Raw genomic sequence first — 57,303 nt, forward strand, 5'->3', positions numbered from 1 at the left:
TCTAAAATGATACGCCTTAAATACCCTCACGAAGACCATTCAATCTACGAAGCGCGAATCAGTCAACTGAGTGAAGCGCAAATCGACCAACTGGTGGAACGTTTTTTGGAATCGACCAGCCTAAAGCAAATGTTCAGCACGCTCGACAAAAAAGTGTGACAAACCAGTAGCCAACCACGCATGCATAGAACCCCCGCGTCATATGCGGGGATCGACGTGGCAATCTCCAGCCAACCGCGCACACCCCGGTCATTCCGGCGAAGGCCGGAATCTCAAGCCGACTTCGCAAAACCACAACAGATCCCGGCCTACTCCGGGGTGACGTAAAGAAAGAGTGGGATGACAAAAATAAACGTCATTGCGTACGAAGCGAAGCTTGACGCTATTGAGTTTTTGCACAGCATTGATGTCAGACGAGGCAGTGGCATTTTGTTAAGATACGTGAATATTTTGAAAATGAATGGAGAAGTGTCATGTTGATAGAAACGGCTCAGGCCTGGTGAAATGAAAACACCGAATAATACGACACCAACAGATTTTTACCACGACATTAAAGCGCTACTTCACAGTGCGCGAAACAAGATCTATCAAACCATCAACCAAACCATGACCCAAACCTACTGGGAAATTGGTCGTCGTATTGTCGAAGAAGAACAGCAAGGCCAAGCCCGCGCCCAATATGGCGCCATGCTCATAAAAACGCTATCGCAAGAGCTCACCCAAGAATTTGGCAAAGGCTTTTCGATTGATAACTTAAAAAACATGCGCCGTTTTTATCAGTGTTTTTCAAAAGGTGAGACAGCGTCTCACCAATTCGCCCTAAGCTGGTCGCATTATATCTTCCTAACACGCATCAACAACGCCAGCGAACGCCGTTTTTACGAAATCGAAGCCAGCAATAACCGCTGGAGCCTTAAAGAGCTTAAACGCCAATTCAACTCAGGCTTATACGAAAGACTCCAACTCAGCACCAAAAAAGACAAGGTACAACAGCTTGCCATAAAAGGGCAAGTCATCGAATCACCCTGTGACCTGGTAAAAGACCCCTATATCCTCGAATTTATTGGCTTGCCAGTGCTAGCCAACTACAGCGAAAGCGAATTAGAGCAACGCCTGATCGACAAACTAGAAAGCTTCCTGCTCGAACTGGGCAAAGGCTTCACTTTTGTAGCGCGGCAAAAAAAGATCACCATTGACGAAAAACACTTCTACATTGACCTTGTTTTTTACAACCGCCTGCTAAAATGTTTCGTTGTTATCGACTTAAAAATTGGCGAACTCAAACATCAAGATTTAGGTCAGCTGATGATGTACGTCAACTACTATGATCGCACAGAAAAACAACACGACGAAAACCCAACCATTGGCATCGTCCTCTGTAAAGACAAAAGCAAAGCCCTAGTTGAAATGACACTGCCCGAGAATAACAACCAACTCTTCGCCAGCCAATACCAAACGCTACTGCCCAACAAGGAAGAACTCAAAGCACTTCTAAAGGAAGCAATGGATGAATAACCAAATCACCAAAAAAATCTGCGTTGTCACCGGAACACGCGCCGAATACGGCTTGCTGTATTGGCTGCAAAAAAGCTGGATTTGGCCATTTTTTGCAGCCGACAGGCTCCTAGGATGACTTCAGACCAAATACAAGCAGTGCGCAAGCAAAGCGCCGTGGCAGAAACCACTTCAATCCTATAAGGGCTAAAAGACCCGCTCGCACAACAATAATTCAACAAAATACTAATATTGCCGCTAATATAGTTATATTAGTGGGTGAGCAGGATGGGGTGGCGTGCAAGAATGGTTGCATGCGATAGCTCAATTACAAAAACTAGGCTCTTTGAGGACACGCTATGTTTGATAACAAAACAATTTTTATTACAGGTGGTACCGGCTCTTTCGGTAAAAAGTACACCCAAACCTTGTTAGCGCGCTATAAGCCCAAAAAAATAATCATCTTTTCACGTGATGAGCTAAAGCAATTTGAAATGCAACAGGTGTTCAACGATAGCTGTATGCGTTATTTTATTGGTGATGTGCGTGATAAAAATCGACTGGAAGAGGCGATGGAGGGTGTGGATTTTGTGATACATGCGGCGGCGTTAAAGCAAGTGCCTGCGGCTGAATACAATCCGATGGAGTGCATTAAAACCAATATTAATGGCGCTGAAAACGTGATTCGGGCGGCGATTAAAAACCGTGTACCACGCATTATTGCGCTTTCAACCGATAAAGCCGCGAACCCGATTAACCTCTATGGTGCGACGAAGTTGGCGAGTGATAAGCTGTTTGTCGCGGCCAATAATATTGCCGGTGGTAAGGATACCCGTTTTTCAGTGGTGCGTTATGGCAATGTGATTGGTTCGCGCGGTTCGGTTGTGCCCTTTTTTAAAAAGTTATTGGCACAAGGGGCAACCGAGTTACCGATTACGCATCCCGATATGACACGATTTATGATCACCTTGCAACAGGGTGTGGATTTTGTGTTGAAAAACTTTGAGCGCATGCAGGGCGGTGAAATTTTTGTGCCCAAAATTCCATCGATGAATATGGTGGAACTGGCTAAAGCCATGGCCCCCACTTTGCCACAAAAGATTATCGGCATTCGACCCGGTGAAAAAATGCATGAAATCATGTGTCCAGCCGATGATAGTCATTTGACCTTGGAGTTTGAGGATCATTTTGTGATTTCACCCACGATTCAATTTACCCGCAAACGCAACTATGCTCATAACCTACTAGGCGAACAGGGACACCAGGTTGTTCAGGGGTTTGAATATAATTCAGGCACTAACCAGGCCTGGTTGTCCCATGAGCAGTTTTTAGGTTTGGCGCAAGAATGTTTGAGTGATCAGGATTTATAATGATTCCTTATGGTAAGCAGGCGATAAATCAAGCGGATATCGATGCAGTGGTTGAAGTGCTGCAGTCTGACTATCTCACGCAAGGGCCTAAGGTGCCTGCCTTTGAACGCGCGGTGGCGGGTTATTGTGGGGTTGAGTATGCAATAGCGGTCAATAGTGCGACTTCCGCCTTGCATATGGCCTGCCTTGCGCTGGGTTTAGGCAAGGGCGATTGGCTTTGGACCTCACCCAATACCTTTGTGGCATCGGCTAATTGTGCGCGTTATTGCGGCGCGTCAGTGGATTTTGTTGATATTGATCCGCGTACCTATAATCTTTGTGCTGACCAGCTCGAAGCGAAACTTATCCAAGCCAAAGCCGACAATAAGCTACCAAAAATTGTGATTCCAGTTCATTTTGCTGGCCAGTCTTGCGACATGAAGCGTATTCATCAGTTAAGCCAAATCTATGGTTTTAAAATTATTGAAGATGCGTCGCACGCGATAGGGGGGCGTTATTTAAATCAGCCGATTGGAGCGTGTCAATTTTCTGACATCAGTGTTTTTAGTTTCCATCCCGTTAAAATTATTACCACCGCTGAGGGCGGCTTAGCGACCACCAATCAACCTGAGCTGGCAGAGAAAATGCAGTTATTGCGCAGTCACGGTGTGACGCGCGAAGCGCATTTAATGGACCAGCCATTAGAAGGGCCTTGGTATTATCAGCAGGTTGATTTGGGCTTTAATTACCGCATGACGGAGTTACAAGCCGCGCTGGGTGTCAGTCAAATGACACGATTGGAGGCGTTTGTTGCGCGTCGGCACCAACTGGCGCAGCAGTATAGTGAGCGTTTAGCCGATTTACCGTTCGTTTTACCCTATCAGCATTCAGATACCCATTCATCCTTGCACCTTTTTCCGATTTTGTTACCCGTTAACCTTGACCGTGGCCAAGCCTTTAATGCACTGCGTGAAAAAGGATTGGGGGTCAATGTTCACTATATTCCTGTCCATACTCAGCCTTATTATCGCCAACTCGGATTCAAGCCGGGCGTTTTTCCGCAAGCTGAAGCTTATTATCAACGGGCGATCAGCATTCCGCTGCATCAAGGCTTGACTGATAGCCAGCAGGACTATGTTGTTGAATGCTTAGCCCAGTTGGTTAAAGAGGGGTGAGATGAAACTGCAGACACTTTGGCAATCGGATGCGCATTCGGCCTTTACGGATTTAATTTATTTTAACCAGGCCTGGTACTGCGTGTTTCGAGAAGGCACCACGCACATGTCGTTGGATGGACACATTCTGGTACTCACCTCGAAGGATACACGAAGTTGGGCAATCCATTCCCGACTAAGCTGGCAGGGTGGTGATTTGCGTGATCCTAAGCTGAGCATCACGCCTGACAACCAGTTGGTGATGACCGCTGGGATTCGCTGGGCCGTTTATACCACCCAAGCAAGTCGGCTTTATTCGGTTGGTTGGCAGCTCGATAAGCCTAACCAGGCCTGGTCAGCGCCTGTGCTTGATCAAACGAGCGAAGGAACCTGGCGCTGGGCGACGACTTGGCATCAAGGCATGGCGTACAGTGTGGGCTATTCGGGTTCGGATAAGCAAGGCTGTTTATACCGATCAGAGGATGGGCTACATTGGCGAGCCTGGGTGACGCCTTTTTTCCCCGATGCATCGGTGTTTAGCAATGAAAGTTCTTTGGTGTCTGATGGCAATAACCTGTATTGTTTAACCCGACGCGACAAGGCGGGTGGGGCCAAAGCCGTATTGGGGCAATCCAAGGGGCCATTAACGTCCTGGCAATGGCAAATTTTGCCCCTGTCAATAGGTGGGCCTAAGCTAGTTAAACTATCCAACGGCGAATGGCTGATGGCGGTGCGACGAATTAATTACAAACGCTGGACCGCTAAAACCCTACTCTATAAGCTCAATCCACAAACAGGTAAAGTCAAGCACTGGCGTACCTTACCCAGTGGCGGCGACACCAGTTATGCCGGAATGGTTGAGCAACACGGCCAGCTTTATATTAGCTACTACTCATCGCATCAAGACAATCAAACCAATATCTATCTTGTCAGCTTGCCATTGAAGGTTAAAAAACGAAGTCTAAAGTTTGCCTAGTACCTTTAGGCTTTAGTTTGATAAGTCTTGGCCGATACAGCTTAAAATAACTCGGAATTTAAACCATGAAATGTACAGACCTTATGGCGCGGTTAGCTAAGCAATCACCTCTTTATCAACCGGGCGTGTTTTGGCAAGAAGCCTCAAAAGACATGCTGCAAGATATGGCTGAAGAAGGGTTAGCGTCTTTTAGAAAACTATCCAGCTCGTTATCGTTTTTTGTGCCAACCTATGGCTACCCAGGCAATGCCCTATCGAATGAAACGATGCAATCTTGGCAGGCCTGGTTAGAAGATCAGGATTTACCGGCTAAGCAACACACCTATCTCTCCCAGCTTTTATCTGGATATAGCGCAGCCTTGGCCGACTATCGCACCCTCGCGGCTTCAGAATACGCCAGCAACGCACAACCCGATTTAATGCGCTTTAGCGAAAGCCAAGTGGGTGATCCAGTTGAGCAATTTGAAATAGAGGGCAAGTATTACAGTCGTTCGGCACTCAACTACCTCACTGGACTGAGTTTTTTGAAAAAACATATCGACTTTAAACAGATTAAAACGGTAATGGAAATCGGCGGTGGCTTTGGAACCTTGGGCGAAATCCTTTATAAAACATTGCCAGAGACACGTTATATTGATATTGATATTCCCCCCACGCTTTGCTGTTCTAGCTATTATCTACAACAAGTAATAGGCGAGGGAGCGGTAACCCGCTTCGATGACACCGCTAATAATGAGCAGATTGAAATTGAACAATTAAAGCAGGCGAGTGTGCTGCCATCATGGCAAATAGAAAAACTCCAAGGCAAGATAGATTTGTTCGTAAACTTCATATCGTTTCAAGAGATGGAACCCGATATTGTACAAAATTACCTAAACCATGTTACGCGGTTGCAGGCGGACTGGATTTTGTTGCGAAATATGCGTGAAGGCAAACAGCTTCGCACTCAGCATCGGTTTGGTGTGGACAAGCCTATCTTCTCTGAGGATTATGCGCGCATGTTGAGCGATTATGATTTAATCGAAACCAATGTGATTCCCTTTGGGTTTAAAACGGTGGATGGCTTTCATTCCGAAATCATGCTGTTTAAGCGCAAAGGAGCGGCATCGTGAATATTGCAGTCATTCCTGCGCGTGGTGGTAGCAAACGTATTCCGCGTAAAAACATTAAAGAATTCTGCGGTAAACCAATAATCAGTTATCCGATAGAGGCTGCAATTAAATCAGGTTTGTTTGATCAGGTGGTGGTGTCAACGGATGATGAAGAAATCGCTCAAGTCGCGTTGGCTTATGGTGCTAGTGTGCCTTTTACGCGTCCAGCTGAACTGGCGAATGATTATGCGCCAACGATCCCCGTTATTCAGCACGCAATAAAGGCGTTAGCTATTTCTAATCTAAAAACAGCCTGTTGCATCTACCCAGCGGCGGCATTTTTAACCACAAGTTTATTGACCAAAGCCTATCAATTAATTAATGAAAATGCCGCCGATTTTGTTATGCCTGTTATAGCCTATTCCTGCCCCTTTGAGCGTGCTTTGAAAATGGATGATCAAGGGTTGGTTAGTATGCGTAATCTTGATAACTTAGATCAACGAACGCAAGATTGTGAAGTTTTGTATCATGATGTCGGTCAATTTTATTTTGGAAGTGCACAGGCTTGGCAGAATCCATCCCAGTTTTATGATCGACGTGTTAAATCGATCCAAGTACCAAAGTATCGCGCTCATGATATTGATACACTTGATGATTGGCAGTTAGCTGAATTAGTCTTTCGTCAGTTAGATACTTTGCCATGACAAACCAAGATGCCCCGATTTATATCGTCTGTAATGCAGATAATAGAACCGGGTTGGGTCATTTATTACGCTGTTTGTCTTTAGCTAAAGAATTAAAAATACTTCAAAAAGGTATCCAACTCGTTGGACATTTTTCGCAAACAGCCATTGAGTTTATTGAGAGCCAAAACATGGCTTATCAACAAAGTAACACCCTAGAAATAGCCCAGATTCTTAAAAGTCTACCTTCTAATGCACAGATTGTTCTGGATAGTTATGACTATCAAGCAAGCGATCTCATCGCTTCTCAAAAAACTATTCTTATTGATGATTTCTGCCGTTTGTCACACTATCCTGTGCAGGGGGTGATCAACTTCACAATTAATGCCACACAATATGACTATAAGAAAAAAGGGGCTAAGGCCCAGGCCTTGGGTTTGGACTATTTTTTACCCCATCCAACCTTAAAAAACGCATGTAAAGCCTTTAACCCGACACCTGAAAAACTGTTAATTCTGATAGGAAGTGGTGATCCAACTCATCTCGTTACCAAGCTTATTGAAGCCTTAAATAGTGTTGAATACTGTTTTAAAATTCGGGTGCTCACGGCCAACTCAATCAAGGTTCATACCAAGCATCAACTTGAAATCTACCCACTACAGCGTAATATTAATCTTTTTTATCAATGGGCGGATATGTTGATAACGTCTGGTGGACTCGCCAAGTATGAAGCGGCGTTTGTACATAAGCCTGCTGTCGTGTTTTCTCAAACAGTAGGGGAGCAGGTGGAAACGCTAGATTTCGCAAAAGCGGCCCTATGTTTTGATTTTGGACGTGCCCAAGCATTTGATGGAACGGTTTTTGCTGATAATTTTACAAGATTATTACATGATGTGAAAACGAGAAGATTGGCATATAAACATAGCCAAAAAATGTTTAAAGAGGACTCAGCAGGACGCGCAGCTCAGTTTGTGCAAACTTGTTTAACCAGGCCTGGTTGTTAAGGAAACCTATGAAAAGCGAAATGAACCAACAAATAAACAAGCTTTCCGAGCATTACAATGCGCTTGGCAAACAGCATGGCTATTCACCCGATGCAACGCAACAAAGCAGTTTGGAAACACAGGAAAAACGTTTGAATGTATTATTGGATATGGCTGAAGACTTGACCCATGCGAAAGTGTTAGATTTTGGGTGCGGTACAGGTCATTTATATGCTTTACTCAAGCAACGAGGATTTAAGGGTGAGTATGTCGGCTTTGACATCTCTTCTGAGTTGCTGGCGATAGCCAAACAACATCATCAAAACGAACGATTTGAGTTGAAAAATGTGTTTGAACAGCCAATTGAAGAAACGTTTGACTGGGTTTTTATTAGTGGCGTGTTTAACAATGATATGGAGTATAACCAACGTTTTATGCAGCAGGTACTGAGCACCTTGTTTGCACATGTAAACAAAGGCCTGGTGTTTAACGCCCTAAGCCGTTATGTTGATTATCAGAGTGAAGGTCTTTATTATTTTGACCCAAGCTGGGTGTTTGATTATTGTAAATCGAATCTAACAACCCATGTTCAATTGAATCATAGCTATGAAGTCAAACCAGGCGTGATTCCATTTGAATTCAGTGTCAGGCTTGATAAAGCCCCTTTTAAAGCGGTAGGGCTACATGACTAAAGTAGCGATCAGTCAGCCTACTTATCTACCTTGGTTAGGCTATTTTGAGCAAATCAGTCGTGCAGACTATTTTGTATTTTTAGACAGTGTGCAGTTTGAACGGCGCTCATGGCAATCAAGAAATCGACTAAAGAACTCCAGTGGAAACGATTTTTGGTTAAGTGTTCCAGTGAAAAAACATCAACAAACAGAAATTATTCAAAATATTGAAATTCATTACGATAACAATAAATGGTACTTGCAGCACCTTAAATCGATCAAGTTAAATCTTGCTAAAGCCCCTTTTATCAATGAAGTAATCGAGTTACTCAGCCTTGTATATGAAAAGGAACACACTTGCCTTGCTGATTTAAATATTGATATTATCCAAACTGTAGCACAAAGAATGGGGATTAAAACTCAATTTTTTCGTGCCTCTCAACTGGATTCCCAAGGCACTAGAGCTGAATTATTATTAAATTTGGCATTAGAGTTAAATGCAAATGTTTATCTTTCAAATGCGGGGTCCAGTGTTTATCTAGATGAATCCATCACACAATTTAAAGAACAGGGGGTTGATGTTCTGTATCAAAGCTGGCAGCCTGCTGTTTATGCACAGCGTTATGGTTCTTTTGTTCCTAATTTAGCTTGGGTTGATCCGGTGAGTTATTTAGGTTTTAATCAACAGGAGTTATTTAATGCAGGATCTTTTTAATAATTACCCACTAAGAAGAAATAAGCTCGGATTTTTTGAGGTCAAAGATGAGCCCTTAAAGGACGACCTTGCTCATTATTACTCTCAAAAATACTACCAAGAGACGCCCAGTAAGACTTATGCAAAATCATACGAAGAGACTGAAAAAAAATTAATTGAATTCAGAATTGCTTCACGCTTTAAGGCGTTGCAACAGGTGTATAAGGGGAAGATGCAAAGATTTCTAGATGTTGGTTGTGGTGAAGGTTTTGTTTTAAAGTATTTTTTGAATCAAGGTGTTCATGTTGAGGGGTTAGACTTCAGTCATGCGGGCGTGCTTCAGCAAAATCCAGACTTGATAGATAGTGTCATAACGGGAGATGTCGATCAACTGCTTCATGTGAAGGTGGAGCAGTTACAAACATATGATATCATTTGGTTACAAAATGTTCTTGAGCATGTTATTGATCCTGTCGATTTAATGGCAAAACTAAAAAAAATACTAGCTGATGACGGTGTTCTAGTTTTGACAGTGCCAAATGACTTTTCTCCTCTTCAACTTCGTGCTTTAGATAAGGGTTTAATTGATACCCAGTTTTGGGTAACTCTACCTGATCATCTGAGTTATTTTAATACTGAGACCCTGTTAAATTTTGTAGATCAACTTGGGTGGCAAGTTTTAGACCAACTTGCTGATTTTCCAATAGATTGGTTTGTGATGAATGAACAATCAAATTATGTAAGTAATCCAAAAGTAGGTGTGAACGCTCATCTAGCACGCTTGCACTTGGAAACCTTAATTGCCGAAAATCATATTAACAAGGTTAATCAATTTTATCGTGCTCTTTCAGTGATTGGTATGGGGCGTAATACGGTTCTATTTCTTAGAAAGAATGCTTGAAAAAAGGGGGGAGGGTGAAAACGGATTATCTTATTGTGGGTGCAGGGGTATCGGGTTTAACGGCGGCATTGACGATTAAGTCCGTACACGCGGATGCAAATATCACTTTGCTGGATGCGGCATCAGAGCCTGGGGGATTGCTGCGCTCGGTCGGTTTTGATGAGCATCCCAGCTTGCACTTTGATCTTGGTACACATATTCCTGAATTAACGTCGAATCAAGCATTAAATGCCCTTGTGTTTCCTGAAGAGGTCATTAAGCATTGGCAGCGATTAAGTGAATTAAAAGTGGGTAATTTTTTTAATGGCCAATTAAATCAACAATCCCAATTTTTAAATGTATCTAAAGATGAATCCATTTTCTGTCAAGCGTTGGTTGAGTTGCTACAAACACAACCTTCTGAGATGGCCGACTATTTAAACTTAGAAGAATTTTTAATCGCACGCTATGGGCAAGCCCTGACACAACAAGTGTTTAAGCCTTTGATTTTTAAAATGACAGCCGTTGAGCTGAAAGAACTGGTTCCACAAACGATAAACTTTTATGGATTAGCACGTATTGCATTAGGTAACCGGCAGATAGGTTTAAATCTCAAGCAAATTCCGCATTTAGATCAAGCCTTAGCCTTTAACCAAGATAGCGAAAGACCCAGGCAATCAACCTGGGTTTACCCAGGTGAGCAGGGTGTGGGTGAGTGGGTGAAAACGCTTTATCAGCAATGCTTGGATAAGAATGTCAAGTTTGAATTTAATCAGCGTCTTGAACAAACTGTTAAGCTTAGAGATGGATACGAGATAAGGTTAATATCTGGTGATCAGATTACAGCTGATAAGTTGATATGGACTTTGCCTTTCTATACAGGCTTATCAGGTGGGCAGCAAACGCGATTTGTTAGTCGCTCGATTGCTATTTATCACTTCACCTCTCAATACGCACCGAATACGGCTTGCCATTATATTTATTGTCAGCAAGCGGCTTTTCATAGTTATCGATTGACGTTTTACGACAATGTAGCACCCAAGAATGCAACACAACCTTATAGAACTACAGTTGAAGTTATTTACGATGGTGAAAAGCCTGAGCCAAAGATCATTCAGCAAGAGTTAGTTGAGATGGGGTTGTTTAGCTCGCCAGAATCAATCCAGGTGGCGGGCATTACAACGGTCCCCTACGGTTTTCCAGTTCCAGTGGTAGCACAGCAACAAATACAGCACTCTTTATTTAAGGAAGTAGCAATACAAAATCCGGATGTGGTGTTTACGGGGCGTGGCAAACCTGGTTTGTTTTTTACCACCGATGTGTTGTTAGACGTTTATCAACAAACATCTAAGCTTGCTTCAGTGAAGGGGGGGTAATGTCTATCAGTATTGCGGGTCGAAAAATAGGCCCTAATCAACCGCCTTATATTATTGCCGAAATGTCGGCTAATCATAATGGTGATATTCAACGCGCTTTCGATATTATCAGTATGGCAAAACGGTCGGGTGCCGATGCGGTTAAATTACAGACGTACAAACCTGATACCATTACCTATAACTCAACGGCCGAAGACTTTATGATTCGTGGTGGTTTGTGGGATGGGAGAAATTTATACGAACTTTATCAGAGTGCCTATATGCCTTGGGAGTGGCATAAGCCTCTTTTTGAGTTTGCTAGGCAGCTGGATATTACTCTTTTTAGCTCACCCTTCGATAATACGGCAGTAGATTTGCTAGAAGACCTTAATGCGCCCGCTTATAAGATTGCTTCATTTGAGGCGATTGACTTACCCTTGATTGAGTATGTTGCACAGACGGGCAAACCGATGATTATTTCCACCGGTATGGCGAATCAAGATGAAATTGCTGAAGCTATCGCTACAGCACGAGACGCAGGATGTCGGGAATTGGCGATATTGCATTGCGTGAGTGGTTATCCGGCACCCGCTTCGGATTACAATCTAAAAACACTTGTTGATATGCAGCGTCGGTTTGCTGTTCCGGTTGGGTTGTCTGACCATACGTTAGATAATACTACGGCGATCGCAAGTGTGGTTTTGGGAGGCTGCATTATTGAAAAGCATGTTACCTTAGATCGAGAAGGCGGCAGCGCGGATGATGCTTTTTCGCTTGAAGAGGCCGATTTAAAAAGCCTGTGTGCGAATGCCAAAACCGCTTGGCAAGCATTAGGAAAGGTGGACTATGGATTGCAATCCAGTGAAAAGGCGAATATTAAATTTCGACGTTCATTGTATTTTGTAAAAGACATCCTCAAAGGTGAAGTTATTTCCGCTGAGCATATTAAGAGTATCAGGCCAGGTTACGGATTAGTGCCTAAATACACAAAACAGGTTATTGGAAAAATAGCCTTGTTAGACATTCAAGCCGGTACAGCAGTTAAATGGCATCATATTGAAAATTAAAATAAATAGGGAACAGCATGGAGCATAAGTTAAATCTAGATCAGTGGGTTGAGAATAAATTTGGAGATGTCTATTGCCCCGATATTAATCATTTGACGTTTGATAAACTGCCGGCTGATACCTTATTTGAACGTGATTATGCGCCTTTGTTTGAGCGCGAAGATTATTTATTCATTGTGGTAGGTTCAGATTCTGGATTATTTTACAACTATGCAAAACACGCCGAACTCCCCAAAAATTTAAACTTTATTTTTATTGAAAAACAGAATGTCATTGATCATTGCCCGAATCTTGAGGGTGAAGTCTGGGAGGGGCGGGTACGCTTAGTAAATGAACAGTTTAACTTTGGTCGTTTACTTGAAGACCTCAACGGGTTTATTGTTCGCCGTCGCATTATGTTAATCAAATCATTCGCGGTATTGGACGCGTCTCATGATTCGGTTTATGCTAGGTTTTTTAAAGAGGTAGATGCGCGTTTTACAAGTTTTATCAGTGCTGAGTTTAACTCGCAAAGTGCCAAGGTGTTTGAGGTTGAGCGTTTATATAATCTTGCGCATAACTTGGTGACAGTAAGAAGGCTTGAGGGTAGTTTAGAAGGTTGTGATGCCATTATTATTGGTGGTGGGCCTACTTTAGATGAGTCGATCAAGTGGATTAAACAGCATCAGTCAAAGCTTGTGATATTTGCAGCAGCAAGGGTAGCCAGAAGGATGGCCGCAGAAGGCATTGTGCCGGATTTCTTTGTAACAGTGGATCCATTTCCATGGAGTTATGATAACTCAAAGGCGATACTTAATTTCTCTGAACAGAGTATTTTGGTGTCTAGCTTTCATGCCCAGCATCGCTTGGTGAGCCAATGGCGCGGTCCATTGGTGTTTGCTGGGGAACGTTTTATATGGAAGCATGAAGGTTATTTGAATAATATTACCGCCCCCGGTCCTACGGTCACTAACGCCGCGATGCATATTGCTGTTTCGATTGGTGCGACAAGGCTATTTTTAGCAGGAATTGATTTTTGTTTTGCTGGGGGAAAAACGCATGAGTCTGGTAGCCAAGAGGCACAGTTATCTGATATTTATGGCTATGAGTCAAAGTTGAAGGTTGAAGACAATCTAGGTAATATGTCAGAAACAAATAACGCATTTATGGGTGGGATGGAGGCTATGCAGGCAAGTATTGCCTCTTATCTCCAATATCGTGATATTGCTTTTATTAACCTAGGTTCCCAGTCTGCAAAAATGAAAAATGTACGTTATTTGCCAACTACAGAAATTCAACTGCTAGGTCCTGACAAAACAATAACAATGTTAAATGTTCAAGAAAAAATTCAGTTACCGACATCAGAGGCTCTGGTGTTGTTAGCTGGTTTTGAAAAAGAATTAACCCTACAGTTAAAACGCTTTAAGAAATTGAGTGAGTTTGCCAATGATGCTTTAAAATTGATTCCTAAAATATATGACAAAAAAACCGATCAACTTAGAGCTAAACCCGCGACTCGAATTTCAAAGTTAAAAAAGAAAGTGCTTAATTTAATTGCAGAAGATGGTGATATGTTAGTGAATTATCAAGCGGCTTTTTTTGCAGATACGTTCAAGCATATCGAAGATGAAACGAATATGGTTCATACAGAAGTGGTTGAGCAGCTAGATGCGTTTTTCACTGGCTTAAAGAAATCATCTGGTGATTTTTCTAACTCGATTGAAAAAGGGTTGCAAAGAGTTAGGCTGCGCATAAACGAGTTTGACAATACGTCTAAGCCTTGTCAGTTATATAAAGATTGGCTTGAGTGGCAGGAGTTAGGCAGAGCCTACGACTGGAAAAAACGTCATACAGATGTTGTGCTAGATGCTAAACAAACCGAGTGTTTGCAAAAAGCCATTCATGAGTTTGAGGAGGAGTTCAGTCAAACTGATCATAAGCATACTCAGATGTTACGTGATATGGTGTCAAATGTTGCTACGCTTTACCAGAGAGCAGAAGAAGCTTACCGCACCCGAAATGTAACCGAGTTAAGAGGTTTGTACGACCATGCTAGTAGCATGGAAGCCAAGGATGTCTCACAAAAAGCCTCCTTCGTTCATTTTGTTCAAGCCATGGGCGAGGAATTAGAGGGGGATGTTGAAGAGGCTGTTGATATTTACCTTAAGGTTGAAATGCCGTTTTTCCGCCGAATAGCGCTGAACAAGGTGCTTAATATAAAAATCAAGCAAGAAAAGTATGATGAAGCATTGTTAGTGCTGGAAGCACTTTGTGGGTATTCCCTTGACTTTATGCTGCCTTATGCTGATATGTTAAACCTTTTGGGCAATCGGGCGGCGGCAATGGAGGTGTTAGGTATGTATATCAGCCAGAAACCGAAAGCAATTGACGCGCGTATTAAACTTGCTCAGTGGCAAATCGAGGCGAACCAAACAGCGCAAGCTCAACAAACCTTAAACCAAGTGATTGACCTTAACCCAGAAAATAAAGCAGCAGCGCATTTGATGTCATTATTTAATCATGGTTATAAGGGGGTGGAGTGATTCATGCAAGAAAAGAAAGAGTCATTTACTGCTGCTTGTGATTTTGAGCTAGGCCAGCATCATGTCAAGCGTATATCGAATTATTACCTCTATCTTCCAGATGATGATTATCAGCCTAGGTTGGTTGTTTACATTCCCGGGTTTGGGGATGATGCGAGTGCCTATAGAAAGGTTTTTTGCCAGAAAATTTGTGAGCAATATCGTTTAGTTACGATGACGGTTGATTACCATGGTTTACTTTCACGCTCACAAAAAAAAGAAGATCTTTACTTTGAGCAGGTTGATGAACAGTTGATTGGCCAGTTGCTGACTAAGCATGGTGTAAAACTTGATGGAACCGAATCCGCTCTAGTCGCACTTGAAAAGCTTAATTCGGCGCTTGAGGTCAAAGGTGTTGTGGAAAATATTACGGCTACTTTGTTACCGAAAAAAAAGGAATACCAAAATGGTGGTTTGATGGCTGCCTTAGATATTCTGAATGCAATAAATGATTTTCAGAACAAATATAAGGTTGAAAATCCAGATGTTATTTTAGTCGGGTCATCAAATGGCGGATTTATTGCCAACCTTGTGTCAAAAATTGCGCCAAATACCATTAGCGCCGTGATTGATAATTCATCTTGGGCATCACTGAGCTTGACCTATATTGTCGGTCGTGATTTAAAGACGCCTGAAAGTGCACATTACTTTTGGAGTAATCTTAAGGTTTATTATTATGTTTTATCTGCGTGGACGATGAGACCAAACCTGCCCAATACTTTTTTATCTAGCCATCACGCCATACGAGGTTTTGATGATACTCAAATAAAACAGATGGCTAAGAATGGATCAATTTGCTTTTATTATTTTGCACATGCTATTGACGACAATATCGCACCCACTCAAGCCAAAATTAATATGGCTAAGACAATGATCTCAGAGGGCTTTGATGTACACATGGAAGTTTTTGATCAAGGCGATATAGATGGTAAGCTGGTTAAAAATTTAGAACACGGTATGGGGATGTCAATGCTAACCTTGTTTGATCGTGCTTGGCCGATGGTGAGCAAGAAGCTGACTCAATCCCCAAATGATTTTGTATTAAAATCGAAAATATGCTATGAAGCTTCAGGGGTTGCGTATGGTTTTGATTTTAATGAAAAAGGGGTGTCACCTAATTTGTTGATGTTAGTGAATGAATAAGGATGGTTTGCATTGTATTTACGTCTATCTGAAGAGAAAATTAAATTGCTGAAGTCAACGTTAAAATAACTTTCGCCCAGTGCTTGAGCTTAACGTCGACAACAACGCACTAAATCAACCGTCGTTAACAAATAATTAAAATGTTAAAATACAACGAATGAATGTAAATTGAGGGTAACTATCATGTTTGAAAACGATGTATTTGACACTTGGCTTGATAATAAAAGCAAAGAGATTATTTTAAAGCTGGATAAGGAAAAGCTGTCTAGCGATGAAATGATTATTCTCATGTTAAAGGCGCAAACAAACCATTTTGCGCACCTAGATCAGGATCTGCGAACTGATATGCAAGAGCTCAATTTAAAGTTGAGTAATGACATGCATGCAATGAATGAGCGTTTGAGCAATGAAATGTTAGCCCTGCGTCAAGATATGGATAAACGTTTCGAGCAGGTTGATAAACGTTTCGAGCAGGTTGATAAGCGTTTCGAGCAGGTTGATAAGCGTTTTGAAGCCTTGACTACCCGTATTGATCGTTTCATGATGTGGTCGTTTGGTGTCACGATTACCATTGGCGCGCTTGTTGTAGCGGCTATTCGTTATTTACCGCCTGTCAATTAATCCACTAAACTAAAAACATAGACACATCCCGTGTAACTTGTTATTTCATTGCTGTTAATCTCACAAATACAACCAGGCCTAGGAGCCTGTCGGACTAAAGCCAATCGGCTGCAAAAAAGCTGGATTTGGCCATTTTTTGCCCACTTCCTCGTCAAATAGCTAGCTATTCTCCTCGGAATTGAACAAAAACTGACTCAATCGAAGAAAGCGAAGCTAAACCAGACTTTTTTTCGCTTCGACCGGTTTAGTCCGACAGGCTCCTAGTTGTATTTTTCTAAAAATCACATCTCAACCCTCAAGTTTTTCCTTTGTTGCCGTTAAGTTTATTGAACGCGCTGGATTGATTTTATTTAAGTTTTCGATATAAAAAAATTGAAAATAACATTAAAGAAATTGAAAACCAGTCGTTATATAAAGTGAACAAGATAAATAAATCGATCTAAATCGATAATCAATAAAGCACACATAAACACACAAGGGAGAATTATCATGGCTATGGTAATCAATACAAACATGGGTTCCATTAATGCGGTTCGTATTTTAGATGGGACTTCTCGTGAGCAGTCGACTTCTATGGAGCGTTTGACATCAGGCCTTCGCATTAACAAAGCGGCGGATGATGCGGCTGGCCTTGCGGTTGCGACCGGAATGACTACCCAGATTATAGGCACTGATATGGCGATTAGAAATGCCAATGATGGTATTGGCCTTATGCAGACGCTTGACGGCGCCACAGAAGAAGTTGTAAATATGCTGCAGCGCATGCGCGAGTTAACTATCCAATCAATGAACGGTACTTATAATAATGATAACCGCATGCAGATGGATTCTGAAGTTCGTCAATTGCAAAAAGAAATTCATCGAATTGCCGATACGACTAAATTTAATGGTTTGAATATCATGAATGCCTCTTCTTTTGGAAGTGCGGTTGTGGATGCTAATTTTGCGGCGACATCGGTTACAGAGCTAACTTCTGCAGAGGGTTTTTCAGCTGCAATGCGTTTTCATGTCGGTTGGGAGCACGGCAGTGCTAATCGAATTCCGGTTGCATTAATGGATTTTACTAGTTTAAGCGCGGCTAATTCGGCAATGCGTCTTCATTTATCGGGCATGTCAACCTTTGGCTCGGCTATAGCCTTAGCATCAGCTGCGCTGTCGATCATAGATCAAGGTTTGTCAGTGATTAAAAATATGCGGGCTTATTGGGGGGCGATACAAAACCGTGTCGAATACACTATTTCAAACTTGCAGAATGTAAATGAAAATATCTCGGCCTCACGTTCACGTATTCTGGATGCGGATTTTGCCAAAGAAAGTGCAAACCTGGCTAGAACACAGGTTCTACAGCAGGCGGGTATGTCGATGCTGAGTCAGGCGAATCAGCAATCTCAACAAGTAATGTCCTTGTTGCAGTAAACCCATAATAAAAAATCAAATTTTAGTTTTAAGTACTCGATAACAAGCGTTAAAAAAGGAGAGTTATCATGTCTATGGTTATTAATACAAATATGGGCGCGATCAATGCGCAGCGTATTTTAGACGGTACAAGCCGTGAGCAAACTACATCAATGGAGCGTTTGACTTCGGGTTTAAGAATTAATAAAGCGGCTGATGATGCGGCCGGTTTGGCCGTTGTTACTGGGATGAAAACCCAGTCTATCGGTACCCAGATGGCGATTCGTAATGGTAATGATAGTATCGGTATGATTCAGACGCTGGATGGTGCTACGGAAGAAGTGGTGAATATGTTACAGCGTATGCGCGAGCTAACGATTCAGTCGATGAACGGTACCTATAATATGGATAACCGCGGTCAAATGCAGTCGGAGTTCACCCAGTTGCAAAAAGAAATTCAGCGTGTGGCCGATACTACCAAGTTTAATGGTATGAATATTATGAATGCCAGTACGTTTGGGTCGGGAGTGGTTAGTGCTACATTTGCTAATACCAGTGCAGGTGCGATATCGATTGCAGCGAGTGTGAGCGCTGCCTTTAGAGCGCATGTGGGCTGGGAAGGTGGCAGTGCTAACCGTATTGCAGTACCCTTAATGAATTTTTCTACCTTAAGCGCAATCAATGCTGCAATCGGTATTGGTAACTCAGCTATATCGACATTTGGGTCGGCGATCGCAAAGGCATCGGTCGCCTTGTCAGTGATAGATACTGGGTTATCGGTCATTAAGAACATGCGAGCAAACTGGGGTGCACTACAAAACCGACTTGAGTACACTGTCGCTAACTTACAAAATGTGGATGAAAATATTAACGCCTCTCGATCACGTATCGAGGATACAGATTTTGCTAAAGAATCGGCCAATCTAGCGCGTACACAGGTGTTGCAGCAAGCGGGCATGTCGATGCTAAGTCAAGCGAACCAAGATGCGCAACAGGTTATGACGTTGTTACGATAAGAATTAATTTAAGAGTTTCCTTGTGTGTTAGCGGTCTTTATGACCGCTTTTTTTATTTGTTGAGAAAAAGTTTAAAATTTTTCTAAAGCTTTTCTTTTTGCAGTCGTTAAATAGATTGAAAACAATATAAACCCTTAAGGGTAGTATTTCAAAATGTTGTACTAATCAACAAAAAGGAGAGTCACCATGTCTATGGTCATTAACACAAATATGGGTGCGTTGAACGCACAGCGTATTTTAGACGGCACAAGCCGTGAACAAACTACCTCGATGGAGCGTTTGACTTCTGGGTTAAGAATTAATAAATCAGCGGATGATGCGGCCGGTTTAGCGGTGGTAACTGGGATGAAAACCCAGTCTATCGGTACGCAGCAAGCCGTGCGTAACGCGAATGATAGTATTGGTATGATTCAAACGCTGGATGGCGCGACTGAAGAAGTGGTGAATATGTTGCAACGTATGCGTGAACTGACTGTGCAGTCGATGAACGGTACATATAACAATGACAACCGCAAGCAAATGCAAGCTGAGTTCGGTCAACTGCAAAATGAAATCCAGCGTGTCGCTGATACGACTAAATTTAACGGCATGAATATAATGAATGCCAGCTCATTTGGTTCAGGTGTTGTTGCAGCAACTTTTGGCAGTACTTCTGCAGCAGCCTTATCCACTGCGAGTAAATTATCAGCTACATTTCAAGCGCAAGTGGGTTGGGAAGGTGGGAGTGCTAACCAAATTGGAGTTGTGTTAATGAATTTTTCTACATTAAGTGCGCTTGCAACTACTGTTAGAATAACGGGTTCAGCCTCTAGCACAACTTTTGGTTCAGCAGTAAATATGGCATCGGCAGCATTGTCTGTAATTGATTTAAGCTTATCAGTTATAAAAAATATGCGCGCTAACTGGGGTGCCGTCCAGAACCGATTGGAGTACACTATCTCTAATTTACAAAACGTTGACGAAAACATCAATGCCTCACGCTCACGTATCGAAGATACCGACTTTGCTAAAGAGTCAGCAAATTTAGCGCGTACACAGGTGTTGCAGCAGGCAGGTATGTCGATGTTGAGTCAGGCAAATCAAGGCTCGCAACAAGTCTTGTCATTGTTACGTTAATCGTAGTTAAGGTAATAGGGAGGATAAGCAATGGATATTCAACATACCCAAAGTTCTCCCTCTGCTGTTATGGGTGCAAAAGTCGTGCAGGATGGCGCCGTCAAAGAGGCGTCAGCCGCTGTACCTACCGAGCGCCCTAATAGTGAATTGAAAGTTGAGCCATCAAAGCCGAGCTCGCTGGCGTTAGAGGCTGATAGTTTGGATAGGATTGACCAGATGAATCAGCGTTTAGATCAAATGGGTATTGGTGTTGCTTTTGCAGTTGATCAAGACACAGGGTCTTCAATTGTGAAGGTGGTGGATAAAGCTTCCAATGAGGTGATGAAACAATTTCCGAGTGAGGATGCGTTAAGAATGATGCGAAATATTCAAAACTATCTTGATTCGGCCTCACAAACACAAATTTCGGATGCAAAAGGTTTGACAGGAAGCCTAATCAGTGAAATCATATAGTTATACAGATTGTTTACTATAACACTGTGTTATATTATGGTTTTACTGGAGGTGGGCAATGGAAACAACGTCTATTTCAAGCTTGGCAAGCTTAAATAATATCCGATCTCATAATCAAAATCAGTCCCCATCGGATGAAGCTATGCCTTCGTTTAAAGGGGACTTTTCTTCTTTTCGCTCCGCAGATATTAGAGCTCTAAGTCCATCCAATGTGCGTGCTGAAACTGATACGCTATCTGTTGAGGCTGCTGAGCAGGCCTCTATTGTCGGGTTGGTAGAAAAAGCGAATCAAGCTTTTCGTGCGCAGGGAACAACATTAATGTTTGAGTTGGACAAGGATTCAAATCGTCCGATCTTGTTGATTAAGGATAGTCAAACGGCAGAGGTGATTAGGCAGGTACCCTCAGATTCTTATTTGGATATGTCTAAGAAAATAACCGATTATCTTGAGGGTATATCCGCGACGACTATGCAAAATAACACGGCATCGCCATTGGGCTTGTTGGCGAGCGAGGTCGCTTAAGCGCTTTTTATTGATGGGTTTGCGGAATAAAGCGACAAGGTGTCGCTTTTTTTTTAATGCGGCTTAAGTATTTAAGTTTTGAGCCGATATACTTTTAGAAAATAAAAAATATCGCTAGGCCAGGAGAGAATCATGTCAAACGAAATCGGTAGTGCACTTGTCAATCGCTTAGGCAGCGGTGGTATTGATGCGGGTAACATGGCCAAAATTTTAGCAGAGGCTGACGTGGCAGGGCCTCGTTCGATTATTGATCGTGCTGAAAAACGTATTCTGCAAGAGAGTTCTGGGCTTACTTATTTAAAGGCTAATCTCGAAGCGTTTAACTCCTACACAAAAGATTTAGCAACGAATGACTTATTTAAAAAGTTTAGTGCTAGTTCATCTAATGAGTCCGTAATGGGGGTGTCCATCTCGGGTTCTCCCGTTCCAGGTACCTATAATTTTACCTCTGAGCAATTGGCCACATCACATACTATTGTTGCTGAGCAGAAGTTTGCCTCGCTGAATAGCGCGATTCCACAAGGTACATTAACTTTGAATATTGCAGGTCAACCCCGTCTTATTGAAGTCGATTCATCGAATGCCAGTTTATCGGGTTTGCGAGATACCATCAATAGCGGTGATTTTGGCATTAGTGCTTCAGTGGTTAATGTGGGTGGCGAGTATCAAATGATGTTTAGCGCTAAAAATACCGGTGCGGCGAATGCGTTCACCTTGTCTGGTATTGCGGGTTTTGATGATCCTACTGATTTTCAAATTACATCACAAGCGCAGGATGCTGAAATTACGTTTAATGGTTTACCCATTACAAACGCAACTAATACGTTTGATGAGTTATTGCCTGGTTTGAGTTTGCAGTTAAAGTCGGCGCAGCCAAATGTGAATCAGTCGATTACGGTAAGTCGTGACACTGAAGGCGCGATGGAAGCGGTAAAGGATTTTGTTTTTGTTTATAACCAGCTTCGTGACATTTTTAAGGATATCAGCTCGTATGATAAGCTGTCGGCTGAAGACCGTGAAAAGCCGGAGAATGAGTTTACTGGTTTGTTGGCGGGCAGTAGTCTAGTGCGTGAGCTACGAAGTCAAATTCGGGAGTCTTTGACAGGGGCCGTAGCAGGTTTAAGTGGTGCCTATCAGAGTTTGGCTGATGTGGGTATTACGATGGACTTAAAAGGCGAAATGTCGTTGGATGAGGATCGTTTAACCACGGCGCTGAATGGTGATATTGATAGCGTTTCACGTTTGTTTGCTAAAGGTGGCTATTCGGCTGATCCGTTCATTAACGTGTTGGGCAGTAGCGATCAAACCCAAGCTGGCAGCTATGACATCAATATAAGTCAGTTGGCTGAACGCGCTAGCGTGGTTGGTGGTGCGGCTACAAATCCGGATAACATTAACTTACCGGGAGTAGCGAACTTCTCTATTAAATTAGATCAAGGCGATAGCGTTACTATCACCCTCGCTGGTGGCACCTACTCAATGACACAGCTGTCGCAGTTAATGCAAACAGCAATAAATAACTCGTCAGCCGCTTCATCGGGCGCACGTGTTTCGGTGGGTATTGAGGATGGTAATAAGCTGACTTTTACCTCTGAACGTTTCGGTGGCAACTCGTTGATTGAGTTAACCGGTTTTACCAATATGGCTGAAGCGGGTTTAGTGGCGGATTTAACGGATGCTGGTCAAAACGTTGATGGTACTTTAACGATGAGTGACGGTAGTACATTAAACATAGGTGCTTATGCCGATCAACAGGATGGAAGAAAAGTAAAGGTGTCTGATTTTGCATTTGCAGGCGGTAACCCTGCTGAAGTGCGTGGCCTTGAATTTGAAGTCCTCGGCGGCCCAACAGACGCAAGATCTCCAATCAATTTTACCCAAGGCTTCGCGAGTCGTTTATATGAAACGATTAATAATAACATAGGGACCAAAGACGGTTTAGTGTCACAGCGTCTAGAAAGTTTAGAATTACGCAATGAGCGTTTAGAGGAGCGCCGCGAGAAAATTGATTTGCGGTATGAGAAGTTGGAAATGAAGTACAGACTACAGTTTTCGACTTTACAGTCGATACTATCAGGTATGGACCAAACGCGTAGCTTTTTAGATGCGACTTATAATCGTCCAAGAGAACGCTAATTAAATCCTTCGGAGTGAGAAATGTACCCTAATATGAAAAATAAATTTGCTCAGGCCTATGCCAATAATTATGTTGAAACGGCGGTTTCTGAAGCGACGCCTTATAAGTTGGTTAAATTATTGTATGAGGCGGGATTGAAAAATGTTGCGGTGATTAAGGTGTTTATTCAGCGTAAGGACATGGAGAAGAAGTCTGAGTTTGTCAGTAAGCTGATAGGGGTGTTGTATGGTTTGCGCGGCGGGCTAGATCTTCAGGCAGGTGGCGAGGTCGCGGCGAATCTTTATGCTTTGTACGACTATATGATTCGGTTGAGTTTTCAAGCATCTGCTAAAAACGATATAGCGAAATTTGAAGAAGTTGAAGGCTTGTTAAAAGATCTTAATGAGGCTTGGGCACAAATGCCTGCGGAGTTTCAGAGCTTATCGCAAAGCCAGTTAGGTTCAATGCGTCAGACGGCTGGGCAATAGTCATGTCGGCTGTTGGGTATACATCCTATCAAGGCGATTTAATGTTGCTTACTTTGTCTGCTCAAATGTTAAACGCGGCTAAGCACGCAGACTGGGATCAGCTGTCATTGTTAGAAAAGCAGTTTGCACAAGCAGTGAAAGCCCATTTTGAGCAACCAGGCCTGGTTGATGATCAAAAACAAGGGTTAGCCACGCAGTTATTGGCGCAACAAGATCAGGTGCAAGCGTTGGTGAAAAAGGCGCAAAGAGATGTTCAAGCCTTGATGAATGTTGAGGAGCGCACAAATAAAGCGATGCACTCCTATTTAAATGTCGAAAATGCGCGAACGCGTTAAATTAGCGCATAAAGCGATCAATACGACTCAATGCTTCCTCTAGCAGTTCCATGCTGGTGGCAAATGAGATGCGTAAATAACCTTCAGCACCAAAGCCGGAACCCGGTACAGCTGCCACATCTACCTGTTCTAAAATCGCACTCGCAAAATCGGCGTCGCATTTAAAGCCTTTGATTTTCATCGCTTCAGCCACATTGATAAACATATAGAAGGCGCCGTCCGCAGGCAAACATTTAAACCCAGGGATCTGGTTCACGCGTTGAACGACAAAATCATGGCGCTGTTTAAATGCGTTTAACATGGTTTGGATGCAGTCTTGCGAACCGTTTAAGGCGGCCACCGATGCGGCTTGTGAAATCGAGCAGGGGTTGGAGGTGCTTTGAGACTGCACGGTTTTCATCGCCTTAATGTAGTTGGCTGGGCCGCCCGCATAGCCTATACGCCAGCCTGTCATTGAGTAGGCTTTTGATACACCATTCAATACCAGCGTTCGATCTTTTAAGCCAGGGCACACTTCAAGTATATTAACAAATGGCTTATCGCCCAGGATAATATGTTCATACATGTCATCGGAAGCGATGAGAATGTTTGGATGCTCTAGCAGTATATCGGCTAGCACTTTTAACTCTTCGGCTGTGTAAATCGCGCCCGTTGGGTTGGAAGGGCTGTTAATTACGACCATGCGCGTTTTAGGGGTAATGGCATCACGCAGTTGTGGTGCCGTGATTTTAAAGTTTTGTTCTATTCCTGTTTCGATAACAATAGGCGCACCGCCGGCTAGCAGAGCCATGTCGGGATAGGATACCCAGTAGGGGGCGGGGATAATGACTTCATCGCCATCGTTAAGCACCGCTTGGCATAGATTGTAAAAACTTTGTTTGCCGCCGCTAGATACTAAAATTTCATTTAATTCATAATCAAGGCGATTGTCACGTTTAAACTTAGCTTGGATGGCTTGTTTGAGCTCGGTCGTGCCGTCCACGGCTGTGTAGCGTGTTTGTCCTTGTTCAATCGCTTCAATGCCTGCGGTTTTGATGTGTTCGGGTGTATCAAAGTCGGGTTCACCCGCCCCCAAACTAATAATATCTTTGCCAGCGCGCTTGAGTTCCCCTGCTTTTGCAGAGATCACAAGGGTTAAGGAAGGTTTGACACGGTTAACGCGATCGGAAAGCAAGGCCATTTCTCTCTCTCAGGTTAGTATAATAGCGCCTTTACAAAGGTCGCTATAAGCAGGGTTAAATAATAATAGTAAATAAAGACTCTCATTTTACTGTATTTGGGTGTTTTTTAAACAGAATTTGATGACATAACAAGGAAAAATAGGCAAGATTATGGCAAAAGCATTTGAAATGGTGTCGCAATACCAACCCGCTGGCGATCAGCCTGCGGCGATTGCAGGCCTGGTTGAAGGGTTACAAGATGGTGAGGCCTTTCAAACCTTACTGGGTGTAACGGGGTCAGGTAAAACCTATACGATTGCAAATGTCATCAAAACAGTGCAGCGGCCAACGATTATTATGGCGCACAATAAAACCCTTGCCGCGCAGTTATACGGGGAGATGAAGGGGTTTTTTCCGCACAATGCGGTGGAGTATTTTGTGTCTTATTATGATTATTATCAGCCAGAGGCGTATGTGCCTGCGTCCGATACTTACATCGCGAAGGACTCTTCTGTTAATGAGCAGATTGAGCAATTGCGGCTTTCGGCGACCAAGGCGCTGATGGAGCGTGAGGATGTTATTTTAATTGCAACAGTGTCAGCGATTTACGGTTTGGGAGATCCGGATCAATATTTAAGCATGATGTTGCAGTTACGTTTAGGCGACAAGATAACCCAGCGTGATGTGTTGACACGTTTGGTGACGATGCAGTATAACCGTAATGATTTTGAAATGTATCGCGGTACGTTTAGGGTGCGCGGTGATGTAATTGATGTGTATCCTGCGGAGGCGGAACAGTATGCGGTGCGTATTGAGCTGTTTGATGACGAGGTAGAGGGTTTAAGCTGGTTTGATCCGCTAACCGGTGAAATCATGACAAAGGTAACGCGTGTGAGTGTTTATCCTAAATCGCATTATGTAACACCGCGCGAAAGAGTGATTGAAACAATTGAAAACGTGAAGGTTGAACTTAAGTCCCGCCTTGATGTGTTACGCCGTTTGAATAAGCTGGTCGAGGCGCAGCGCTTAGAAGAACGTACGCGATTGGATTTAGAGATGATGATGGAGTTGGGGTATTGCCAAGGCATTGAAAACTATTCACGCTATCTATCGGGTCGAGAAGCGGGCGAGGCGCCGCCTACGCTGATTGATTATTTACCCAAGAATGCGCTGATGGTGATTGATGAGAGTCATGTGACGATTCCGCAAATTGGCGGGATGTATAAAGGTGATCGCTCACGCAAAGAAAACTTGGTCAACTATGGTTTCCGTTTGCCTTCGGCGATGGATAATCGGCCCATGAAGTTTGAAGAATTTGAAGGGCTTATGCCACAAACGATTTTCGTGTCGGCTACGCCGGCGTTGTATGAAAAGCAACACAGTTCGAAGGTGGTTGAGCAGGTGGTGCGTCCAACCGGTTTGCTTGATCCCTTGCTGGAGGTGCGCCCAGCTTCAACACAGGTGGATGATCTGTTGGGTGAGATAAGGTTGTGTGTTGCGAAGCAGCAGCGCGTTCTGGTGACTACGCTCACCAAGCGAATGGCGGAGGACTTGACGGATTATTTGGAAGATCATCATGTGCGCGTGCGTTATTTGCATTCCGATATTGATACGGTTGAGCGGATTGAAATTATTCGAGATTTGCGACAGGGCGAGTTTGATGTGTTGGTCGGAATCAATTTGCTTCGAGAGGGCTTGGATATTCCTGAGGTGGCGTTGGTGGCGATTTTAGATGCGGATAAGGAGGGGTTTTTACGCTCTGAACGTTCGTTGATTCAAACGATTGGCCGGGCGGCGCGTAATACCGAAGGGCGCGCGATTTTGTATGCGGATAAGCGTACCAAGTCGATGGAATCGGCGATTGGGGAGTCTGAACGGCGTCGACAAAAACAAATTGAGTTTAATTTGCAACATGGCATCACGCCAACGGCGCTCAATAAAAAAGTGACCGATATTCTTGAGCATTCGCCCTATGCGTCTAAACCAAGTCGCCAGGGAGCGGTGTTGAAGGCGGCCGAGGAGGAGGGGGAGTATAGTGCGCTGGCGTTGGCTAAAATGAAACCCGCTGAGGTGGCAAGGTTGATTAAACAAACTGAAAAAGCCATGTATGCGGCGGCGAAGTCACTTGATTTTGAGGAGGCTGCACAATTGCGTGATAAATTAAAACAGTTGAAGGCTAGCATGGTAGGCGTAGGTGATTTAAGGTAGAATACCCGTTAAAGGAATCAGGGTATGAGTGAATTGAAAAAAAGTGCGAAAATAAAACGAATTTTGTGTTGTGGTTGGTTGGTTGGCGCATTGGCTTGGGGCGCAAATGCACAGGCCGATGAGGCGCTAACGGTGATTCAAACGCTGATTGGGCAAAAACAGTTTACACAAGCGGCGTCGATGTTGCTGACGGCGGAGGATTTGTCGGATTATCAAAAAACCTATTTGGAAGGATGGTTGGCGTTGCAAAAGCAACAGCCTAGCGATGCGCTTGAAATTTGGCAGGCGTTACATTTGCGTTATCCCGAACAATTGATTTTAGGCAATAATCTAGCGGTATTGCAAATGCAGCAAGGCTTGTTTGATCAGGCACAAGCCACGCTAGAGCAGTCGTTACATGCGGATCGCGAAATTTCCAAAGCGCTAGAAAATCTCAATAAAATTTATAGCTACCAAGCGCAGAAGGCCTACAGCAGTGTGTTTCGGCGCGTTGAGGCTAAAACGCCGGTGGGTGAAATGTTAGCCTTAACCGAATCCAACTCTGTTGTGACGATTATGGAGTCAGATTTTGATGGGCAACCCGAAGTGTTGCGTGCATTAGAGGCTTGGCGTGCGGCTTGGTCCGCTAAAAATGTGCAGGCGTACCTGGCGGCGTATCATGCGGATTTTGTGCCCGCCAATAACCAGAGCCTGGCCGCCTGGCGAAGTGCGCGGGCACGTAGCTTAAGTGCGCCGAGATTTATTGAGGTGTTTATAACGGATCTCCAGCTTTTACCGATTGATGCTGAAACGGTGCGTGTGCAGTTTACCCAGCGTTATCGCTCGGATCGCTTTCAGGATGAGGTGGTCAAAGTGCTGTTGCTTAAGTCGCAAGCGAGTGAGTGGAAAATTATTCAAGAGACGGTGATAAATGAAATTTAATGTATTTGGACTAGCGGCATTGTTTTGCAGCGTATCACTTCCCAGTATGGCGCACTCAACGGCGCTACTATCAGCGCCGACCAAGCAAGCGGAAACGCTCGTGGTTGAAGCATTACAGCGTTTGGAGAGCTTTGATTTGAATGAGGCGTTAAATATTGTCTCAGATCTTGCTACGCGTCACCCTGATTACCACTTGGCACAAATGATGCGCGCTGATTTATTGGCGATACGCGCGGGTAATTTTGCGTTGCTGGATCAGGTGCAATCGCTTTACCCTATCACCACAGGGCGTTTACGTGAAGAAGCGCAGGTGCGTTGGCAATATGCGCATACGGATGAAGGGTTAGCGGAAACCTTGTTGCAAAGCGCGGTACTTAAAGTGGGGGAACAGCCTTATCTGATTGTGGTCAATCTCGCTAAAAGCCGCCTTTATGTGTATCAAAACCAAGCGGGTCAACTGAATTTATTAGCAAACTATTATATTTCGATGGGCACAGCGGGGGCGGGCAAAGAGCGCGAGGGCGATCGTAAAACGCCAATAGGTGTTTATCATATCACCGATTGGGTACCCGGCCATCGTTTAGCTGACTTGTACGGGTTTGGTGCGTTGCCTTTAAATTATCCGAATGTATGGGATAAGGCCTTGGGGCGAACCGGGCATGGTATTTGGTTGCATGGTACGCCTAGCAACACCTTCAGCCGGCCGCCTATGTCTAGCCAAGGCTGTGTGGTGCTTAATAATGACGAGATGTCATCACTTGTGACCCATTTTAATATAGGGTTGGCGACGCCGGTATTAATTGTTAACCAAGAGAGTGATATTCAGTTGTATGAAGCGGAAAAAATCGAGGTGTTAACTGAAATTAATGCGTGGTTAGTTGAAAAGGGGGCGCCTTTCAATTGGCAGCAAGTCAGCGTGTACCGTTATCCTAATGAAGATGGCTTGTATTATGCAACTTTTCCATCGTTGGATAAACCGGATTATTTAGTTCATCAATATTGGCGTCGTGGTTATGATGGCGGTTGGCATTTGGTGCTAGAAACCCTTGATCCGAAAAAGATACTCACCCGGTTGTCTTAACCCAGATATTTATCAATGCTCAAGCGCGGGTCGGACGAAAGCCACTCGGCTGAAGTCGATGGCGCTTAATGCTAAAAGTCCCGTTCATCGACAATCAATTTGCCTTCAATCCAGTCATTCATATCTTGCCATATTTGCATAATATCGGCTTCACTGGGTAAGCGCCGCGCAGCTTCAAGCTCAATGGTTAATACCGGTATGTTAAGGTATTCACCCGCATAGCGTCCTAACGAGCCGGGAAAAGTGCCGAGTTGTCTGAGTTTTAGGTGCCCCATTTGGTCGGGGCGCGCAAACTCGGGACCATCGTAATCTAATAAGCCATAAGGTGCATGAATCGAGATAATCGCATCAGGTTGGAAGGCTTGGATAATGCTCACTTGCCACTGGGTTTCAGGTTCGCTGGCCGCCGCCACGCCCGGGAAGCGTCTTGGGTTACTTCGCGCGTGTTTGATCCAGTATTTGTGGGCAGCCTCCTGCCAGTCAGGGGTGGGGAAGTTGCGATTTAGGTCGACACCATTGGCATTTTCCCGGGTTGAACGCGGCTTCAGTAAGCCATCGGGGTTCGCAAGCGGTAAAAATAGCCAGTGATGATTGACGGTTTCTGGATTGTTGAGCATCGCTTGCATCCAGAGGTAGCTAATGCTGATCGCTGAAAACTCGTCACCATGGACGCCGCCAATCGCCAGTACGCGATATTCAGGGCGAATGGGTGTAGGGGGTAAAAACTCGCGATGAACCAGGGGGCGTCCTTCAACGCTTTGATGGCCTGATGTTTGTAAATCTAGTGCGAGACAAGGGTCATATTCGGTTGTCCGTAATTTAGCGCTCCATTGCGCACACAGTTGCGCCACGGCCGGGTGTTGATGAAGGTGCTCATTGGCATAAAGGCGCGTAAAAGACAGTGTTATAATTAGGCTGACCATTAAAAAAATAAATGGATTCGATCTTGTCATTATACTTATTCCTCTAGGGCGTCGAGGCTAAGTTCAGCGGGTTTGCTTTGTGCTTCGGTTGGTTTATGTTGACTGTTTAGCTTAATTTGCAAGCGTACATCATTCACTGAGTCGGCATTGCGCAGGGCATCCTCATAGCTGATAAGCTGTTGTTCATAAAGTTCAAACAAGGCCTGGTCAAAGGTTTGCATGCCTTGATCACCGGATTTTGCTATCAGCGTTTTCATCTCATCTACCTGCCCTTTGAAAATTAAGTCAGCCATTCGGGGCGTGTTTATTAAAATCTCAATCGCGGCCACGCGCCCCCCGCCTATTTTTGGGATCAAGCGTTGTGATACGACGGCCTTAAGGTTAAGTGATAAATCCATTAACAATTGCGCACGACGTTCTTCGGGGAAGAAGTTAATAATGCGGTCGAGGGCTTGATTGGTATTGTTGGCATGCAGGGTTGATAAGCAGAGGTGGCCTGTTTCCGCAAACGCAATCGCGTGCTCCATCGTCTCACGTTCACGGATTTCACCAATCAAGATGACATCCGGCGCTTGGCGCAGGGTGTTTTTGAGTGCGGCTTCGTAACTGACCGTGTCAACGCCCACTTCACGTTGGGTAACAATGCAGCCTTGGTGGGGGTGGACAAATTCAATCGGGTCTTCAATGGTGATAATATGGCCTTGGGAGTGCTGGTTGCGATGACCGATTAAGCCTGCTAACGAGGTGGACTTACCCGAGCCCGTGCCGCCAACAAATAAAATCAACCCTCGCTTTTCCATGATTAAGTCTTTTAACTGTTCAGGTAGGCCGAGTTTTTCAACAGCGGGAATCTCGCTATTGATCACGCGGATAACCAGGCCTGGTTGACCTTGTTGCATAAAGGCGTTGATGCGAAAACGTGAGACCCCCGTTAGTTGATAGGCAAAGTTGCATTCCTGGGTGCGTGCAAATTCGTCGCGTTGTTGGGGGTTCATTAAACTCAGCACCAGTTGAGCACAAATGTCGGCGCTGAGTTTTTCGCGCGTTAAGGCTTGCATCTTGCCATCCACTTTAATTGAAACCGGGGCTTGAGCGGTGATAAACATATCCGAGCCCTCTTTCCTTACAAAAGCCTGAAGCAGGGCGTCCATTTGTTGGCGAACGGGGTCAGTCATAGGTTACTCGTTAAATAAGTTTTTGTTGGCCGCTTTGCGCTTGGCTTGTTCTTTGTCTACTAAGCCTTCTCGAACAAGACGTTGTAAGTCTTGATCGAGTGTTTTCATACCTAGTTGATTCGAGGTTTGAATGACAGAATACATTTGTGGCACCTTGTCTTCTCGAATCAAGTTTTTAATGGAGGGAATACCCAGCATGATTTCATGTGCGGCCACACGCCCTCCGCCAATTTTTTTTAGGAGGGTTTGAGAAATAACGGCACGCAAGGATTCAGAGAGCATTGAACGCACCATTTGTTTTTCTTCGGCGGGAAAAACATCGATGATGCGATCAATGGTTTTGGCCGCTGAGCTGGTGTGCAGCGTACCAAATACCAAGTGGCCGGTTTCAGCGGCCGTGAGGGCCAGTCGAATCGTTTCAAGGTCGCGCAATTCGCCAACGAGTATGACATCAGGGTCTTCACGTAAGGCCGAGCGCAGTGCATTGCTAAAGCTGTGGGTATCGCGATGTACTTCACGTTGGTTAATCAGGCTGCGTTTAGAGGTATGCACAAATTCGATAGGGTCTTCGATGGTTAGAATATGGGCGTATTGGTTTGCGTTGATAAAGTCTACCATCGCCGCCAATGTCGTCGATTTGCCTGACCCTGTTGGCCCTGTTACTAGCACAATGCCTCGCGGTGTCATGGATATGTCTTTAAAGATGTCGGGAGCGTTGAGTTGTTCGAGTGTCAGCACTTCACTTGGAATCGTACGAAATACCGCGCCAATTCCTCGGTTTTGCCGGAATACGTTGACCCTAAAGCGTGCCACATTCGGCAGTTCAAATGAAAAGTCGGCCTCAAGATGTTCTTCAAACTGTTTGCGTTGCACATCACCCATCACGTCGTAGACCATTTTTTGAATCGCATCGGCGGCCAGATTTGGGGTCTCAATACGTCTTACATCGCCTTGGGTGCGCAGCATGGGTGGCATGCCAGCCGAGAGATGTAGGTCGGATGCACCTTGTTTAGCACTAAATTCGAGTAGCTGGGTAATGTCCATAAGTGGCCTCTTTGCTTAGGTGGGTCGGTGTTTTAAAATCCGATTTTATGTACAGTCGGTGAAAACCCTTGCGCCTTATATTGTCGCCAACGCTCTCGCCCTTTTTCAATGAGTTCTGCGGACTGGTCCAAGAGCTCAATGGTACGGCGGTATTGATTAAACCCTGGATAGAGTTCAGGGGGTAGATTAATCAAAACATCCTGGCAGGGCTTTGTGATCTGCTCACCAAACAATTGAATCGGTGCCGCAGGTGTATGTTCTACGCCATGCGGAATGTAACTATGAGGCGGTTCGCACCAGAGTTTTTGGTCAAAGCGTTGAGCGTCTTGGGTTTGTCCAAAACGCACATCCACTTTGCGTTGTTGCTGTTGGGCTTTTGCCAGTAGCTTCACCAAAAAGGCCTCCCGCTCACGAAATCCGCTTGCGTTGAGGACATAGAATACCAGTTCGTTCATCGGGTTATTTGTTGACTTGCTGCATGATGAATTCAACCAACATCGGTACAGGGCGGCCGGATGCGCCCTTGTTCGCGCCAGATTGCCATGCCGTGCCTGCAATATCTAAATGTGCCCATTTAACCTGTTTGGTGAACCGAGCTAAAAATTGTGCAGCGGTAATCGTGCCGCCTTCGCGCCCGCCAATGTTCGCCATGTCGGCAAAGTTGGATTTAAGCTGCTCATCCCATTCTTCGCCCAACGGCAGCTGCCAGCAACGATCATAAGTGGTTTTGCCGGCTTCAAGCAGTTGATTCACTAGGTCTTGGTCATTGCCTAATACGCCAGATACATGATGGCCGAGCGCAATAATGCACGCACCGGTTAAGGTCGCAATATCGACAACCAGGCCGGGTTGGTAGGTTTGTTGAGCGTAAGTGAGCGCATCACATAAAATTAAACGACCTTCCGCATCGGTATTGAGGATTTCAATCGTTTGACCGGATAATGAGCGCACCACATCGCCCGGTTTAATGGCATTGCCTGATGGCATGTTTTCAGTCGCGGGAATCACACCCACGACATTAATCGCTGGCTTTAACTCAGCAAGGGCTTGAAATACCCCCATCACGGTAGCGGCGCCCCCCATGTCATATTTCATTTCATCCATGCTCGCACCGGGTTTCAGTGAGATGCCGCCGGTATCAAAGGTGACGCCTTTGCCAACCAGTGCAATCGGTGCTTGTTCCGCTGCGCCACCTTGGTATTCGATACAAATCATCTTGGGTGGGGTATCTGTGCCCTGTGCGACGGCCATAAAGCTGCCCATGCCCATTTCAATCATTTGCGCCCGCTCAAGAAGGGTGACCTTAAAGCCCGCTTGCTGGCCAAGCTTTACGGCCGTGTCAGCGAGATAAGTGGGTGTGCAAAAATTGCTGGGCATATTGGCTAGATCTTGGGTTAATGCCATGCCTATGGCGCTGGCTTGACCTTGGGCAATAGACTGTTGATGCGCCGTATTGTCTTCAGCCATAAAGCAGACCTGGTTGAGGTGTGGGTTTTTGGCTTTGTGTTCGCCACGGCTTTCATGGCTATAATCATAAAAGCTACGTTGTAAAATTAAGCTGTTTTGATAGAGGCTCCAACTTTGGTTTTGACCCTTGGGTGTGGCGAGGTGACAGGTATCTAATACTTGGGTCGCGCCTGAATTTTCAAGGGTTTTGCTCATCGCCTGAATCGCGGACAAATAGCCTTTTTCGGTTAATTTTTCCTGATCGCCCATTCCCACGAGCAATAATCTTGGGCAATCGAGTTGTGCTACGTGGTGCAGCATGAGGGTTTGCGCGGTTTTGCCTTTGAAGTCATCTTGCTTGTCGAGTGCATCAATTAAGCCGTTGACACCAAAGTCAGCCGCTGCGCTAATTGATTGACCATGGGTGAAGACGGGCAGCACAAGTGTGTTGAAGTCTGTTAAGGTTGGTTTAGCGTTTAATTGGAATTGGATTTTTTTCATTCTTGGTTTCCTTCTCAAGTGATTCACTTATAATGTTTGACAACATTTTAACGTGAGTAGATTCATTTTTGCGGATTCTCGATAAATATCTTTATAAAGAGCTAACATTTACCCTGTTAGCCGTGTTGGCGGTGTTGTTATTGGTGAGTTTTGGCACTGAGACGACGAGAGTGCTGACGATGGCGATTGAAGGAAAGCTGCCGGGTGATGTGGTGTTTCAGGTATTGATGCTTAAAATTCCTGCGGCGTTGGAGGTGATTTTGCCCTTGGCGGTGTTGTTGGCGGTGATGCTGGCGATAGGGCGCTTGTATCAAGATCAAGAAATGGTGGTGTTTCGCAGTTGCGGCATTCCAGAGGGCTATTTTCAAAAACAAGTAGCCTTGTTTTTAGTGCCTTGGGCGTTGATGACGGCGTTCATTACCCTCTGGTTAACCCCCTGGGCGGCACAGACGGAGCGCCATGTTATCTCACTGGCCCAGGTAAATGCGCCGATTGCAGGCTTGGTCGCTGGACGCTTTAATCGTTTACCGAATAATAATGGCGTATTGTATGCAAGAGATATTGAGGCAAATGGCCATATGCAGGAGGTCTGGATTCGTTTAGGTGAGTCACGCGATCATGCGATATTTAGCGCACCGCAAGGGCGTTTTGAGTGGGTGGATGGGCGCTTGGCGCTGGTTTTACTAAAAGGCTACAGCTATGATGGTTTAGCGCAAGCCGATGCCTTAACGGTGCAGCAGTTTGAGCGTTTAGCCTTGTTTTTGCCCGAGTTAACGCCGAGCCAATCCCGATTGCGCAATCGGGAAATTTCCAGTGCCGAGCTTTGGCGCAGTGATATCGCCGCACATCAAGCATTGTTGCAGTGGCGGCTTGTGTTGCCCTTGAGTATTTTAGTGCTCGGCTTGCTGGCCTTGAAAATGAGTAAAACCAAACCACGCCAAGGACGATTTGCTAAGATTTTTATTGCGATTATTTTGTATGTGGTCTATATCCAATTATTGACTACGACTGAAAATGCGCTGTCTAAGGAAAGGCTGAGTTTATGGATTGGCTTGTGGTGGATTCCGTTGGTGTTTTTGGCGTTTGTGTTTGCCAAGCCTAAAAGCATAAAACGCTTTTTAACAGGCGGGCACCGAAGATGAACCGGATAGAAAGATATCTTGGGCGCGTGCTGATGCGTTATACCTTGCTGGTGTTGTTTGTGCTGCTCATTATTTTTGCGTTTACCGAGTTTATGAATCAGGTTGCGCGCGTTGATCAAAACTATACCTTAACCCTAGCGGGCTTGTACACCTTGTTAAAAATGCCGGTGTATTTTTATGAGATTTTACCGGTTGCGTTATTAATTGGTACACTGATTGGTTTAGGCGGTTTGGCAAACCAAGCCGAGCTGACTGTGCTTCGGGTGACAGGTTGGTCAGTAGGGCGAATCCTGTGGGCGGTGATGAAGACCGCATTCGTGTTGTGGTTGATCGGCGCCGCATTCGGTGAATGGCTTGCGCCTAAGGCGGAGGGTTATGCTAATCAAATACGCGCGGAGGCCTTGCAGCGTGATCTGTCGTTAGGCAGTCGAGATGGTTTTTGGATGAAAGCGCCTGCGCAATTAATTCATGTGGAGCGGGTGCTGTCCGCCGATACTATGCATGGTATCACGATTTATCATTTGGAAGCCGGGCAGGTAACCGGTGTTACGCAGGCGCTAGACGCGCAGTTTGTTAACCAGGCCTGGTTGCTAAAGGATGTGCGCGAACAGTCTATTCGCCTTGTTGCTTATGATGAGGTGAGTGGCCAATGGCCGAGTATCCAGCGTGATCAGGTGGTTTATGAACACAAGACGGTTGCGTTTCCGTTGGATTCAGCCGGGCTTGCGCGCTTGCAATTGGATAGTAAGTATTTGCGGATAGATGAACTATATCATTATATTGGCTTTTTAAAAGCAAATGGATTGGAGTCCGCGCCCTTTGAGCTTGAGTTTTGGCGCAAACTGGCCTCGCCCTTAGTGGTGCTGGGTATGATTGCGTTGGTGTTTCCATTGATTTTTGGTTCGCAGCGACAGGTGAGTATGGGGCAGCGAATTTTTGTCGGTACGGTGATTGGGCTTGGGTTTTATTTATTAAATCAATTGGTGGGTAATTTAAGTGTGGTGTATCAGTTCCCCACGGTGATAGGGGCATTTTTGCCGTCGTTGATTTTGTTAACTGTGGCGGTGGTGCTGTTTAAACGGTTGCGGTGAGGGTTGCGTGTGGGTGAAAACCGCGCCCACCTTTATTCAGTGGGCGCGGTTTTTTGCGTTTGGTGAACGTGTGGTTAAGGGATCATAAAGCCGCGAATCGCAAAGAAGATGCCGGCCGCTATTAAGCCTGTAGCGGGCACAGTGATCACCCAAGCGGCTACGACTTTGAGCATGATTGAGCGTTTAACCAGTTCTTGGCGGTAGACTTTTTTGAGTCCTTTGCGTTCTTTTTTAGTTAAGTGCGGTTCATTTTCAAGGCTTTGGGCTTTGAGTTCTTGCAGTAAGCGGCCTTTTTCAGAGAGTGATGCCTTATCAAATTTGCGAATAAAGGCTTCTACTATTTGACGGTCTTGCCCTTGGTGGTGTTCTTCGATTTGTGCAATCATTCGTTTGTAATTGGCCTTCAGGTATTCACGCAAAAAGCCAACACCAAAAATCGCGCCAATGGTGACGTGTGTGGTACTCACCGGTAAACCCAGTTGCGAGGCTAAAATCACCGTTAAGGCCGCCGCCATCGCAATACTATAAGCACGCATTTGGTCAATTTCAGTGATTTCAGTGCCTACGGTTTTAATCAGTTTTGGACCGTAAAGCGCCAAGCCTATTGCAATCCCTATAGCACCCACAACCAGAATCCACATTGGAATGGCCGCTTTAGTGCCTGTAGCGGCTTCATGGGTCGTTAGGGCTTCGTGAATCGCCGCTAAAGGCCCAACGGCGTTGGCTACGTCGTTAGATCCATGCGCAAAGCTCAATAACGCGGCGGCGAAAATTAACGGAATAATAAACATTTGATTGACGCCATCTTTGTTGTTGGCGTTTTTGCGTGATGCCCGATTAATCAGTGGGCGTGTGACAAAGTAAACAATCGCTGCAACCAAGGTACCAATTAAGATGGCGCTGGTGAAGTTTACTTTATAAATTTGGCTGACCCCTTTCATCATGAGATAGGTACCAAACGCCCAACCCATCAACGCCAGCAGCCAAGGCACCATAATCCGTGATGCGTCCATCATGTCTGATTTATAGGTAATGGTGCGTTTGATAAGGTAGAGTAAGCCGGCCGCAATCGCGCCACCGAGCAAGGGCGAGATGACCCAGCTGGCGGCGATTTGTCCAATCGTACCCCAGTTAACAATCGCCCAGCCAGCCGCCGCGATGCCGCCCCCCATGACACCACCGATAATTGAGTGGGTGGTAGAGACGGGTGCGCCAATCGCGGTAGCAATATTGAGCCACACAGCGGCGGCGAGTAGGGCGGCCATCATTAGCCAGACAAAGGTTTCAACATCATCAATGTCATTTGGGTCAATAATGCCACCTTTGATGGTGGTGACTACGCTGCCGCCGGCGATAATGGCGCCCGCCGCTTCAAATACCGCGGCGATAATAATCGCAGTGGTCATCGTCATTGCACGTGAGCCAACCGCAGGACCAACGTTGTTGGCGACATCGTTGGCGCCGATATTCATCGCCATATAGCCACCAATCATCGCGGCCACCACCAGGGTGAAGCTAATATGTCCATAATTAATAAAAGTGTAGAGGATGACCGCTACAATGAATAGCAGCGCAATCCCAAAGCGCATTAACTCGTGGCTGGTTTTTTTACCGGCATTTTCAAGCGATTGAATGTTTTTTAATTCCATGGCAATAATCTCGTTTGTGTTGAAATGAAAACTCAGACGATTCTAGCAGGAAAATTGACAGTTTTATTACAGTTTTATGACAAAGCGGCCCATTTCATGGCAAACTTGATTTCGATTAAATTTTGTTGGTTAGCAGGGCAAACGCATCTAAATAATAAAAAATCATAGCGATAGGCATGATTAACCTCGTTCCCACTGTCCTCAGTGGGAACGCATACTAACTGATCAGACTCCTACGGCATCAAGGCAAGCGGTAATCCGCGCTACTGGTCTGCATTCCCACGCACAGCGTGGGAACGAGAAAAAGTTTTGTGACAGTTTTATGACAAAGCGGCCCATTTCATGGCAAACTTGATTTCGATTAAATTTTTGTTGATTGGGGTTAGCGGCTAGTTTGGTATGGAGTCGGGTTATAATGCTCTCTTTTTTTAAATATAGAGAAAGCTATGCTCAGTTATCGCCATGCCTTCCATGCCGGCAATTTTGCCGATGTGCTTAAACATCTGGTGTTGTTGGAAACCTTGCAATATATGATGCAAAAAGATACACCGTTTTTATATCTTGATACGCATGCGGGTGGCGGTGGCTATGCGCTTAATTCCGCACAAGCACAAAAAAATGCTGAATATGCCAATGGTATCGGCATGTTATGGGGGAAAGCCGATTTACCTGAAGCGGTGGGGCGTTATAGGGAGCAGGTGGCGCTGTTTAATCAACAAAATCAAGCGAAAGGTTTGGATTTTTATCCTGGGTCGCCTTGGTTGGCGCAATCGGTGTTGCGTGAGCAGGATCGTTTGAGTGTGTTTGAGTTGCACCCGCAGGAAAATAAGTTACTGGATAAAACGATGAGTCAGGCGGGTCGAGATCGACGCGTCAAGGTGTTTAATCAAGATGGTTTTCAAGGGTTAATTGCGCAAATGCCGCCTAAAGAGCGACGTGGGGTGGTGTTGATGGATCCGTCTTATGAAGTCAAAGCCGATTATGATCGCGTGGTCGAGGTGTTGGTTCAAGCACATAAGCGTTTTGCGACAGGCAGTTATTTGTTGTGGTATCCGGTGGTCGAGCGCACACGGATTCAGCAATTAAAGAAGGCGATTCAAGCTAGCGGTATTCGTCATGTTGAAGCCTATGAGCTAGGTTTAAGTGAAGATACCTCAGGGCGTGGCATGACCGCCAGCGGCATGATGTTGATTAATCCGCCTTGGGTGTTGAAATCGACTATGCAGGCTGTCTTACCTTGGCTAGTGAAACAACTCGCACCCCAAAACGGTTTTTATCGAATAGAAACCTGGGTTGAAGAGTAGAGGTAGGGCAATTGCTTCCAAATGCAAAATCTGAAACATTGGTTGCTTCGGATTTTGCCTTAACCATTATAAAGCCTCTTTAATTTGGGTCTGCAACCATGCCGCGCTTAAATCCTCACCCACCGCCGCCCAATCAGAACTTATCGCACGCTGGTCATCTAGCTCTATACCTGTTAAATATCGGTTTGAATTACCTTGCGGGTTTAGGTTAAACGTGGCAAAACCTTTAGCTATGCTCACCTTTTTAGCTAGCTTCGCTTCACGCTCAGACGAGGCGGCTTGCGCTTGATAAGTGGTGAACAAGGTTTTTAACTCGTCAAGATTTTTGTTAACTAAATAGGTGTTCAAAATATCCTGTACATTTGCTTGTGCTTTAAACGTTTTTTTCATAGCATCCCCCTAACCGTATTAACCACGCAGCTGTTAATATCATGCATTTTAAATAGATTTTAGTATACCAACAACCACATCATTTTACGAGAATCAAGTTGCTTGGTGGTGCAATCTAAAGTGTCCTCTACCCTATCAAGGCTCACGTTCTCACGCTCCACGTCACTGCCTTCAGTTAGCATAAAAACAGTCATTGCGAGGAGCGAAGCGACGCGGCAATCTTTCAAGGGCGTGCCAGTCGGCAAAAGATTGCCACGGCATTCTGCCTCGCAATGACTTGTGACTTTCTTGACTGTGAATATAACCAGGCCTGGTTGATAATTCTTTTCACATTATTCTATCCGCACTATGTTTTAAAGCATTGTGAAACTTGGCTGATTGTGTGTGTTTTCGGCTAGGTTTAGCGATACAATGTTTAGCAATACAATGTTTGCATAATAGATGTGCAGAGACTCTTGGTTTGATGACAGAATTTTATTTTTTAATAGGGAGACGGTGATCGTGTCCAGCTTGGTTCGTTTTAGTGTGTTGTTTGGTTTAATGCTTGTGTGTTGGTGGGCGTTGACCGAAGGGGATAACCAGGCCTGGTGGTTTGGTGTGCCTTTGGCCTTGATTGCGGCGGGTTTGATGTGGCGTGTCTGGCCTAAAAGTCGTTTTGGATTCACTAATGTCCTGACATTATTGCCAAAAATTATTGGGTTTTTTCTATGGCAGTCTTGGCGTGGCGGTTGGGATGTGGCGAAGCGTGCCTTGTCTAAAAATGCACGCGTGAATCCTGTGGTCATCGACTATGCGCTCAGTTTGCCGATAGGTTGGCGACGCGATATTTGGCTGGCGACTATTGGGCTCATGCCAGGCACCTTAGCGGTCGCAATAGAAGGTAATCTGGCCAAGGTGCATGTGTTAGATAAAGCGCTGGATGTCCAACCAGGCCTGGTTGCGTTTGAGCGTTTATTATTAGCTTGGCGTTAGAAGTGAAGGACGCATAAATGAATAGCTTTTATATGATGATTGCGCTGATTCTACTAGTCACCATGCTGTTAGGTCTGGTTCGGGTGATGCGCGGGCCTAGCCGGGTGGATCGCATGTTAGCGGCACAGTTATTGGGCACCAGCAGCGTAGGGATTTTATTATTATTAGCCTTGGCGTTTGAGCAGTCGGCATTGCGTGATGTCGCTTTGGTATTCGCTTTATTGGCCGCGGTCAGTGGCTTGGCGTTTGTTAGAGTTTGGGCGGCAGGGGTGTTGGCAAAATGACGATGCTGTTTCATGCGCTTATAGATGCGCTGAATTGGGTTTGGATTTCTCAGTTTTTGAGTGTGCTGTTTATTTCGGTAGGAGCGGTGTTTTTTGTCGCAGGCACGGTCGGGGTGTTGCGCTTTGATTCGGCATTAAATCGGTTACACGCCCTGACAAAAGCGGATAACTTGGGATTAGGTTTTGTTATTTTAGGCGTCATGCTGCAGGCAGATAGTTGGGCGCTGGTGTTGAAGTACGTGATGATTTGGGGGTTGGTGTTGGTGAGTGCGGCGGTGGTGAGTCATTTAATGGGACAACGTGCTTATCAGCTTGAGCAGCAAGATGCTGACGAACAAGACGCTCGAAAACAAGACGCACCAACGTCAAGCGCTGACTCGATAGCGTCGACTGAGCAAGGGGATAAGGCATGTTGATATTTGATGTGTTGCTGGCTTTGTTGATTTTAGGTTTGGCTTGGATGAGTGTGTCTAGCCGCGATTTATTTGAAGCCGTGGTGTTATTTATTGCGCTGGGTTTGATGATTGCTTTGGCTTGGATGCGGCTGCAAGCGCCCGACGCCGCCTTGGCAGAAGCCGCGATTGGCGCGGGTTTGGCGGGTGCTTTGTTATTGGCGACCTTATCACGATTAGATAGACAAACGGATGTGTCGCCGCGCCGTGTGTCGGTGGCTTGGAGCTTGATTTGGCTTGGATTGGCGGTTGGCTTGGTATTGGCCTTCGCTCAGTTGCCGCGCACTGGCGAGGGTTTAATGCCGGATGTGATGGCGAATATGGAGCAGTCGGGTGTCGGCCACCCTGTCACCGCGGTGTTGCTGAACTTTAGAGCCTGGGATACCGCGCTGGAGTTGGCGGTGTTGGCTTGGGCTTGGTTTGCACAGCAGGCATTAAACCGTGAACAGCACCCCGGGTTTTTAGCTTTGCAAGGCCATGTATTAACCAGCAGCGCTAAAATACTCGCGCCCCTGTTGGTGTTAGTGGGGGGCTATTTATTATGGCGCGGGGCCGATGCGACCGGTGGGGCGTTTCAGGCAGGCGCGGTATTGGCGGCAGGCCTGGTGCTTTATAGTTTAAGTTTTAAGGCGGATTTGCCTTATGACGGCTGGCAAGGCTTGGGTTTACGTTTTTTGTGGTTAGCTGGGTTTTGGTTGTTTGCGCTGGTCGGTTTGGTTGGCTTTGCGCTGGGGTTAGGTTTTATGGGGTATCCGCCCGCACAAGCTGGCGCGCTGATTTTATTGATTGAGTTGTTTGCCACCCTGTCGATTGCCCTGCTGTTAGCCGCGATGTTTAGCGGTGTATCCGAACGTAGGAGCGCGGCATGAATCTAATGATCACTAGTTATGAGGTTTATTTGTTTAGTGCCGCAGGCCTGATATTGATTGGGTTGTTTGGTTTGGCGCGGCGGGTGCATTTGCTGCATAAAATCTTGTCGTTGAATGTGATGGGCGCGGGGGTGTTTATGTTGCTCTTGACCTTGGCGAGCCGAGGTGAAACACCCGATGCGGTGCCTCAAGCCCTGGTGTTGACGGGTATTGTCGTGGCGATCAGTGCCACCGCCTTGGGCTTGGCGCTGATGCAGCGCTTGGCCAGCTTGTCTGAATCCAAGCAGGCGCAACTGGATGAGGATGTGTTATGAGCGGCTGGCTAGCTATTTTGGTGCTCTGGCCTTTGGCGATGGCGAGCCTAATCGCGATTTGGCCAAAACTAACTAAGCCGGTGGCGCTGTTGGCGCTGTTAGGTACTGGGTTGTTGTCGATGGTGGTTTTTAATTTGCCCAATGGAGTGTGGGCGCTCGGTGGATGGGCGCGGCCGCTGGGCATTGGTTGGCGCTTGGATGAGATCAGCCGTTTGATGCTTTTGCTCACCGGCGTGGTGGGCATGTTGGTGAGCCTCTATGCGTGGTGGGATAGTGCTTTACCACGTAGTTTTTGGGTATTGTGGTTGGGTGCTTGGGGGGCGATGAATGCGCTTTATCTAGCGGCGGATGTGTTCAATATTTATGTCACCTTGGAATTGCTGGGGCTAAGTGCGGTGGCGCTGGTGGCGATTTCACTCAAAGCGGGCGCATTGCAGGCCGCGATGCGTTATTTGTTGGTCAGCTTGCTGGGTTCGATGTTGTTTTTGTTGGGCGTGGCCCTGTTGTACGGTCAATATGGTCAATTAGATATATTGGCGCTGGCGACGCAGATGGAACCGAGTTTTCCCATGCTATTTGCATTGGTGGTGATGAGCGTTGGGTTGATGGCTAAAACGGCGGTATTTCCTTTACACAGTTGGTTGCCGCTAGCCCATGGTCGAGCGCCAGCGGCGGTCAGTGCGATTTTGTCGGCTTTGGTGATTAAGGCGTCGTTTTATTTGTTGATGCGCTTGTGGCTGGAGGTGTTTGCGCCTATTCCAACCTTGGCCTTGGTTTATGGGGTCTGGCTGATGGGCAGTGTGGCGTTGTTGTGGGGCGCGTGGCAGGCTTTGTCAAGCCAGCAGTTAAAGCCGATGGTGGCCTGGTCAACCGTGGCGCAGGTGGGTTATTTGGTGATTGGCTTGGGGTTGTTGGCGCACCCGAATACCCCAACGGGCATAAATACGCCGGAGGGCTGGCAGTGGGGTTTGCTGTGGTTAATGATGGCGCATGCGCTCGCGAAGTCGGCCATGTTTTTGGCGGCGGGTAATTTGCAACAGGCGGCGGGTCATGACCGTATCTCGGACTTGGGCGAAGTGATGCGCGTACAGCGCAAAACGCTATTTGCGTTTGGGATAGCGGGGGTGAGTTTGGCAGGATTACCAGTGAGTGCTGGATTTTTGGCAAAATGGTGGTTGTTGGAACTGGGTATCTTCCACCAGGCCTGGTGGTTGGTGATGGTGATGGTGGTCGCGAGTTTATTGACCGCAGGTTATGTATTTCGGGTTTTGAATGTGGCGCTGAATAAAGAGTTAAAACCAGTGATTGAGCATGCACCCGTGATGATACCGATTCATGCGGGTCGCCAGTGGGTGGTGTTGATTTTAGCCTGCTTGGGCGTGTTGGCCGGTTTGCAAGCACAATGGTTATGGGGAGGCTAGATGATCGATAATAGCCTGTGGCCTTTGCTCATTATCGCGAGTTCGTTAGTGCCCGCCATCCTGATCTTTTTTATCCCGGAAAATAGCCGTTTTTTACGCTCGGCGGTGAATATTGGCGGCGCACTGATTAAGCTGCAGTTGGTGGTGTTGTTGGTGTTGGGCATTTACGCGGGTGAGGTATATGAGCTGAGTTGGCAGCTTCTACCCGGTCTAGATTTCCGTCTGCAGATTGATGGGCTGGCGGTGATGTTCTTGTTATTGTCGGCTTTTTTATGGTTATTGACGACGATTTATGCGATAGGTTATTTAGAAAACTCGCCGAATAGGGCGCGGTTTTTTGGCTTTTTTACGCTGTGTGTGAGCGCCACAGCCGGTGTGGCGATGGCGGGTAATTTATTTACCTTTGTGGTGTTTTATGAGCTTTTGACCTTAGCGACCTGGCCATTAGTAGTGCATCGTGGCACCGAAAAAGCCATCGCTGCCGGGCGGGTGTATTTACGCTATACCTTGATTGGCGGGGGGGCGTTGTTATTCGGCACAGTGCTATTGCATTCGTTTGCAGGAACGCCATCGTTTGAGCCTGGCGGCTATTTGTCGGCTATTGATTTGCCAAGCTGGGTGCTTTGGAGTGTGTTTGTGTTGCTGATGGCCGGTCTGGGGGTGAAGGCAGCGCTGGTGCCGTTTCATTCTTGGTTGCCGCAAGCGATGGTGGCGCCTGCGCCAGTGAGTGCATTGTTGCACGCGGTGGCGGTAGTGAAAGCCGGTGCGTTTGGCATAGTGCGGGTGATGTTTGAGGTTTATGGCATTGAATACGCGGATGCCCTCGGCATGGCGTTTGTGTTGTTGGTGTTGGCGTCGCTGACGATTGTTTATGGTTCGGTGCGCGCACTGTATCAAACGGATATTAAAAAACGGCTTGCGTTTTCTACGGTGAGTCAGGTGTCCTATGTAGCGCTCGGTATTGCGTTGGCAGGGCCTATGGGCGCGATAGGCGGGTTGATTCATATTGCCCATCAGGGTTTAATGAAAATAACCTTGTTTATGACAGCGGGTAATTTTGCTGAAACACTCGGTGTTCATAAAATCAACCAGCTAAACGGCATTGGGCAGCGTATGCCTTGGACGACGATGGCTTTTACGTTGGCGGCTCTGGGCATGATTGGCTTACCGCCGATGGTTGGATTTTTAAGTAAATGGTATCTGGGTATCGGTGCTTGGGAGGTGGGGGCTTATTGGGTGATGGCGGTGTTGTTTGCATCCAGTCTATTGAATGCGGCTTATTTTTTGCCGATGATCTATCGTGCTTGGTTTTTGCCCGCGCCGGCTGAATGGCCGAATGAACGGCGTTTAAGCCCACATTGTGAAACCCATTGGATGTTGCTAGTACCGCCGTTGGTGACAGCCTTTACGGTGGTGGCGTTAGGTTTGGTTGCCGGCTTTGCATTAGGCACGCTGGGCTGGGTCCAATGGTTGGTTGAACAGGAGTTTGTGCAATGATGGCTGGCTATGCGGCATTGTTATGGTTGGTTCCAGTTTGGCCTTTGTTGTTGGCGTTGAGCTTGACGCTGCCCGCGGTGCGCCCCTATGGCATTCGGCTATTGCCTTGGGCTTTGTTGCCGGCGGCGCTGGTTTGGCTGGTCGCTGGCGCGGCACAGCTCGGGTGGTTGGATTGGCTTTACTTCGATTGGCCGTTGTTTTTGTATGCGCCTGATCTTTTAATGGGTACCCGCATCACGCTAGATAGTTTGAGTTATATTTGGTTAAGTTTGGCGCTGTTTGTGTGGGGGGCCGCAGCATGGCATTCCAGCTGGGTCAAAGATCGCCAGGCCTGGCGGTTTAGTTTGTTTTTCCTGCTGAGTTTGAGCGGTAGCTTAGGGCTGAGTTTGGCGGGCGATGCGATTAGTTTTTACTTAATGTTTAGCTTGATGAGTTTGGCGGCTTGGGGCTTGGTGATTCACGAGCAAACTGATTTCGCCAAACGCGCCGCGCACTGGTATTTGATCTTAGCGGTGTTGGCTGAGCTGGTATTGTTTGCGGGTATTGTGGCACGCGCGGCGGAATTGGGCAGCACCGATTTGGCGGTTTGGGCGGTGAGCGGATCTTCGGAATGGAGCTTGTGGCTGATTTGGTTGGGTTTAGCAGTGAAAGTGGGCGTGCCTTTATTGCATCTTTGGCTGCCTTTAGCGCATCCTGCCGCACCCGTGTCAGCCAGTGCGGTGTTATCTGGGGTGATGATTAAGGCGGGCATTATTGGTTGGTGGTTGCTCATGCCGAGCTGGGTGATGCAGGATTCGGTGTTTGTTAGTTTTATGCCCTGGTTGGGGGTAGCCACCATGGTGTTTGGCGCGGTGTTTGGCTTAATGCAAACCGATCCTAAAGCGGTGTTGGCCTATTCCAGCATTAGTCAAATGGGCTGGTTGATTTGGGGTATCGGCTGGGTTTGGCAGGGCGCAGAGCCGAGTTTGTTAATGATTTGGGTGGCTTGGTTTGCCTTGCACCATGCGCTGATTAAAGGCGGTTTGTTTTTGGGTGTCGGCTGGATTAAATATTCAACGGCGGGTCAAGGGTTTATACCTTGGGTATGGGGCGGGTTGATACTGCTCGGATTATTGTTAGCCGGCATGCCGTTTAGCGCAGGGGCTTGGCTCAAAATGCAAATGAAACTGGCGAGTGTCGATGTGGGGCTGGCTATGCCTTATTGGTTATTGTTGCTCGGTTCGGTCGCTACTGTTTTGTTAATGATTCATTTTTTACGCCGTTTAGCGAAGCTGGATACCCTAAGCCCAGATCAGGCTAAGCCAGTGAGCCGGATGGCACTGGTCAGTTGGTTTGGATTGGTGGCGATCGCCGCGAGCTGGATTTATTGGGTGGCCATGCCGAGCTGGGATAGCGGCGCATTGATTGATGCGCTTAAACCGATTGTGATCGGACTGATTCTCGCCACAGCTTGGCGAATCCGTATTCACAAACAAGTTCAATCACCTCCAGGCGATATGGTGGTGCTATTGGAATGGTTTGGGCGCAAGTTAGCGGCGTGGGGAGAGGGTTATCAGCAGGGTTATCAACGGCTTCAATTTCGCATTGGTGCTGGTTGGCAAAGAATAGGCCAAGGCTACCAATCTTTCCTTCAACGCGCCGATACCGCAGAAAAAAACCTACTCAACTGGCCAAGGTTTATGCAACTCCTCGGTGGGCTTGCACTGGTGTTTTGGCTGTTGTTGATTTTGTAAACTTTTTAAAAGGTTACAGGCTGAGCAGGTCGCGGGCTAGACTGAGACCGACTAGGGCAAAGGTAGCAAAGGATACCCATTTGACCACAGCAAGCTCTTTGTCAAGGCGGCTGATATCACCTTGCAGCTCTGCTTTGACTTTAAATAAATCACCTTTTAACTCTTCTTTCACTTTAAACAAATCACCCTTGCTTGCCAGTTGGTTCTCAGCAAACTCGTTAAATACGATTTTATTTTGCTCCGCTAAGGCTTCAGCTTGTTCAGCGCTAAATCCATTGGCCTCCAAGGTTTTAGCATATTTAAGTGTGTCAAAAATAATTGTATGCATATGAAACCTCTTTCAAAAAATGAAAACTAAGAATGACTATGGCATGGCTTAAATTATACAGCAAGGCTTATTCCAGCCGCATTATAAAACCTATCCTAACCCCACAGCCATTAAGTTTAAAAAATGCCCGTCATTGCGAGGAGCGCAGCGACGCGGCAATCTCCAGCCAACCGCGGACACCCCGTCATTCCGGCGAAGGCCGGAATCTTCAGCCGACTGTGCACTGGTTCCAAAGATTGCTTCGCTTCGCTCGCAATGACGCAAGTTGGTTCGCTCCGTATTGTCACTGATTTATTAACTTAATATTCGGGATGGATCAATAAACCTCGTCGTGGCTGCCTATGTCAATCGGAATGATTTCATTGTCTTTTAGAATAAAGTCAATCACAACGCGATATTTCATATTGATTGAAACACTGTAGTAGTCGTTCAATTTGCCTTGTAGTTTATGCAGTCTTAGTGAAGGGTGGTAGGGGTCAAGCTCTAGTATTTCTATTGTTTTAATGTAGCGCGCTAAAACATCGGGGTGTTTTTTTATAAACCTTGTTAGCTTTTTAAAATATTCGTCTGTGCGAATGATTTTATAGGGCATTGATTAGCTCGTTTGCATGTTCTTTAGCGGTTTGGACCTTGTAGCGACCTTCCTTGATATCTTGCATCGCTAGCATATGGGCTAAATCAAGTTCTTGTTGTCTAAATTGTTGGTAACGTGCCATATCTAAAACAACGTATTTGTTTTTTCCACGCACATTGATAATCAGCTCATCGGCGGTTTCCAGCAGTTTGCTGAAAAATGATACGCCCTTGGTTTTAATTTCGTTTGCAGATACAATCATAATTCACCTCTTAAGAGTACGATTTAAAGTACTTTAGCATGGCTTAAATTATTCAGCAAGGCTTATTCCAAGGCAATATCTAAGCTAAACCTGTGTTCACCGCGTTGGATTGTTAGGTTTACAACCAGGCCTGGTTGTGTGGTGTAGAGGGCGAGGATTAAGTCGGCATAGTGTTTTAATGATTGGTGATTGAGTGCGCAAATACAGTCGTCTTTTTGTAGACCCGCTTTGGCGGCGGCACTGTCGTCAGTGAGGTCTTGAATGCAGGGCGTTTTGCCATTAAAACGTGCGCCGATCTTGCCATGATCTGGCAGGTTAATCGAGTCGGTGTACACCCATTGATCTACAAATTCAGCGCGGTAGTTTTCAAATGAGCCGCTGCTGATGGTGATTTGCTGGAGTTCAGCTAGCTGGCGAGCCATGTCTTTGGGTATCGCTTCAAAATGACCAATATGAAAGTTACCAGCAAACACCAATAACTTGTGATCAGGGTGATGGTTTAAAAAACGCACTGCATTGGCGGCCATGGTTTCATCCCAGATGCGTTGGGCATAAATAAAGTCTTCGACATCCCGATCAGGCGGAATTTTGTCGCTAAAAAACTGACTGAGGCGCTGATGTTGGGCGTCACCTGGGGAATGAATCTGAGGCATAGATTGGCGTTGAATCAGGCTTAAACTGTTTCGGCCTTGGCTGGCGACTTGGCGGGTCAATTCATTCGGTGCGTTGAGCGCGATGACTCGAATTTGATGTTGTTTGGCATAACGCATAATCGGTTGTAACAAGCGATAGTCAAACCGCCAGCGCTGAAAATATTCAGTGTGCTGGAGCATGTCGGCTTCGGAGATGGCGCCATAAATGTAGCCATCCAACCAGGGCTGAAATGCGGCTTGAAACCATTCGACGCCGATGGCGAGTTGAGGGTGTTGTTGGTGTAAACTTTGTAGCATCGCCAGCTGTACCAGATGGTCTTCAAAGTTTGGGTGGATTTCACCAACATGCACCACACGGTACTGGGGCAGGCTTTGTTTGAGTTGATCAAGGCTGATTTCGCTTTGACCATCGTCCACCGTGGTTTGCCAGTTTGCAACAAACGTCAGGGGATCGACAAGAGCGGGGTGCGGATCGTCTGCGGCACTAATCAATGCGCTGTTGAGCATCACCACAACGCCGAGGAACAGTTGAAACCAGCTAGTTTTGCACATCAAGGGCGCTCACCCAGGCCTGGTTGCTTTTAATCTCATCGACACGCACCCGCTGATTCGCTTGAAAATCGGCTTGTGGATTGGCGACTACCCAATGAGTACCGTGATAAAACACCACCCATTGGTCATTATGCAACGACAGCTGGCCTATTTCACCGGTTTGATAGGTGTCGAGCTGGTCGGCTTCAGCATTATGCGGCGCGATGATTTTTTTTCGTAACGCGAATAACAGCACCATGCCGATAGCAAAGGCAAAGATGAGTTGGTATTCGCCATGTTCAAAGTCAACAAACAAGCCGACTAAGCCGACAAAAACTAAGCCTAAGCCAAACCAGAATAAAACAAACAACCCAAAAAGAATTTCAATGCCAATCAGTATCAGGCCCGCGGCAATTAAAATCCAGCTGGGAATTAACTCCAATAGCCCAATTGAACTCATTTCAGCTGACCTGCTTGTCCTAGCAAGCTCTGTAAGGCGCTTAGCGAGCCAATCAACTCAGCGGATTCATAAGGTACCACGATTTTGTTTTGTGAATCGCTAGCGGCGATACCTTCCCAAGCTTTAATACGATCTTTTGCTAGTAAGAATTCAGCCGCATTCGGATTTGATTGCATCGCCAAGGCAATCATTTCAATCGCCTGCTGTTGGCCTTGCGCCAGTTGGATTTGCTCATAACGACGTGCATCTGCGGTACGTTCAATCGCTTCGGCTTCTTTAAAGGCTTTCTGACGATCACCTTCGGCCTTGGCGATGGTGGCATTTTTTAAGCCTTCGGCTTCGGTTTCAGTCGCGCGACGCTCACGCTCGGCACGCAGCTGAAGTTCCATCGCATGTTGCACCACTTCAGAAACAGAAATGTCTGAGATTTCAACGCGGGTGACTTTGGCACCCCAGTTGGCGGAAGCGGCATCCAATGCCATTAATAATGTCGCATTCAGTGTGTCACGCGAGGAGAGGGTGTCGTCTAAATCCATTTTACCGATTTCAGAACGAAGAGTGGTTTGCGCAAGTTGCGAAATCGCATGTTTTAAATCTAAGATTTCATAGGTCGCTTTGCGTGCAATTCCAATACGCATAAATACCAATCCATCAATTACAATACTGACATTGTCCTTGGTGATGACTTTTTGCACCGGAATATCAATCACCTGTTCTTGTGTGTTAAATTTTGCTCTTACCCGATCAACAACGGGAATAATAAAGTTTAAACCACCACTCATAGTGCGGTGGTAACGCCCAAGACGTTCAACAACCTGTTGCTCAGCCTGCGGTACAATTCGAATACCCGCTATAAAGTAAACAAATACAACCCCTAAAAGAATAAGTGTAAAAATCGTGAAATCCATGATCTAAAAGTCTCCGTTTGCCAATTAAGTTGGTAGAATCAAATTGCTTTATAAATAATATACTTTTGCATTTGTGTAGTATTCATTCAACTCCATAATACAACAAAAATGTAACATAAATATGACTCTAGGAGGGTGTATGTTAAAAAAGACTTTAAAAGCGGCTTTATTAAGTGTTGGACTTGTTAGCGTTGCCGCGCCAGTGGCTTATGCCGATAGCTTGGTGGTAGAAGTGCCGCGCTTGACACTAGAAGTAAACAATAAAATAGCAATGGAAACCATTAAAGCCTGTGAGGCAAAAGGGATTCCTGTATCTGTTACCGTGGTAGATCGTAATGGCATCATTATGGTCAAGATGCGAGATTCAATGGCTCCACCGGTATCCTTGCCGATCAGCCAGAAAAAAGCCTATACCGCTGTGATGTTTAACGCCAATGGTTCACAGCTAACCCGCCAGGCCGAAGGCGCATTGCCCACATTGGGTGAAGGCTTAGCCTTTATGGCTGGCTCGGTCACTATTTCTGCCGGCGGTCGTTTGTTTGGTGCCGTTGGTGTAAGTGGCGCTCCTGATGGCATGGTCGATGAAGAATGTGCGGCGGCGGGTGTTGAAGCAGTGCAAATGGATTTAGAAATGATGTAACACAACCAGGCCTGGTTATTCTAGGCCTGGTTATCCCAGGTCTGAAAATCAAATAACGAAAATTAGACAAACCTCATCAATAGCGCTATAATCCGCGCACATCACGGAGAGCTGGCTGAGCGGTTGAAGGCGCACGCCTGGAAAGTGTGTATAGGTTAATAGCCTATCGGGGGTTCGAATCCCCCGCTCTCCGCCATTACACTAAATTAAGCCCGATTATACGGGCTTTTTTTATGCATAAAATAATATAAAATCAACAATTTAGCGTTCTATTTGCAATTAAGACGTATTATCGTGTATTATCAAATATTATTGAAAAGCGGGTAACAGGTCGGGTAATATTTTGCGTTACCCGCTTTGAATCCTTGCGTTACCCGCTTTTGACAACCATTGATAAACAGAGGGCTAGCGATGTTAACGGATGCAAAGATTAGGCGGTTACGCTTTAAAGAGGGGAAAAAAAACAAACACGCCGATACCAACGGGCTTTATTTGGAGGTAAGGAAAACAGGGGCTAAATTTTTTCGTTACCGTTTCCGAGTCAATAAAAAAGAACAAACCCTAACCTTTGGCGAATATCCGGCGGTAACGTTAGCCAACGCCCGACAACTTCGAGATGATGCCCGCGTGCAAGTATTGCAAGGGTTTAACCCGATTGAACAAAAGCGCCAAGCCGTGCAAGCGGTTCAACAGCAGCAGCTTATTGCCCAAAACTGCAAAACCTTTGAACAGGTTGCAAGCCTTTGGCTTGAACAGATGTATAAAAGCAAATCCTATAACTATGTGAGGGATACTAGCCAACGCCTTGATAAACACCTATTACCCAAAATAGGGGCGCTTAACATTGATGAGATCACCACGCGCCAATTAATCCATGCATTTAAACAGATTGAACAAACAGGGAGGCTTGAAACCTTGCGGCGTATGCAGCAATACGCCAACAAAATATTTTTGCACGCCATTGGCTTTGGTTACTGCGAAAATAACCCCGTTGGCAATATAGCCCGCGATCTATTCGACAAACCCATAAAAAGCAATTACGCCCACACAACAGACCGCAAGGCATTGGCGCAAGTATTACGCGCCTTGGATAGCTATCAAGGCGATATATCCACCCTGAAAGCATTAACCATGCAACCCCACGTTTTTTTGAGGTCTAAAGAATTAGCCGGTTTACGGTGGGATGAAATAGACCTAAATCAAGGGTTAATTGAGATCAGCGCCGAACGTATGAAAAAGAAACGCCCCCATCTTGTGCCGATCACCCCGCAAGTTTTAGACGTTATCGAGTATATGCGCCCGATCAGCGGTGATTGTGTTTATGTATTCCCCAGCCCAAGGACACAACAACGCCCCCTAAACGAACAAAGCCTAAATGCGGGGATGCACCGGCTAGGGTTAAAAAACATTCAAACCTTTCACGGTTTTAGGCATACAGCTAGCACCTTGTTAAATGAAATGGGTTTTATTAGTGACTACATAGAGAAACAGTTAGCTCATGAACAAAGCGGGGTGCGGGGGGTGTATAACAAGGCCGAATACTTGCCCCAGCGTTTTGACATGATGACCCAATGGAGTAACTTTTTGGACAGCCTTAAAACGGGTGAAAATGTGATCCCACTACACACACTAAAACAAGGTTAAACGCCCCCTATTTTTCATGGGTAAAAACACGGTTTTTTAGTGTCTGTTTTATTGGTTTTGTGTGTGTGCAAATATGCATACCATTAAAAAACGAGTGGGGTTAATGGGGTTAGTGGGATTTTGAATTTTATTTCAATAAAAACAGTAGTTTATACAACCCCACTCTAGTGGGGTAACGGTGTGGGGTAATGGGGTGAGTGGGGTTGTATACAAAATAAAACGTAATAACAAACACGATAAAATGAAAGTTGTGTGCAAATAGTGTGCAAAATATCACTTTTAACGCCCGTTTAACACCTGCATTTTTCAATCCAATTTAATCAAAAAAACAGCATGTAAAACCAAACCAACCACCGCCCCCAAACAGAGTAAAAAACGCACCCATAAAACCAGCCTATCTAGCGTATCAACTCAACCAGGTCTGCTAGTCAATCCAGCCTGCGAGCATCAAGCGTCCGTGCGTTTGGTTATGTGGTAGCCGTGCTGGTATCGGTGCTGGTGTCGTTACCCGCTTCGGGGGTGGAGTAGGCGCAACCTAGCTAGCCGATCTAACGCATCAACTCAACCAGGCCTGCTAACCTACCAGTGGATTCAATCCCGCCTGCCAGCGTCAAGCGGTGGCTTGTTTGGTTATCTTGTGGCCGTGCCGGTGTCGGTATCGGTATCGGTGCTGGTGCTGGTGTCGGTGCTGGTGTCGTTACCCGCTTTGGTGGTGTAGCTGGTGCAATCATGCCAATCGATCTAACGAGGCCTGCTAACCTACCAGTGGATTCAATCAAGCCTGCCAGCGTCAAACGGAAGCTTGTTTGGCTATCTTGTGGCCGTGTCGGTGACGGGTGTCCTTGTCTGCTTTTTTTGGGGGGGGGGCCGGTGCGACTATACTAGCCGATCACAATCAAACAACAGTACAAAATCACCTTAATGACAAGTTTTTTACCCTGGGAAAAGAAAAAACCGATTAAAAAACCGTTTCAGAATATGTAAAAATAAAGGAATGTAAAATTCTGCTTTTTGTAATATTCTTGTTTATTTAAGCTTATTTTGGTTTATTTCTTATCACTCCCTCCGTATTTTGTCAAGGGCAAACATTAGCCCAATCTTGGCCCAATTCTTTTTGCAAATTCTATGCTTTAATAATAACCGAACACATAAAACAGACTTATAAGCAGAGGTAAGCACACATGATAGAAGAAGCCAAAAAACAACAAAGCACAATTTTTTTACAGGCAGCGGGGGGTGCATATTCGGCGGATACTTTAAGCCGCTTGCGGGTGATGCGAGCTAAACAGGTTCACGAACTCACTAAAATATCTATCCCGCATATTTACAAGCTGGCAAGGGATGGAGGATTCCCAAAACCACGCAAACTAACGGCAAACACAAGCGTTTGGCTTGAATCCGAGGTGCTGGAATGGATGAATGAACGCCTTGGCTTGAATGGTTAACAGGGTTTTTAACGATGAATAGTAAAATTATGTTGAATTATACGGGATTATCGGTTAATATCGGAATCCTAACTAAAAACTACTGCACGCCATGCCACGCGTCTAACTTGGCTTTTTTTGTGTCTAAAATCAACCAGGCCTGCTTAGGTTTGCACGCTTTAGGCGCAAAATACCGCAACCATATTTCTAAATATGAGCGGGTTAAAGGTCGGATACAAGAGCCGGTAACGGTAAAGAAGACCAAACGTGTAGTAGCGTTTAGTAATACCCGCTCACCTGACATTAAAACAGGGGAGTTATTAACTGGAAACTACTACGGAGGGCAAACCATGCCTTTAATCACCTCAAACCGCCTTGCGGCCTTTTCTTTTGTCGTTAACTTACCTGACGATTCATTTATAAAAACCGTTTCCGCGATGTATAGCGCTGGGGAATGGCTAGCCTACATCACGACCACACGGGAACAAAACGCCCCGATCTGTAACCACCAAGGCCAAACTATGCGCTTTGATTCACTGGACACCCTAGCGCGCTATTTAGCCGATTCGGGATTATGTGAATTTGATGTGTCTTTGCTTGGTTTAAAAGGGGCGGCGTAATGTATACCGATAAAATCATGAACATTCTAATCAATCAAAACCTTAACGAAACTTTGAATAAAGGGCGGCTAAACAAGCTGGATGATACCGAGGCGAAAGCCGTTAAAGATATAGCCTTTTTTAGCTTTCAAGAAGCCCAAATACGCCTAGACCAAATTGAATCTATCAGCAACGCGCTAACCACCGCTTTACACCATACAGACGAAGGCATTTTCAACCCCATTAAGGATGGGCTACAGATTGCCCACTGGTTGACCAGTGAAGCAAGAACCTTGCAAGCGCTGTTAAGCATGCACGAGGAATCTTTGGGGGTAGAGCGCACACAGGGGAGATTATGCCAAAACACCTAAACCAAACGAGCGGCTAGCCCGATCTAAACCCTTTTAACACAGTGTTTTAAACAGGATTCAGAGCCTAAAAATTGGCTTTGCGGTTCTCTGCATCCTGTGCTTCACCCATACCCGCTAATAACTAATGTTTTTACTTATGAGGAATTAATCATGCAAACCAATAACCAACCCTTATACATTATGACCCCGCAACCTGTAGGCCGCTTTGCGCCCTGTAGCTCAACGCTTTTTATTAAAAGCTTAATCGAAAAGCATTCAGAAACCCGTTTTACTGATATGAACCTAAGAGAAGACCAGCGCAAACCAACCTATAACCGGCTAGGATATCGTTTTGGGTTTGTCGATAACCAACAGAAACAGCATTATTACTATTATTTCTTAGAACGCGCGCTAAACGGTGAACTTTTTGGTTCTAAGCGATCATATAGCTTGCAACACGCTACCACCACACTAATAGCAAAAGGCCTGCTATTAACTGAAAACAATTCAGCCTTAACGCTAACCCCATTCCCCACCGAAACAGGCAAACCCGCGTTTTGTTATGCGGTGTCGAGTGAGATTCTGAGCTATGGTAATGAAATTTACAATATTCAGCAACATACCCCAGTTTGTGTAACACCGCCCAAACCAATTAGTAACGGCTTTGAGGATTTATAGCCTATGAGCGCAAAACACCCAAACCAGCTAGAGCACCCGCCAATAGACATAGGCGCGCTAATGGCGATGCTGAATTATATCCACCCTGATAGCCCCCGCGATGAATGGGTTGAGGTTTTAATGGCGGCTAAGTCGGAATTTGGCGACAAGGCCAAAGAGGTGATGCGGGAATGGAGCGCAACTGCCCCCAGTTTCAAACCTGATGCATTTAATGCGACATGGAAAAGCATACGAACCGGCGGGGGGATAACGATTAAAACACTGGTTAAAAAGGCGATGGATAACGGCTATCGATTTGCACCGGTTAGCCGTGATGATGAAAAACGCCTTAAAGCCGAACGCAAGAAAATGGCGGATTTGCGAGCACAGACAGAAAGGCTTGAAGCAGAAAAACGACAAGCAAACTATAACGAAGCTAAAGCCAAAGCGCAAGCTATTTGGGGCAAATTATGGGCGTGTAGCCCAACCAAGCCCGACCCGCTAACCGGTACACACTTACATCCCTATTATG

Annotated in this window: 60 protein-coding genes and 1 tRNA gene (1 of these 61 only partly in view); 46 read left to right on the plus strand and 15 right to left on the minus strand. The window is 45.7% G+C overall.

Features of this window, described 5'->3' with window-relative positions; genetic code table 11:
* Positions 1-504 precede the first annotated feature (504 nt).
* From NA59_RS07295 to NA59_RS07405, 24 genes are all read left to right on the plus strand, one after another.
* Positions 505-1,515, plus strand: coding sequence for a PDDEXK nuclease domain-containing protein (locus NA59_RS07295; RefSeq protein WP_044410316.1), 1,011 nt, complete (start codon positions 505-507; stop codon positions 1,513-1,515).
* On the plus strand, positions 1,508-1,633 hold the full coding sequence (locus NA59_RS15695) for a hypothetical protein (protein ID WP_269763836.1): 126 nt from the start codon (positions 1,508-1,510) through the stop codon (positions 1,631-1,633). The genes NA59_RS07295 and NA59_RS15695 overlap by 8 nt, the downstream gene beginning before the upstream one ends.
* Positions 1,634-1,853: 220 nt before the next feature.
* Entirely contained in the window at positions 1,854-2,864 is a 1,011-nt protein-coding gene (gene pseB, locus NA59_RS07300) for a UDP-N-acetylglucosamine 4,6-dehydratase (inverting) (protein WP_044410319.1), read from the plus strand.
* On the plus strand, positions 2,864-4,018 hold the full coding sequence (gene pseC / locus NA59_RS07305) for a UDP-4-amino-4,6-dideoxy-N-acetyl-beta-L-altrosamine transaminase (protein WP_044410322.1): 1,155 nt from the start codon (positions 2,864-2,866) through the stop codon (positions 4,016-4,018). The genes pseB and pseC overlap by 1 nt, the downstream gene beginning before the upstream one ends.
* 1 nt (position 4,019) lies before the next feature.
* Complete coding sequence (locus tag NA59_RS07310) at positions 4,020-4,973, plus strand: hypothetical protein (RefSeq protein WP_052501524.1); 954 nt, start codon at positions 4,020-4,022, stop codon at positions 4,971-4,973.
* A 65-nt stretch (positions 4,974-5,038) separates the two neighbouring features.
* Positions 5,039-6,085 (plus strand): putative sugar O-methyltransferase, encoded by a 1,047-nt coding sequence (locus NA59_RS07315; protein ID WP_044410325.1) that lies wholly within the window; start codon positions 5,039-5,041, stop codon positions 6,083-6,085.
* Positions 6,082-6,768 carry a pseudaminic acid cytidylyltransferase gene (pseF, locus tag NA59_RS07320; protein WP_044410328.1) on the plus strand — a complete coding sequence of 229 codons (687 nt, stop codon included), beginning with the start codon at positions 6,082-6,084 and terminating at the stop codon, positions 6,766-6,768. The genes NA59_RS07315 and pseF overlap by 4 nt, the downstream gene beginning before the upstream one ends.
* A complete protein-coding gene (locus NA59_RS07325) occupies positions 6,765-7,751 on the plus strand; it encodes a hypothetical protein (RefSeq protein ID WP_044410331.1) in 987 nt (328 codons plus the stop codon). The genes pseF and NA59_RS07325 overlap by 4 nt, the downstream gene beginning before the upstream one ends.
* An 8-nt stretch (positions 7,752-7,759) precedes the next feature.
* Complete coding sequence (locus NA59_RS07330) at positions 7,760-8,422, plus strand: methyltransferase domain-containing protein (protein ID WP_052501525.1); 663 nt, start codon at positions 7,760-7,762, stop codon at positions 8,420-8,422.
* Positions 8,415-9,116: a WbqC family protein gene (locus NA59_RS07335; RefSeq protein WP_044410334.1), complete on the plus strand. Its 702-nt coding sequence runs from the start codon at positions 8,415-8,417 to the stop codon at positions 9,114-9,116. Before NA59_RS07330 ends, NA59_RS07335 begins: the two co-directional genes overlap by 8 nt.
* Complete coding sequence (locus NA59_RS07340) at positions 9,100-9,996, plus strand: class I SAM-dependent methyltransferase (RefSeq protein WP_044410336.1); 897 nt, start codon at positions 9,100-9,102, stop codon at positions 9,994-9,996. The genes NA59_RS07335 and NA59_RS07340 overlap by 17 nt, the downstream gene beginning before the upstream one ends.
* A 14-nt stretch (positions 9,997-10,010) precedes the next feature.
* Positions 10,011-11,351 carry an FAD-dependent oxidoreductase gene (locus tag NA59_RS07345; protein WP_044410338.1) on the plus strand — a complete coding sequence of 447 codons (1,341 nt, stop codon included), beginning with the start codon at positions 10,011-10,013 and terminating at the stop codon, positions 11,349-11,351.
* Positions 11,351-12,397, plus strand: coding sequence for a pseudaminic acid synthase (pseI, locus tag NA59_RS07350; RefSeq protein WP_044410341.1), 1,047 nt, complete (start codon positions 11,351-11,353; stop codon positions 12,395-12,397). The genes NA59_RS07345 and pseI overlap by 1 nt, the downstream gene beginning before the upstream one ends.
* Before the next feature lie 17 nt (positions 12,398-12,414).
* Positions 12,415-14,919, plus strand: coding sequence for a 6-hydroxymethylpterin diphosphokinase MptE-like protein (locus NA59_RS07355; protein WP_044410344.1), 2,505 nt, complete (start codon positions 12,415-12,417; stop codon positions 14,917-14,919).
* Between the two features lie 3 nt (positions 14,920-14,922).
* Positions 14,923-16,101 carry a DUF2920 family protein gene (locus NA59_RS07360; RefSeq protein ID WP_044410347.1) on the plus strand — a complete coding sequence of 393 codons (1,179 nt, stop codon included), beginning with the start codon at positions 14,923-14,925 and terminating at the stop codon, positions 16,099-16,101.
* A 183-nt stretch (positions 16,102-16,284) separates the two neighbouring features.
* On the plus strand, positions 16,285-16,722 hold the full coding sequence (locus NA59_RS15365) for a CCDC90 family protein (RefSeq protein WP_044410349.1): 438 nt from the start codon (positions 16,285-16,287) through the stop codon (positions 16,720-16,722).
* A gap of 489 nt (positions 16,723-17,211) precedes the next feature.
* Positions 17,212-18,138 (plus strand): flagellin N-terminal helical domain-containing protein, encoded by a 927-nt coding sequence (locus tag NA59_RS07370; RefSeq protein ID WP_044410352.1) that lies wholly within the window; start codon positions 17,212-17,214, stop codon positions 18,136-18,138.
* 68 nt (positions 18,139-18,206) lie between these two features.
* The gene (locus tag NA59_RS07375; protein WP_044410355.1) at positions 18,207-19,133 is read left to right on the plus strand and encodes a flagellin N-terminal helical domain-containing protein; all 927 of its coding nucleotides are present in this window, start codon (positions 18,207-18,209) and stop codon (positions 19,131-19,133) included.
* A 186-nt stretch (positions 19,134-19,319) separates the two neighbouring features.
* Positions 19,320-20,249, plus strand: coding sequence for a flagellin N-terminal helical domain-containing protein (locus NA59_RS07380; protein ID WP_044410358.1), 930 nt, complete (start codon positions 19,320-19,322; stop codon positions 20,247-20,249).
* A 30-nt stretch (positions 20,250-20,279) separates the two neighbouring features.
* A complete protein-coding gene (locus NA59_RS07385; protein WP_044410361.1) occupies positions 20,280-20,702 on the plus strand; it encodes a flagellar protein FlaG in 423 nt (140 codons plus the stop codon).
* Positions 20,703-20,760: 58 nt separating this feature from the next.
* Positions 20,761-21,225: a flagellar protein FlaG gene (locus tag NA59_RS07390; protein WP_044410364.1), complete on the plus strand. Its 465-nt coding sequence runs from the start codon at positions 20,761-20,763 to the stop codon at positions 21,223-21,225.
* Positions 21,226-21,357: 132 nt separating this feature from the next.
* Positions 21,358-23,361: a flagellar filament capping protein FliD gene (gene fliD / locus NA59_RS07395; protein WP_044410368.1), complete on the plus strand. Its 2,004-nt coding sequence runs from the start codon at positions 21,358-21,360 to the stop codon at positions 23,359-23,361.
* A gap of 33 nt (positions 23,362-23,394) precedes the next feature.
* Entirely contained in the window at positions 23,395-23,829 is a 435-nt protein-coding gene (gene fliS / locus NA59_RS07400) for a flagellar export chaperone FliS (protein WP_232504056.1), read from the plus strand.
* A gap of 2 nt (positions 23,830-23,831) precedes the next feature.
* Positions 23,832-24,164 carry a flagellar protein FliT gene (locus NA59_RS07405; RefSeq protein WP_044410375.1) on the plus strand — a complete coding sequence of 111 codons (333 nt, stop codon included), beginning with the start codon at positions 23,832-23,834 and terminating at the stop codon, positions 24,162-24,164.
* A 1-nt stretch (position 24,165) separates the two neighbouring features.
* Here the strand turns inward: NA59_RS07405 and NA59_RS07410 are convergent, their stop codons facing one another.
* A complete protein-coding gene (locus NA59_RS07410; RefSeq protein ID WP_044410377.1) occupies positions 24,166-25,344 on the minus strand; it encodes a pyridoxal phosphate-dependent aminotransferase in 1,179 nt (392 codons plus the stop codon).
* Positions 25,345-25,495: 151 nt separating this feature from the next.
* On the opposite strand from NA59_RS07410, the gene uvrB reads away from it, so the two are divergent.
* The 3 genes from uvrB to NA59_RS07425 are packed head-to-tail and all read left to right on the plus strand — an operon-like array spanning position 25,496 to position 29,534.
* Positions 25,496-27,532, plus strand: coding sequence for an excinuclease ABC subunit UvrB (gene uvrB / locus NA59_RS07415; RefSeq protein ID WP_044410379.1), 2,037 nt, complete (start codon positions 25,496-25,498; stop codon positions 27,530-27,532).
* Positions 27,533-27,556: 24 nt separating this feature from the next.
* Complete coding sequence (locus tag NA59_RS07420) at positions 27,557-28,453, plus strand: nuclear transport factor 2 family protein (protein WP_044410382.1); 897 nt, start codon at positions 27,557-27,559, stop codon at positions 28,451-28,453.
* Positions 28,443-29,534, plus strand: a complete 1,092-nt coding sequence (locus tag NA59_RS07425) for a L,D-transpeptidase family protein (RefSeq protein ID WP_044410385.1) — start codon at positions 28,443-28,445, stop codon at positions 29,532-29,534. The genes NA59_RS07420 and NA59_RS07425 overlap by 11 nt, the downstream gene beginning before the upstream one ends.
* Positions 29,535-29,605: 71 nt before the next feature.
* Here NA59_RS07425 and NA59_RS07430 read toward each other — a convergent pair whose 3' ends face one another.
* Genes NA59_RS07430 through NA59_RS07450 form a run of 5 tightly spaced genes read right to left on the minus strand, consistent with a single transcriptional unit; the run spans position 29,606 to position 34,623 of the window.
* Entirely contained in the window at positions 29,606-30,487 is an 882-nt protein-coding gene (locus NA59_RS07430; protein WP_044410388.1) for a M14 family zinc carboxypeptidase, read from the minus strand.
* Between the two features lie 5 nt (positions 30,488-30,492).
* Positions 30,493-31,632 (minus strand): PilT/PilU family type 4a pilus ATPase, encoded by a 1,140-nt coding sequence (locus NA59_RS07435; RefSeq protein WP_198401071.1) that lies wholly within the window; start codon positions 31,630-31,632, stop codon positions 30,493-30,495.
* A 3-nt stretch (positions 31,633-31,635) separates the two neighbouring features.
* Positions 31,636-32,676 carry a type IV pilus twitching motility protein PilT gene (locus tag NA59_RS07440; protein WP_044410391.1) on the minus strand — a complete coding sequence of 347 codons (1,041 nt, stop codon included), beginning with the start codon at positions 32,674-32,676 and terminating at the stop codon, positions 31,636-31,638.
* A 32-nt stretch (positions 32,677-32,708) separates the two neighbouring features.
* Positions 32,709-33,131, minus strand: coding sequence for a DNA polymerase III subunit chi (locus NA59_RS07445; RefSeq protein ID WP_044410393.1), 423 nt, complete (start codon positions 33,129-33,131; stop codon positions 32,709-32,711).
* 4 nt (positions 33,132-33,135) lie between these two features.
* Positions 33,136-34,623: a leucyl aminopeptidase gene (locus NA59_RS07450; protein WP_044410395.1), complete on the minus strand. Its 1,488-nt coding sequence runs from the start codon at positions 34,621-34,623 to the stop codon at positions 33,136-33,138.
* 68 nt (positions 34,624-34,691) lie between these two features.
* Here NA59_RS07450 and lptF point away from each other — a divergent pair, with 68 nt between their 5' ends.
* Both lptF and lptG read left to right on the plus strand, forming a co-directional pair.
* Complete coding sequence (gene lptF / locus NA59_RS07455) at positions 34,692-35,765, plus strand: LPS export ABC transporter permease LptF (protein ID WP_044410396.1); 1,074 nt, start codon at positions 34,692-34,694, stop codon at positions 35,763-35,765.
* Positions 35,762-36,856 (plus strand): LPS export ABC transporter permease LptG, encoded by a 1,095-nt coding sequence (lptG, locus tag NA59_RS07460; RefSeq protein ID WP_044410398.1) that lies wholly within the window; start codon positions 35,762-35,764, stop codon positions 36,854-36,856. The genes lptF and lptG overlap by 4 nt, the downstream gene beginning before the upstream one ends.
* 74 nt (positions 36,857-36,930) lie before the next feature.
* Here the strand turns inward: lptG and NA59_RS07465 are convergent, their stop codons facing one another.
* Positions 36,931-38,505 (minus strand): inorganic phosphate transporter, encoded by a 1,575-nt coding sequence (locus NA59_RS07465; RefSeq protein ID WP_044410401.1) that lies wholly within the window; start codon positions 38,503-38,505, stop codon positions 36,931-36,933.
* A 446-nt stretch (positions 38,506-38,951) separates the two neighbouring features.
* Here NA59_RS07465 and NA59_RS07470 point away from each other — a divergent pair, with 446 nt between their 5' ends.
* The gene (locus tag NA59_RS07470) at positions 38,952-39,809 is read left to right on the plus strand and encodes a 23S rRNA (adenine(2030)-N(6))-methyltransferase RlmJ (protein WP_044410404.1); all 858 of its coding nucleotides are present in this window, start codon (positions 38,952-38,954) and stop codon (positions 39,807-39,809) included.
* Between the two features lie 66 nt (positions 39,810-39,875).
* Here NA59_RS07470 and NA59_RS07475 read toward each other — a convergent pair whose 3' ends face one another.
* A complete protein-coding gene (locus tag NA59_RS07475; RefSeq protein ID WP_044410407.1) occupies positions 39,876-40,199 on the minus strand; it encodes a hypothetical protein in 324 nt (107 codons plus the stop codon).
* A gap of 501 nt (positions 40,200-40,700) precedes the next feature.
* Between NA59_RS07475 and NA59_RS07480 the strand changes: the two genes are divergently transcribed.
* From NA59_RS07480 to NA59_RS07515, 8 genes are read left to right on the plus strand one after another with little or no spacing between them, the layout of a single operon-like run.
* Complete coding sequence (locus NA59_RS07480) at positions 40,701-41,171, plus strand: Na+/H+ antiporter subunit E (RefSeq protein WP_157792567.1); 471 nt, start codon at positions 40,701-40,703, stop codon at positions 41,169-41,171.
* 17 nt (positions 41,172-41,188) lie between these two features.
* Positions 41,189-41,455 (plus strand): monovalent cation/H+ antiporter complex subunit F, encoded by a 267-nt coding sequence (locus NA59_RS07485; RefSeq protein WP_044410410.1) that lies wholly within the window; start codon positions 41,189-41,191, stop codon positions 41,453-41,455.
* On the plus strand, positions 41,452-41,871 hold the full coding sequence (locus tag NA59_RS07490) for a cation:proton antiporter (RefSeq protein ID WP_232504057.1): 420 nt from the start codon (positions 41,452-41,454) through the stop codon (positions 41,869-41,871). The genes NA59_RS07485 and NA59_RS07490 overlap by 4 nt, the downstream gene beginning before the upstream one ends.
* Complete coding sequence (locus NA59_RS07495; protein WP_044410413.1) at positions 41,865-42,776, plus strand: hydrogenase subunit MbhD domain-containing protein; 912 nt, start codon at positions 41,865-41,867, stop codon at positions 42,774-42,776. The genes NA59_RS07490 and NA59_RS07495 overlap by 7 nt, the downstream gene beginning before the upstream one ends.
* A complete protein-coding gene (locus tag NA59_RS07500; protein ID WP_044410416.1) occupies positions 42,773-43,090 on the plus strand; it encodes an NADH-quinone oxidoreductase subunit K in 318 nt (105 codons plus the stop codon). The genes NA59_RS07495 and NA59_RS07500 overlap by 4 nt, the downstream gene beginning before the upstream one ends.
* Complete coding sequence (locus NA59_RS07505) at positions 43,087-44,511, plus strand: complex I subunit 5 family protein (RefSeq protein WP_044410419.1); 1,425 nt, start codon at positions 43,087-43,089, stop codon at positions 44,509-44,511. Before NA59_RS07500 ends, NA59_RS07505 begins: the two co-directional genes overlap by 4 nt.
* Positions 44,512-46,008 carry a complex I subunit 5 family protein gene (locus NA59_RS07510; protein WP_044410421.1) on the plus strand — a complete coding sequence of 499 codons (1,497 nt, stop codon included), beginning with the start codon at positions 44,512-44,514 and terminating at the stop codon, positions 46,006-46,008. It begins immediately after the preceding gene.
* A complete protein-coding gene (locus NA59_RS07515) occupies positions 46,005-47,741 on the plus strand; it encodes a complex I subunit 5 family protein (RefSeq protein ID WP_052501527.1) in 1,737 nt (578 codons plus the stop codon). The genes NA59_RS07510 and NA59_RS07515 overlap by 4 nt, the downstream gene beginning before the upstream one ends.
* Before the next feature lie 13 nt (positions 47,742-47,754).
* Here the strand turns inward: NA59_RS07515 and NA59_RS07520 are convergent, their stop codons facing one another.
* From NA59_RS07520 to NA59_RS07545, 6 genes are all read right to left on the minus strand, one after another.
* Positions 47,755-48,069 (minus strand): CCDC90 family protein, encoded by a 315-nt coding sequence (locus tag NA59_RS07520; RefSeq protein ID WP_044410423.1) that lies wholly within the window; start codon positions 48,067-48,069, stop codon positions 47,755-47,757.
* Between the two features lie 316 nt (positions 48,070-48,385).
* Positions 48,386-48,661, minus strand: a complete 276-nt coding sequence (locus NA59_RS07525) for a type II toxin-antitoxin system RelE/ParE family toxin (protein WP_044410426.1) — start codon at positions 48,659-48,661, stop codon at positions 48,386-48,388.
* Positions 48,651-48,905: a prevent-host-death protein gene (locus tag NA59_RS07530; protein ID WP_044410429.1), complete on the minus strand. Its 255-nt coding sequence runs from the start codon at positions 48,903-48,905 to the stop codon at positions 48,651-48,653. Before NA59_RS07530 ends, NA59_RS07525 begins: the two co-directional genes overlap by 11 nt.
* Positions 48,906-48,967: 62 nt before the next feature.
* Positions 48,968-50,110, minus strand: coding sequence for a ChaN family lipoprotein (locus NA59_RS07535; protein WP_052501528.1), 1,143 nt, complete (start codon positions 50,108-50,110; stop codon positions 48,968-48,970).
* Positions 50,097-50,549 (minus strand): NfeD family protein, encoded by a 453-nt coding sequence (locus NA59_RS07540; RefSeq protein WP_044410432.1) that lies wholly within the window; start codon positions 50,547-50,549, stop codon positions 50,097-50,099. The genes NA59_RS07535 and NA59_RS07540 overlap by 14 nt, the downstream gene beginning before the upstream one ends.
* A complete protein-coding gene (locus NA59_RS07545) occupies positions 50,546-51,457 on the minus strand; it encodes an SPFH domain-containing protein (protein WP_044410435.1) in 912 nt (303 codons plus the stop codon). Before NA59_RS07545 ends, NA59_RS07540 begins: the two co-directional genes overlap by 4 nt.
* A gap of 139 nt (positions 51,458-51,596) precedes the next feature.
* Between NA59_RS07545 and NA59_RS07550 the strand changes: the two genes are divergently transcribed.
* From NA59_RS07550 to NA59_RS07560, 3 genes are all read left to right on the plus strand, one after another.
* Complete coding sequence (locus NA59_RS07550) at positions 51,597-52,097, plus strand: GlcG/HbpS family heme-binding protein (protein ID WP_044410437.1); 501 nt, start codon at positions 51,597-51,599, stop codon at positions 52,095-52,097.
* Between the two features lie 105 nt (positions 52,098-52,202).
* Positions 52,203-52,293, plus strand: a tRNA-Ser gene (locus tag NA59_RS07555).
* A gap of 215 nt (positions 52,294-52,508) precedes the next feature.
* Complete coding sequence (locus NA59_RS07560; RefSeq protein ID WP_044410440.1) at positions 52,509-53,741, plus strand: tyrosine-type recombinase/integrase; 1,233 nt, start codon at positions 52,509-52,511, stop codon at positions 53,739-53,741.
* 548 nt (positions 53,742-54,289) lie between these two features.
* On the opposite strand, the gene NA59_RS15095 is transcribed toward NA59_RS07560, so the two are convergent.
* Positions 54,290-54,520 carry a hypothetical protein gene (locus NA59_RS15095; protein ID WP_157792569.1) on the minus strand — a complete coding sequence of 77 codons (231 nt, stop codon included), beginning with the start codon at positions 54,518-54,520 and terminating at the stop codon, positions 54,290-54,292.
* A gap of 402 nt (positions 54,521-54,922) precedes the next feature.
* Between NA59_RS15095 and NA59_RS15370 the strand changes: the two genes are divergently transcribed.
* The 5 genes from NA59_RS15370 to NA59_RS07585 all read left to right on the plus strand — a co-directional run.
* A complete protein-coding gene (locus NA59_RS15370; protein WP_044410442.1) occupies positions 54,923-55,186 on the plus strand; it encodes a helix-turn-helix transcriptional regulator in 264 nt (87 codons plus the stop codon).
* A gap of 14 nt (positions 55,187-55,200) precedes the next feature.
* Entirely contained in the window at positions 55,201-55,785 is a 585-nt protein-coding gene (locus NA59_RS07570; RefSeq protein ID WP_044410445.1) for a hypothetical protein, read from the plus strand.
* The gene (locus NA59_RS07575) at positions 55,785-56,135 is read left to right on the plus strand and encodes a hypothetical protein (RefSeq protein ID WP_044410448.1); all 351 of its coding nucleotides are present in this window, start codon (positions 55,785-55,787) and stop codon (positions 56,133-56,135) included. Before NA59_RS07570 ends, NA59_RS07575 begins: the two co-directional genes overlap by 1 nt.
* A gap of 150 nt (positions 56,136-56,285) precedes the next feature.
* Positions 56,286-56,792 (plus strand): hypothetical protein, encoded by a 507-nt coding sequence (locus tag NA59_RS07580; RefSeq protein WP_044410451.1) that lies wholly within the window; start codon positions 56,286-56,288, stop codon positions 56,790-56,792.
* Between the two features lie 3 nt (positions 56,793-56,795).
* Positions 56,796-57,303 carry the 5' end (the start) of a PriCT-2 domain-containing protein gene (locus NA59_RS07585; protein ID WP_044410454.1) on the plus strand. It continues 569 nt past the right edge of the window, so the window shows 508 of its 1,077 coding nt (coding positions 1-508); it begins with the start codon at positions 56,796-56,798; its stop codon lies beyond the right edge, outside the window.

This window comes from Thiomicrospira microaerophila (assembly GCF_000934765.1).
Taxonomy (GTDB): domain Bacteria; phylum Pseudomonadota; class Gammaproteobacteria; order Thiomicrospirales; family Thiomicrospiraceae; genus Thiomicrospira; species Thiomicrospira microaerophila.

Coding starts and splice junctions, on each gene's coding strand:
- NA59_RS07385 (WP_044410361.1), top strand. CDS start 20,280: ATGGATATTCAACATACCCAAAGTTCTCCCTCTGCTGTTATGGGTGCA.
- NA59_RS07410 (WP_044410377.1), bottom strand. CDS start 25,344: ATGGCCTTGCTTTCCGATCGCGTTAACCGTGTCAAACCTTCCTTAACC.
- fliD (WP_044410368.1), top strand. CDS start 21,358: ATGTCAAACGAAATCGGTAGTGCACTTGTCAATCGCTTAGGCAGCGGT.
- NA59_RS15695 (WP_269763836.1), top strand. CDS start 1,508: ATGAATAACCAAATCACCAAAAAAATCTGCGTTGTCACCGGAACACGC.
- NA59_RS07500 (WP_044410416.1), top strand. CDS start 42,773: ATGAATCTAATGATCACTAGTTATGAGGTTTATTTGTTTAGTGCCGCA.
- NA59_RS15370 (WP_044410442.1), top strand. CDS start 54,923: ATGATAGAAGAAGCCAAAAAACAACAAAGCACAATTTTTTTACAGGCA.
- NA59_RS07340 (WP_044410336.1), top strand. CDS start 9,100: ATGCAGGATCTTTTTAATAATTACCCACTAAGAAGAAATAAGCTCGGA.
- NA59_RS15365 (WP_044410349.1), top strand. CDS start 16,285: ATGTTTGAAAACGATGTATTTGACACTTGGCTTGATAATAAAAGCAAA.
- NA59_RS07440 (WP_044410391.1), bottom strand. CDS start 32,676: ATGGACATTACCCAGCTACTCGAATTTAGTGCTAAACAAGGTGCATCC.
- NA59_RS07325 (WP_044410331.1), top strand. CDS start 6,765: ATGACAAACCAAGATGCCCCGATTTATATCGTCTGTAATGCAGATAAT.
- lptG (WP_044410398.1), top strand. CDS start 35,762: ATGAACCGGATAGAAAGATATCTTGGGCGCGTGCTGATGCGTTATACC.
- NA59_RS07335 (WP_044410334.1), top strand. CDS start 8,415: ATGACTAAAGTAGCGATCAGTCAGCCTACTTATCTACCTTGGTTAGGC.
- NA59_RS07505 (WP_044410419.1), top strand. CDS start 43,087: ATGAGCGGCTGGCTAGCTATTTTGGTGCTCTGGCCTTTGGCGATGGCG.
- NA59_RS07490 (WP_232504057.1), top strand. CDS start 41,452: ATGACGATGCTGTTTCATGCGCTTATAGATGCGCTGAATTGGGTTTGG.
- NA59_RS07545 (WP_044410435.1), bottom strand. CDS start 51,457: ATGGATTTCACGATTTTTACACTTATTCTTTTAGGGGTTGTATTTGTT.
- NA59_RS07475 (WP_044410407.1), bottom strand. CDS start 40,199: ATGAAAAAAACGTTTAAAGCACAAGCAAATGTACAGGATATTTTGAAC.
- fliS (WP_232504056.1), top strand. CDS start 23,395: ATGAAAAATAAATTTGCTCAGGCCTATGCCAATAATTATGTTGAAACG.
- NA59_RS07360 (WP_044410347.1), top strand. CDS start 14,923: ATGCAAGAAAAGAAAGAGTCATTTACTGCTGCTTGTGATTTTGAGCTA.
- NA59_RS07525 (WP_044410426.1), bottom strand. CDS start 48,661: ATGCCCTATAAAATCATTCGCACAGACGAATATTTTAAAAAGCTAACA.
- uvrB (WP_044410379.1), top strand. CDS start 25,496: ATGGCAAAAGCATTTGAAATGGTGTCGCAATACCAACCCGCTGGCGAT.
- NA59_RS07485 (WP_044410410.1), top strand. CDS start 41,189: ATGAATAGCTTTTATATGATGATTGCGCTGATTCTACTAGTCACCATG.
- NA59_RS07430 (WP_044410388.1), bottom strand. CDS start 30,487: ATGACAAGATCGAATCCATTTATTTTTTTAATGGTCAGCCTAATTATA.
- NA59_RS07515 (WP_052501527.1), top strand. CDS start 46,005: ATGATGGCTGGCTATGCGGCATTGTTATGGTTGGTTCCAGTTTGGCCT.
- NA59_RS07470 (WP_044410404.1), top strand. CDS start 38,952: ATGCTCAGTTATCGCCATGCCTTCCATGCCGGCAATTTTGCCGATGTG.
- NA59_RS07575 (WP_044410448.1), top strand. CDS start 55,785: ATGTATACCGATAAAATCATGAACATTCTAATCAATCAAAACCTTAAC.
- NA59_RS07570 (WP_044410445.1), top strand. CDS start 55,201: ATGAATAGTAAAATTATGTTGAATTATACGGGATTATCGGTTAATATC.
- NA59_RS07390 (WP_044410364.1), top strand. CDS start 20,761: ATGGAAACAACGTCTATTTCAAGCTTGGCAAGCTTAAATAATATCCGA.
- NA59_RS07380 (WP_044410358.1), top strand. CDS start 19,320: ATGTCTATGGTCATTAACACAAATATGGGTGCGTTGAACGCACAGCGT.
- NA59_RS07355 (WP_044410344.1), top strand. CDS start 12,415: ATGGAGCATAAGTTAAATCTAGATCAGTGGGTTGAGAATAAATTTGGA.
- pseC (WP_044410322.1), top strand. CDS start 2,864: ATGATTCCTTATGGTAAGCAGGCGATAAATCAAGCGGATATCGATGCA.
- pseI (WP_044410341.1), top strand. CDS start 11,351: ATGTCTATCAGTATTGCGGGTCGAAAAATAGGCCCTAATCAACCGCCT.
- NA59_RS07445 (WP_044410393.1), bottom strand. CDS start 33,131: ATGAACGAACTGGTATTCTATGTCCTCAACGCAAGCGGATTTCGTGAG.
- NA59_RS07405 (WP_044410375.1), top strand. CDS start 23,832: ATGTCGGCTGTTGGGTATACATCCTATCAAGGCGATTTAATGTTGCTT.
- NA59_RS07560 (WP_044410440.1), top strand. CDS start 52,509: ATGTTAACGGATGCAAAGATTAGGCGGTTACGCTTTAAAGAGGGGAAA.
- NA59_RS07425 (WP_044410385.1), top strand. CDS start 28,443: ATGAAATTTAATGTATTTGGACTAGCGGCATTGTTTTGCAGCGTATCA.
- NA59_RS07550 (WP_044410437.1), top strand. CDS start 51,597: ATGTTAAAAAAGACTTTAAAAGCGGCTTTATTAAGTGTTGGACTTGTT.
- NA59_RS07510 (WP_044410421.1), top strand. CDS start 44,512: ATGATCGATAATAGCCTGTGGCCTTTGCTCATTATCGCGAGTTCGTTA.
- NA59_RS07310 (WP_052501524.1), top strand. CDS start 4,020: ATGAAACTGCAGACACTTTGGCAATCGGATGCGCATTCGGCCTTTACG.
- NA59_RS07580 (WP_044410451.1), top strand. CDS start 56,286: ATGCAAACCAATAACCAACCCTTATACATTATGACCCCGCAACCTGTA.
- NA59_RS07530 (WP_044410429.1), bottom strand. CDS start 48,905: ATGATTGTATCTGCAAACGAAATTAAAACCAAGGGCGTATCATTTTTC.
- NA59_RS07495 (WP_044410413.1), top strand. CDS start 41,865: ATGTTGATATTTGATGTGTTGCTGGCTTTGTTGATTTTAGGTTTGGCT.
- NA59_RS07330 (WP_052501525.1), top strand. CDS start 7,760: ATGAAAAGCGAAATGAACCAACAAATAAACAAGCTTTCCGAGCATTAC.
- NA59_RS07375 (WP_044410355.1), top strand. CDS start 18,207: ATGTCTATGGTTATTAATACAAATATGGGCGCGATCAATGCGCAGCGT.
- NA59_RS07435 (WP_198401071.1), bottom strand. CDS start 31,632: ATGACTGACCCCGTTCGCCAACAAATGGACGCCCTGCTTCAGGCTTTT.
- NA59_RS07465 (WP_044410401.1), bottom strand. CDS start 38,505: ATGGAATTAAAAAACATTCAATCGCTTGAAAATGCCGGTAAAAAAACC.
- pseB (WP_044410319.1), top strand. CDS start 1,854: ATGTTTGATAACAAAACAATTTTTATTACAGGTGGTACCGGCTCTTTC.
- NA59_RS07370 (WP_044410352.1), top strand. CDS start 17,212: ATGGCTATGGTAATCAATACAAACATGGGTTCCATTAATGCGGTTCGT.
- NA59_RS07540 (WP_044410432.1), bottom strand. CDS start 50,549: ATGAGTTCAATTGGGCTATTGGAGTTAATTCCCAGCTGGATTTTAATT.
- NA59_RS07450 (WP_044410395.1), bottom strand. CDS start 34,623: ATGAAAAAAATCCAATTCCAATTAAACGCTAAACCAACCTTAACAGAC.
- NA59_RS07520 (WP_044410423.1), bottom strand. CDS start 48,069: ATGCATACAATTATTTTTGACACACTTAAATATGCTAAAACCTTGGAG.
- NA59_RS07420 (WP_044410382.1), top strand. CDS start 27,557: ATGAGTGAATTGAAAAAAAGTGCGAAAATAAAACGAATTTTGTGTTGT.
- NA59_RS07535 (WP_052501528.1), bottom strand. CDS start 50,110: ATGTGCAAAACTAGCTGGTTTCAACTGTTCCTCGGCGTTGTGGTGATG.
- NA59_RS07315 (WP_044410325.1), top strand. CDS start 5,039: ATGAAATGTACAGACCTTATGGCGCGGTTAGCTAAGCAATCACCTCTT.
- NA59_RS07295 (WP_044410316.1), top strand. CDS start 505: ATGAAAACACCGAATAATACGACACCAACAGATTTTTACCACGACATT.